General features: G+C 44.1%; 52 protein-coding genes (2 of these 52 cut by a window edge). 23 read left to right on the top strand and 29 right to left on the bottom strand.

Annotation, left to right across the window (positions count from 1 at the left end; all coding sequences use genetic code 11):
• On the top strand, window positions 1-625 hold the 3' portion of the coding sequence (locus QE357_RS00560) for a 1-acyl-sn-glycerol-3-phosphate acyltransferase (protein ID WP_106637425.1). The gene continues 161 nt to the left of window position 1, outside the view; only the last 625 of its 786 coding nucleotides appear in the window; the start codon falls outside the window, past its left edge; its stop codon occupies window positions 623-625.
• A gap of 77 nt (window positions 626-702) precedes the next feature.
• Complete coding sequence (gatC, locus tag QE357_RS00555) at window positions 703-990, top strand: Asp-tRNA(Asn)/Glu-tRNA(Gln) amidotransferase subunit GatC (RefSeq protein WP_309704959.1); 288 nt, start codon at window positions 703-705, stop codon at window positions 988-990.
• Window positions 991-1177: 187 nt separating this feature from the next.
• On the opposite strand, the gene QE357_RS00550 is transcribed toward gatC, so the two are convergent.
• Entirely contained in the window at window positions 1178-1957 is a 780-nt protein-coding gene (locus tag QE357_RS00550) for an amidohydrolase (RefSeq protein ID WP_309704956.1), read from the bottom strand.
• A 10-nt stretch (window positions 1958-1967) separates the two neighbouring features.
• Window positions 1968-4337, bottom strand: coding sequence for a gliding motility-associated C-terminal domain-containing protein (locus QE357_RS00545; protein WP_309704954.1), 2370 nt, complete (start codon window positions 4335-4337; stop codon window positions 1968-1970).
• Window positions 4338-4629: 292 nt separating this feature from the next.
• Here QE357_RS00545 and recG point away from each other — a divergent pair, with 292 nt between their 5' ends.
• The 3 genes from recG to QE357_RS00530 are packed head-to-tail and all read left to right on the top strand — an operon-like array spanning window position 4630 to window position 7349.
• Window positions 4630-6732, top strand: coding sequence for an ATP-dependent DNA helicase RecG (gene recG, locus QE357_RS00540; protein WP_309711280.1), 2103 nt, complete (start codon window positions 4630-4632; stop codon window positions 6730-6732).
• A gap of 57 nt (window positions 6733-6789) precedes the next feature.
• The gene (locus tag QE357_RS00535) at window positions 6790-7035 is read left to right on the top strand and encodes an AbrB/MazE/SpoVT family DNA-binding domain-containing protein (RefSeq protein WP_309704952.1); all 246 of its coding nucleotides are present in this window, start codon (window positions 6790-6792) and stop codon (window positions 7033-7035) included.
• A complete protein-coding gene (locus QE357_RS00530) occupies window positions 7023-7349 on the top strand; it encodes a type II toxin-antitoxin system PemK/MazF family toxin (RefSeq protein ID WP_106637429.1) in 327 nt (108 codons plus the stop codon). Before QE357_RS00535 ends, QE357_RS00530 begins: the two co-directional genes overlap by 13 nt.
• Window positions 7350-7487: 138 nt before the next feature.
• On the opposite strand, the gene QE357_RS00525 is transcribed toward QE357_RS00530, so the two are convergent.
• Complete coding sequence (locus tag QE357_RS00525; protein WP_309704949.1) at window positions 7488-8561, bottom strand: acyltransferase; 1074 nt, start codon at window positions 8559-8561, stop codon at window positions 7488-7490.
• Window positions 8562-9023: 462 nt separating this feature from the next.
• Between QE357_RS00525 and ileS the strand changes: the two genes are divergently transcribed.
• The 3 genes from ileS to QE357_RS00510 all read left to right on the top strand — a co-directional run bounded on the left by ileS (window position 9024) and on the right by QE357_RS00510 (window position 13323).
• Window positions 9024-12425 (top strand): isoleucine--tRNA ligase, encoded by a 3402-nt coding sequence (ileS, locus tag QE357_RS00520; protein ID WP_309704947.1) that lies wholly within the window; start codon window positions 9024-9026, stop codon window positions 12423-12425.
• Between the two features lie 162 nt (window positions 12426-12587).
• A complete protein-coding gene (locus QE357_RS00515) occupies window positions 12588-13103 on the top strand; it encodes a hypothetical protein (protein ID WP_309704945.1) in 516 nt (171 codons plus the stop codon).
• Between the two features lie 19 nt (window positions 13104-13122).
• Window positions 13123-13323, top strand: a complete 201-nt coding sequence (locus QE357_RS00510) for a helix-turn-helix transcriptional regulator (protein ID WP_106637433.1) — start codon at window positions 13123-13125, stop codon at window positions 13321-13323.
• Between the two features lie 58 nt (window positions 13324-13381).
• Here the strand turns inward: QE357_RS00510 and QE357_RS00505 are convergent, their stop codons facing one another.
• Window positions 13382-15049, bottom strand: a complete 1668-nt coding sequence (locus QE357_RS00505) for a glycosyltransferase family 39 protein (protein ID WP_309704943.1) — start codon at window positions 15047-15049, stop codon at window positions 13382-13384.
• Window positions 15050-15302: 253 nt separating this feature from the next.
• Here QE357_RS00505 and QE357_RS00500 point away from each other — a divergent pair, with 253 nt between their 5' ends.
• From QE357_RS00500 to QE357_RS00480, 5 genes are all read left to right on the top strand, one after another.
• The gene (locus QE357_RS00500) at window positions 15303-16391 is read left to right on the top strand and encodes a mechanosensitive ion channel family protein (RefSeq protein ID WP_232793756.1); all 1089 of its coding nucleotides are present in this window, start codon (window positions 15303-15305) and stop codon (window positions 16389-16391) included.
• 175 nt (window positions 16392-16566) lie between these two features.
• A complete protein-coding gene (gene rpmB, locus QE357_RS00495) occupies window positions 16567-16794 on the top strand; it encodes a 50S ribosomal protein L28 (protein ID WP_106637435.1) in 228 nt (75 codons plus the stop codon).
• Between the two features lie 73 nt (window positions 16795-16867).
• Window positions 16868-17800: a type II CAAX prenyl endopeptidase Rce1 family protein gene (locus QE357_RS00490; protein WP_309704940.1), complete on the top strand. Its 933-nt coding sequence runs from the start codon at window positions 16868-16870 to the stop codon at window positions 17798-17800.
• 169 nt (window positions 17801-17969) lie between these two features.
• The gene (locus QE357_RS00485; RefSeq protein WP_307141627.1) at window positions 17970-19112 is read left to right on the top strand and encodes a nitrilase-related carbon-nitrogen hydrolase; all 1143 of its coding nucleotides are present in this window, start codon (window positions 17970-17972) and stop codon (window positions 19110-19112) included.
• Window positions 19113-19248: 136 nt separating this feature from the next.
• Complete coding sequence (locus QE357_RS00480) at window positions 19249-20904, top strand: glycosyltransferase family 39 protein (RefSeq protein ID WP_309704938.1); 1656 nt, start codon at window positions 19249-19251, stop codon at window positions 20902-20904.
• A gap of 98 nt (window positions 20905-21002) precedes the next feature.
• Here QE357_RS00480 and QE357_RS00475 read toward each other — a convergent pair whose 3' ends face one another.
• The 3 genes from QE357_RS00475 to QE357_RS00465 all read right to left on the bottom strand — a co-directional run bounded on the left by QE357_RS00475 (window position 21003) and on the right by QE357_RS00465 (window position 23398).
• Window positions 21003-21767, bottom strand: coding sequence for a glycosyltransferase family 2 protein (locus QE357_RS00475; protein ID WP_106637439.1), 765 nt, complete (start codon window positions 21765-21767; stop codon window positions 21003-21005).
• A gap of 165 nt (window positions 21768-21932) precedes the next feature.
• Window positions 21933-23003, bottom strand: a complete 1071-nt coding sequence (locus tag QE357_RS00470; protein ID WP_106637440.1) for an NAD-dependent epimerase/dehydratase family protein — start codon at window positions 23001-23003, stop codon at window positions 21933-21935.
• Window positions 23004-23149: 146 nt separating this feature from the next.
• Complete coding sequence (locus QE357_RS00465) at window positions 23150-23398, bottom strand: hypothetical protein (RefSeq protein WP_157830385.1); 249 nt, start codon at window positions 23396-23398, stop codon at window positions 23150-23152.
• Between the two features lie 195 nt (window positions 23399-23593).
• Between QE357_RS00465 and QE357_RS00460 the strand changes: the two genes are divergently transcribed.
• Window positions 23594-24781, top strand: coding sequence for a glycosyltransferase family 2 protein (locus QE357_RS00460; protein WP_309704934.1), 1188 nt, complete (start codon window positions 23594-23596; stop codon window positions 24779-24781).
• A gap of 55 nt (window positions 24782-24836) precedes the next feature.
• Here QE357_RS00460 and QE357_RS00455 read toward each other — a convergent pair whose 3' ends face one another.
• Entirely contained in the window at window positions 24837-28271 is a 3435-nt protein-coding gene (locus tag QE357_RS00455; RefSeq protein WP_309704931.1) for a carbohydrate-binding protein, read from the bottom strand.
• Between the two features lie 227 nt (window positions 28272-28498).
• On the opposite strand from QE357_RS00455, the gene QE357_RS00450 reads away from it, so the two are divergent.
• On the top strand, window positions 28499-29335 hold the full coding sequence (locus QE357_RS00450; RefSeq protein WP_309704929.1) for a glycosyltransferase family 2 protein: 837 nt from the start codon (window positions 28499-28501) through the stop codon (window positions 29333-29335).
• 61 nt (window positions 29336-29396) lie between these two features.
• Window positions 29397-30308 (top strand): glycosyltransferase family 2 protein, encoded by a 912-nt coding sequence (locus QE357_RS00445; RefSeq protein WP_307141623.1) that lies wholly within the window; start codon window positions 29397-29399, stop codon window positions 30306-30308.
• A 2-nt stretch (window positions 30309-30310) separates the two neighbouring features.
• Here the strand turns inward: QE357_RS00445 and QE357_RS00440 are convergent, their stop codons facing one another.
• From QE357_RS00440 to QE357_RS00410, 7 genes are all read right to left on the bottom strand, one after another.
• Window positions 30311-31816: an O-antigen ligase family protein gene (locus QE357_RS00440; RefSeq protein WP_309704927.1), complete on the bottom strand. Its 1506-nt coding sequence runs from the start codon at window positions 31814-31816 to the stop codon at window positions 30311-30313.
• Complete coding sequence (locus QE357_RS00435) at window positions 31817-31966, bottom strand: hypothetical protein (protein ID WP_198555269.1); 150 nt, start codon at window positions 31964-31966, stop codon at window positions 31817-31819.
• Window positions 31967-31975: 9 nt separating this feature from the next.
• Window positions 31976-33142, bottom strand: a complete 1167-nt coding sequence (locus QE357_RS00430) for a glycosyltransferase (protein WP_307141621.1) — start codon at window positions 33140-33142, stop codon at window positions 31976-31978.
• Window positions 33143-33154: 12 nt separating this feature from the next.
• Window positions 33155-35305, bottom strand: a complete 2151-nt coding sequence (locus QE357_RS00425) for a lipopolysaccharide biosynthesis protein (RefSeq protein WP_309704922.1) — start codon at window positions 35303-35305, stop codon at window positions 33155-33157.
• A gap of 73 nt (window positions 35306-35378) precedes the next feature.
• The gene (locus tag QE357_RS00420; protein WP_309704920.1) at window positions 35379-36014 is read right to left on the bottom strand and encodes a TolC family protein; all 636 of its coding nucleotides are present in this window, start codon (window positions 36012-36014) and stop codon (window positions 35379-35381) included.
• A gap of 162 nt (window positions 36015-36176) precedes the next feature.
• Complete coding sequence (locus QE357_RS00415) at window positions 36177-37358, bottom strand: sugar transferase (RefSeq protein ID WP_106637448.1); 1182 nt, start codon at window positions 37356-37358, stop codon at window positions 36177-36179.
• A 66-nt stretch (window positions 37359-37424) separates the two neighbouring features.
• On the bottom strand, window positions 37425-37814 hold the full coding sequence (locus QE357_RS00410) for a response regulator transcription factor (RefSeq protein WP_106637449.1): 390 nt from the start codon (window positions 37812-37814) through the stop codon (window positions 37425-37427).
• Window positions 37815-38570: 756 nt separating this feature from the next.
• Between QE357_RS00410 and QE357_RS00405 the strand changes: the two genes are divergently transcribed.
• Window positions 38571-38843, top strand: coding sequence for a hypothetical protein (locus QE357_RS00405; protein WP_309704916.1), 273 nt, complete (start codon window positions 38571-38573; stop codon window positions 38841-38843).
• Window positions 38813-39769: a glycosyltransferase gene (locus QE357_RS00400; RefSeq protein WP_309704914.1), complete on the top strand. Its 957-nt coding sequence runs from the start codon at window positions 38813-38815 to the stop codon at window positions 39767-39769. The genes QE357_RS00405 and QE357_RS00400 overlap by 31 nt, the downstream gene beginning before the upstream one ends.
• Here QE357_RS00400 and QE357_RS00395 read toward each other — a convergent pair.
• From QE357_RS00395 to QE357_RS00365, 7 genes are all read right to left on the bottom strand, one after another.
• Window positions 39732-40379 (bottom strand): acyltransferase, encoded by a 648-nt coding sequence (locus QE357_RS00395; RefSeq protein WP_309704912.1) that lies wholly within the window; start codon window positions 40377-40379, stop codon window positions 39732-39734. The genes QE357_RS00400 and QE357_RS00395 overlap by 38 nt on opposite strands.
• Before the next feature lie 7 nt (window positions 40380-40386).
• Window positions 40387-41580 carry a glycosyltransferase gene (locus tag QE357_RS00390; protein WP_106637452.1) on the bottom strand — a complete coding sequence of 398 codons (1194 nt, stop codon included), beginning with the start codon at window positions 41578-41580 and terminating at the stop codon, window positions 40387-40389.
• A gap of 60 nt (window positions 41581-41640) precedes the next feature.
• Window positions 41641-42405, bottom strand: coding sequence for a glycosyltransferase (locus tag QE357_RS00385; protein WP_106637453.1), 765 nt, complete (start codon window positions 42403-42405; stop codon window positions 41641-41643).
• Window positions 42406-42429: 24 nt separating this feature from the next.
• On the bottom strand, window positions 42430-43227 hold the full coding sequence (locus QE357_RS00380) for a glycosyltransferase (RefSeq protein WP_106637454.1): 798 nt from the start codon (window positions 43225-43227) through the stop codon (window positions 42430-42432).
• A gap of 23 nt (window positions 43228-43250) precedes the next feature.
• A complete protein-coding gene (locus QE357_RS00375; RefSeq protein WP_309704908.1) occupies window positions 43251-44360 on the bottom strand; it encodes an acyltransferase in 1110 nt (369 codons plus the stop codon).
• 37 nt (window positions 44361-44397) lie between these two features.
• A complete protein-coding gene (locus QE357_RS00370; RefSeq protein ID WP_106637456.1) occupies window positions 44398-45834 on the bottom strand; it encodes an MOP flippase family protein in 1437 nt (478 codons plus the stop codon).
• A 362-nt stretch (window positions 45835-46196) separates the two neighbouring features.
• Window positions 46197-47909 carry a capsule assembly Wzi family protein gene (locus QE357_RS00365; RefSeq protein ID WP_106637457.1) on the bottom strand — a complete coding sequence of 571 codons (1713 nt, stop codon included), beginning with the start codon at window positions 47907-47909 and terminating at the stop codon, window positions 46197-46199.
• 103 nt (window positions 47910-48012) lie between these two features.
• Here QE357_RS00365 and upp point away from each other — a divergent pair, with 103 nt between their 5' ends.
• Together upp and QE357_RS00355 are read left to right on the top strand one after the other, a co-directional pair.
• A complete protein-coding gene (gene upp / locus QE357_RS00360) occupies window positions 48013-48657 on the top strand; it encodes a uracil phosphoribosyltransferase (RefSeq protein ID WP_106637458.1) in 645 nt (214 codons plus the stop codon).
• Between the two features lie 4 nt (window positions 48658-48661).
• Window positions 48662-49111: a hypothetical protein gene (locus QE357_RS00355; protein WP_106637459.1), complete on the top strand. Its 450-nt coding sequence runs from the start codon at window positions 48662-48664 to the stop codon at window positions 49109-49111.
• Window positions 49112-49271: 160 nt separating this feature from the next.
• On the opposite strand, the gene QE357_RS00350 is transcribed toward QE357_RS00355, so the two are convergent.
• The 3 genes from QE357_RS00350 to QE357_RS00340 form a co-directional block, all read right to left on the bottom strand.
• Window positions 49272-49496 (bottom strand): hypothetical protein, encoded by a 225-nt coding sequence (locus QE357_RS00350; protein WP_106637460.1) that lies wholly within the window; start codon window positions 49494-49496, stop codon window positions 49272-49274.
• 138 nt (window positions 49497-49634) lie between these two features.
• On the bottom strand, window positions 49635-50132 hold the full coding sequence (locus QE357_RS00345) for a GAF domain-containing protein (RefSeq protein WP_106637461.1): 498 nt from the start codon (window positions 50130-50132) through the stop codon (window positions 49635-49637).
• Between the two features lie 106 nt (window positions 50133-50238).
• A complete protein-coding gene (locus QE357_RS00340) occupies window positions 50239-51249 on the bottom strand; it encodes a LacI family DNA-binding transcriptional regulator (RefSeq protein ID WP_106637462.1) in 1011 nt (336 codons plus the stop codon).
• A gap of 175 nt (window positions 51250-51424) precedes the next feature.
• On the opposite strand from QE357_RS00340, the gene QE357_RS00335 reads away from it, so the two are divergent.
• Together QE357_RS00335 and QE357_RS00330 are read left to right on the top strand one after the other, a co-directional pair.
• Window positions 51425-52603 (top strand): galactokinase, encoded by a 1179-nt coding sequence (locus QE357_RS00335; protein WP_309704902.1) that lies wholly within the window; start codon window positions 51425-51427, stop codon window positions 52601-52603.
• 29 nt (window positions 52604-52632) lie between these two features.
• Complete coding sequence (locus tag QE357_RS00330) at window positions 52633-53688, top strand: UDP-glucose--hexose-1-phosphate uridylyltransferase (RefSeq protein ID WP_309704900.1); 1056 nt, start codon at window positions 52633-52635, stop codon at window positions 53686-53688.
• A 160-nt stretch (window positions 53689-53848) separates the two neighbouring features.
• Here QE357_RS00330 and QE357_RS00325 read toward each other — a convergent pair whose 3' ends face one another.
• From QE357_RS00325 to QE357_RS00310, 4 genes are all read right to left on the bottom strand, one after another.
• Window positions 53849-54343, bottom strand: a complete 495-nt coding sequence (locus tag QE357_RS00325; RefSeq protein WP_106637464.1) for a hypothetical protein — start codon at window positions 54341-54343, stop codon at window positions 53849-53851.
• A gap of 75 nt (window positions 54344-54418) precedes the next feature.
• Window positions 54419-54991 (bottom strand): guanylate kinase, encoded by a 573-nt coding sequence (gmk, locus tag QE357_RS00320; protein ID WP_106637465.1) that lies wholly within the window; start codon window positions 54989-54991, stop codon window positions 54419-54421.
• 149 nt (window positions 54992-55140) lie between these two features.
• Window positions 55141-55431: a phosphohydrolase gene (locus QE357_RS00315; protein WP_309704895.1), complete on the bottom strand. Its 291-nt coding sequence runs from the start codon at window positions 55429-55431 to the stop codon at window positions 55141-55143.
• A gap of 262 nt (window positions 55432-55693) precedes the next feature.
• A complete protein-coding gene (locus tag QE357_RS00310; RefSeq protein WP_106637467.1) occupies window positions 55694-56317 on the bottom strand; it encodes a sigma-70 family RNA polymerase sigma factor in 624 nt (207 codons plus the stop codon).
• Window positions 56318-56664: 347 nt separating this feature from the next.
• Here QE357_RS00310 and pruA point away from each other — a divergent pair, with 347 nt between their 5' ends.
• Window positions 56665-57671 carry the 5' portion of an L-glutamate gamma-semialdehyde dehydrogenase gene (gene pruA, locus QE357_RS00305; RefSeq protein WP_106637468.1) on the top strand. It continues 625 nt past the right edge of the window, so the window shows 1007 of its 1632 coding nt (coding positions 1-1007); it begins with the start codon at window positions 56665-56667; the stop codon falls past the right edge of the window.

Below are 57671 nucleotides of genomic sequence, written 5' to 3'. Positions count from 1 at the left end.
GCTGGTCGGAATGCCTATTCGGGTGCGTTATGAAGCAGGGAAACCCGATCCCAATCAGGCGTATGTTTTTGCGGCGAATCACTTTTCATACCTGGATGTAGCCTCTATGATGTTGATTGTGGATACGTATTTCGCTTTTCTGGGAAAAGATGTCTTGAAGAAAGCTCCTTTGTTTGGCTATATGTTTTCGAAACTCCACATTCAGGTAGACCGCAATGATCCCAAAAGTCGTTCGAAATCTTTACAGCGATCGTATCGGGCACTGGAGTCGGGGAGAAGCATGGTGATTTACCCCGAAGGGGGTATCCGCACGAGTAATCCACCACAAATGCATCCTTCCTTTAAGGATGGAGCCTTTCGCATGGCGATTCGGGAGCAGGTACCTTTGATTCCGATTTCTTTACTGAACAACTATCAGTTATTACCCGATAAGAAAAACATGCGTCTGTACCCCGGGTCGGTGAAAGCGGTGATTCATAAACCCATCGAAACAAAAGGGATGACAGAGGCAGATGTGGAAAACTTACGGCAGCAGGTATTTGATATCATCCAAAAAACCTTGGACGAATACACCGCTAATCCAAAGGCCCACCAAAATGAATTCAAACGACTGACGGTGATTTAGCGTATTTTTTGCCACCACGGACTATTGCAAAGACGTTGAAAACTCTAAACCCCCAACCCTAAACCCCAAACACTAGCATGCAGGTCGAAAAAGATACCCTTCATAAAATTGCCAAGCTGGCCCGTTTAAGCATCATTCCTGAGGAGGAAGAAAAGCTGACTAATACCCTAAGCAGTGTATTAACCTGGATGGAACAATTGAATGAGCTAGACACTTCCAATGTGGAACCCTTAACGCACATGACACTGGAAGTGAATGCTTTACGGGAAGATAAAGCTCTGCAAACCATTACGCATGAGCAAGGCTTACAGAATGCCCCCAAGCGGGATGAAAACTACTTTCGGGTACCAAAAGTATTGGAATAACCGAACAATTGTAGAGACGCGACTTCATCGCGTCTGGGTAGAGGCGGTTTGTTATTAATAACGTTTCCTGCCATGGCTGGTGTCCTCACCAGCCATTACTAAGCATAATGGTTGGTGAGGACACCAACCATGGCGTAAAAACAACCGTCCAACTTCTTGGGGCTAGTCCAAAGTCGCGTCTCTACTATTAAAAGATCTGGAACTTATCACCATCCAGCGATACCGGAAATTTTTCCCGAAATGTGGATAACTCCTCGTAGCTAATCGTGTGAGTGTGGATAAGTGCATTGGATTGTGGGTAACTTATCCACTCCCCACGGGAGTTAATTAATCCAGATGCTCCCGAGTGAGCCAAACCATTGCCATCTTCACCAATACGGTTAACCCCAACTACATAGCACTGATTTTCAATGGCCCGGGCCGTTAACAGACTTTTCCACACGGATTCCCGAACGGCGGGCCAATTGGCAGTATAAATCAATACGTCATACTGGTTATCCACATTTCGACTCCATACCGGAAATCGCAGATCATAACAAATCAGCGGGCAGATATTCCAGCCTTTCCAGTTTTTGATAATCCGTCGATTACCTGCTGTGTAGACTTCGTGTTCATTACCCATGCGGAACAAGTGCCGCTTGTCGTAGTAATCATACGTTCCATCGGGCTGCATCCAGACCAGACGGTTATAATACTTCCCATTTTCCTGCACTACAAAACTTCCCGTTACCACCGCCTGATACTGAGCAGCTATTTGCTTCATCCAGCGAGTTGTTGTCAGGTTCATGACCTCCGCCACTGGGGCCGGATTCATGGTGAAACCCGTGGTGAACATTTCGGGCAAAACAATCAAGTCCGTAGGTTCGGTTAGTTCAGAAAGCATTTCTTCGAACATCGCCCGATTGGCCGTGGGGTTTTCCCAATGCAAATCCGCCTGAACGAGCGTAACGGTAAGAGGAGCAGTCATAAAACAGAAATTAATACACAATCGTTAGTGAGCCGCTGATCGTCGGGCGACCATTATTGGGCTTAATGACGTAATAATAAGTGGCAACAGGCAATTTTTTTCCCTGGTAGGTTCCGTCAAAAGTAGTGCGGTAGCCTTTGGAAAAAAACAACTCCGTACCCCAGCGATTAAAAATCTGTACTTCGGCATCGGGGTAATATTCAATGCCCGGCATTTCCCAGGTATCATTCTTGCCATCACCGTTTGGGGTAATACCATTGGGAATAGTAATGGGTTCCCACACCGTAACTAAGATCTGGTCCTCAACCGCACAACCCGAGGCTCCCGTTACTTTAAGGGTATACTTCGTCGTTTGAAGGGGGGAGGCAGTCGGATTCTTGACCGTTGTAGAACTCAGGTATGTGGGTGGTGTCCATTCATACAACAGATTGTCCTGCGTTTGAGGTTGCAGTATGATGGAATTCCCCCGAATGATTCCTACCTCATTAGGCAGCAATACCGTGGGAGCCGAAGCGACCACAGCGATTTGCTCAGCCGAAGCTTTACAGCCGTACGAATTAGTGACCGTATACGTAACTGGAAAAGAACCTACGCCCGACTGAGAAGGAATAAATTCATTACCTACCACGCCACGCCCCGAAAAAACACCTCCCACGGGGCTACCATTCAGGAGTATCCGTGCACCATTGACTTGGCAAATCAGTGGAATGGCCTGCATACTAACTGTAGGTTCGGGATAAAGATTGACCGGAAACACTGTAGAAGTAGCCGAACAGGATCCGATTTTAACTTCAAATGAGTAGTTTCCAGAAGCTTTGACGACATACTGGTTCTGAGTAGCTCCCGCAATGGGCTGACCGTTTAAAAACCATTGGTAGGTATAACCCGATCCTGTTACCGCAACCAAAGCCACCGAATCAGAAACGCAGAACTGACCAGAGCCGGGCAAACTGCTATATTCTGCGTTAGGCGTTGGGTAAATTTCGACTTGTTTTGACGGTGTGTAATAACAGAGGTCATCCAGATTCTGGACTCTCACAGCATATAAACCTGATTCATTAATCGGGAGAGATGAGGTGGTCTGTGAAAGAGCCTGTCCATCTTTTGACCAAGCATATGTGTAATTTCCCCTGACGGTTGAAAGTACAATAGGTTGAGATTCGCAGCCCGGCAGTGGGACATTGGATGTAATGTCTGGGCTGGCTCCTGTTTTTAAGCGTAGCGTTACGGATTGCGAAGTTTTGGATGCCGTACAAACCGTAGTCGAACTAACTACGATTTTGTACACGCCTGGCGAACTGGCCTGATAGGTGTATGTCGTTGCTCCCGGAATGTTGATACCGTCTTTCTGCCACTGATACGAGGCATTCGCCATTTCCTGAGCATTTAAATCCAGAAAGCCATTTTCGCAGATTTCCAATTCTTTTACGGGTTGATTAGGCTTATCCTTCAACGTAATAACTGGATCGGGCAGAGTATTATCTGGGCAGTCCACCACGAGTAGCTGAAAATCCCGCCGGACGGAGCCAATTTTTTGTCCGTTACGGTATTCGTCCACCTGAACGCTAAACACAAATAGCCCTCGTTGCGTAGCTGTTACGCTTAAAACGCCAGTTGAAGCATTTACTCCCAGAGCCGGAGCTCCCGAAATAGCCGCCTGATCGGTAAATCCCGCCGCCCATTGCAACGGCGGATAGGGATTCGATTGCGGTAAGGCGGGATTGGGCTGGCCCTGAGAAGAATAACCCATGTAAGGCGTAACCATGCTATAGCGTAGTTCATCGCCATCAGCATCCGTCGCCCCGAAATTGAGCGTGAAAGGCCTATTGATGCAAATGTATTCGCCGTTAGGATGAGCAAATGCAGGCGAAGAATCCAGAAAATTTTGTCCATTTAGACGCAAGGCCGGAAATTCCAGGTAGAAAACAATACCCGAACGACCAGGCGTCAGAATATTATCTATTGAGGTATTGCGACAGCACCGCTCCCAGGCCACATAATAGCCTTGAGCATCGGCATAATTGTCGGGCGACAGATCCAGCGGGGCCGCATACCGGAGAATGGAAGTTTCCAGACTACGGGCTTCTGCACAGCTCGGATTAGTATATTGTAAAGGCGTCGTCGACTCCAGATACATTCGGATATTGAGCATACGATTGTTATCACTTTTCCGAAAAATAGAAACAACAATAGACTGCTCTTTACCCGTATTTACCCCACCGACTTCGTCAAAGAAGAGATTCAGGTAAAGATTGTATTTACCGGGCGTTGATGCCGTGGCAACCATTTCGAAGTTACCACCCACGATATGGTTGGCCCAGGCCTGCGGCGTAAGCCATAACAGTAAACTTATTCCAAGGAAAATAAAAAAGTGTTTCATACGTCCGAGTTTGTTCAACACGTCAGTAAAACGTTACCAGTCCGGACTTCATTGGAGTAGGAAATGGATTGTCAGAACGGGTTGTTACGAAGTTACTATGGCAAAGTACCTAAATTCCAACAGATCGAAACCTTATTTAATCAGGCGTAGCTGTTACTCACGTAATTATCGAAGGAGAAGAGGTATATTGAGATTAAAAACCTATTCTGAATTGTATTTTTGTAAAAGGTAAAAAGTGAAGAGAGACGAGGGAATGACCTCGGGTCGGGTCGGCGGAGCAGACGAGTATACTATGGAGCGAACAACCAATTTTTTTGATACCAAGATTGAATTTCTAAAAGGCGTAGGTCCGCAAAAAGGAGCTTTGCTGAATACAGAGCTGAATATTTTTACCTTCGGCGATCTTTTACAGCACTACCCATTTCGCTACGAAGACCGCACTCGTTTTTATCGGATTTCGGAGTTAAGGGAAGATTTACCCGGGGCTCAGATCAAAGGTCGCCTGCGTACCTGGGAGGTAATCGGGGAAGGCCATAAAGCCCGGTTAGTTGCTCAGTTTAGCGATGGTTCTGGAACGATGGAGCTGGCCTGGTTTCAGGGCATTTCGTTCATGGAAAAATCCCTGCACCGGGATGGACAGTACGTAATCTACGGCAAGCCGACGAGCTTTAACGGGAAATTCCAGATGGTTCATCCTGAAATGGAGGTGCTGACGGCTGAAAACGAAAAAGGGGGTCATTGGCAGCCCGTGTATAACCTTACAGAAAAGCTTCGTAAACGCTACGTTGATGCTAAAGCCATTGCCAAATGGCAGCGACAGATTCTGGAACTGGCCGGACACCAGATCCGGGAAACCTTACCGCCCTTTCTGATTGAGAAATATCGGTTGGCTTCGAAAATTCAGGCCTTGTGGGGAATCCATGTGCCGGGTAATGAGCAACACATCCATCAGGCCAAACGCCGACTGAAATTTGAAGAGTTATTCTACAATCAGTTACGGTTAATAAAACAGAAAATTCTTCGTCGGACGGAATACCCCGGACAGATTTTTTCGGGAACGCAGCTTATTCGGGAGTTTTATGATGCTCATTTACCTTTTGACCTGACCGGAGCTCAAAAACGGGTAATTCGGGAGATTTTCGAAGATATGCGTTCGGGGAAGCAAATGAACCGTCTGTTGCAGGGAGATGTAGGGTCAGGAAAAACGATTGTTGCTTTCATCTGTATGTTACTGGCCATCGAGAACGGAGCTCAGGCCTGCTTAATGGCTCCTACGGAAATCCTGGCCGATCAGCATTTTAAGGGTTTATTACCCTTTGCTGAGGCAATGGGTCTGGGAATGGGTAAATTAACCGGATCAACGCCCAAGAAAGAACGGAGAGTCTTACACGAGGGTTTGCTGGACGGCTCGATTCAGATTGTAGTAGGAACGCACGCTTTGCTCGAAGACATCGTTCAGTTTAAGAACTTAGGTTTAGTGGTGATTGACGAACAACATAGGTTCGGCGTAGCTCAGCGGGCCAAACTCTGGCAGAAAAATGAAGTCGTATATCCGCACATTCTGGTGATGACGGCCACACCTATTCCCCGGACGTTGGCGATGACTTTGTACGGTGATCTGGATCTTTCGCAAATTGATGAGTTACCTCCCGGAAGAAAGCCAATAGTTACCCGCTGGAAATCCGATCAGCATCGGCTGGAAGTGTTTGGTTTTGTAAGAAATGAGTTACAGAAAGGTCGGCAGGTATATATCGTTTATCCATTAATTGAAGAATCCGAAAAGCTGGATTTCAAGGATTTGATGGATGGTTTTGAAAGCGTCAGTCGGGCTTTTCCGGAATATCAGATTAGTATCGTGCATGGCAAAATGCCTGCGAAGGACAAGGATTTTGAAATGCAGCGATTCGTGAGTCGGGAAACAATGATTATGGTTGCCACGACCGTAATCGAAGTAGGGGTTAACATACCTAATGCCTCAGTGATGATAATTGAAAGTGCCGAACGCTTTGGCCTTTCGCAGTTGCACCAGCTTCGGGGCCGGGTTGGTCGGGGGGCTGATCAGAGTTACTGTATTTTGATGACGGGCCTTAAGCTCAGCACCGAAACCCGTACGCGAATGAAAGTAATGACCGAAACCAACGACGGCTTCGTCATTGCAGATACGGATTTGCGTCTTCGTGGTCCTGGCGATATGGCCGGAACCCAGCAAAGCGGTGTAGTGGATTTATTACTGGCCGATTTATCAAAAGACGGCGAAATCCTGAAAGCCGCCCGGGAATCGGCTCAGGAAATCCTAAACGAAGATGCCGAACTGGTATTACCGAAAAACCAAGCCATCCGTGAGCAACTCAATCATTTACGGGAGAATGAAAGTAACTGGGCGAGAATTAGTTAAGGTATGAATCTAATCATAATTAAATTGTTATAACTTTGTAATAACAGCAAGAGAATCATGATACAGACCGTTCGTAAAATAGGTAACTCACAGGGAATTTTACTACCTAAAGCAATGCTACAAAGTTTAGGCATTGAAAAAGAGGTAGAGGTAGAACTAACTGCTGATGGAATTTTATTGAAAGCCATTCGTCCTCGCCATGATTGGGAAGCACGCTTTAAAGAAGCTCAGGACGATACTTCAGAAGAAGATTTGTTCGAAGGAATGAGTAATGATTTTGACGAGAAGGAATGGAATTGGTAAAACGTTTTTCAATTTGGTTAGTAAACCTGAATCCGACGCAGGGGAGTGAAATTTCGAAAACACGCCCTTGCGTAGTGATTTCTCCCGACGTAGTGAACAAATCTCTGAATACAGTTTTAGTTGCTCCATTAACTAGCACTATCAAAAAATACCCAACCCGGGTTCACTCTATGTTACAAGGCAGAGAAGGACAAATTGCTTTGGATCAGATAAGAGCTGTGGATAAATCCAGATTAAATAAGCAATTAGGTGAACTGGATACCCAAACGAGTAAAGAAGTTTGTACGGTATTACAGGAGTTATTTGCCTGGTGATGCCTCGTATGAACTAATAATATAGAGATAAATAGGAAATAGATCTGATCTGTAATTCATCCTCTTACATATCAGATACAGGAGTGGTATAGGGGCTGAAAAGTAATACTCCCTGTAAGGTAGCAAGAGAAGTGTATATTAGACCCTTCGTGCCGTAAAAGGCTTTTCACTAATAAAGTGAAAGAGCCAGGCCATGCTTAAAGAAAACAGAATACCTGCTGCTACGTAAAGTCCATTTGCCGGAAGATAGCCCTGACGTGCATGCATGACTACGCCTGATAGAAAACATAGAATAGGTACGTGAATCAGATAAAGGGTATAAGAAAAATCGCCTAGCTTTCGAGCCTTCCCCAAACCAATAAAAGCATTGCTACAAAGCACGAGGTATAGAAAAAGGATTATCCCAAGGGAAATCAGCAAGTCGCTTCCAACACTGCCAGAATACCTAGTCAGGGACAAAGTGAAAAGGATGATTACGTAGGAGACAACAAAAGGAGTCTTTAAGTCTTTCGAACGCAAATAATCTGCCAGCAGGACTCCCAAATACCAGATAATAAAGTAATCAAAAACGATAGTAAAGAGAGCAGGCTTAAAAGGAAACTCCCGATTGAGTATCCAAAGTACCAGAATAAATGCAGAGGTGAAAGACTTATTTTTTCGGAAAAGCCCGTATACAGGAATGTACAATATATAGAACCACCACTCGTAAGTGAGCGACCACAACGGACCATTGGTGCCCCAGGTAGGCGTGTACACATTCTGTACAAAAAGCAGATTACCAAGGAGGGTCTGTAAGCGATGGTCGGTCTGGATGAGAGCGTTAATGGAAGCGTAAGCGGTTTGAGAGTGGTAAATCGGGAATTTTAAAAATAGCCCCAGCTGGTCCAGCAAAAAGGTAAAGGCCAGTGCCGCTAGTAAAGGAGGGTAGATCCGCCGGATTCTTCGCAATAAATAGGCTTTCAGATCAAACGTTTTTTCCCGACAAAACCGCTTGTCCGTACTCCAGTGAATAACAAAGCCGGATAAGACAAAAAAAAATAAAACGGCCTGGTGGGCATACTGAAAAATCGATGAAAGCATACTCATAAAGCCGTCAGCATCTCCCGCCGTCAGCAATAACAGAGCATGAGCAATGAGTACGTAAAGAGCGGTCAGCCCGCGTAAGCTGTCCAGCAGAACTAAGTTTTCTGGAATGATCTTTCGTATTTGCATAAACTACGCTGTCTCGACAATAAGGCCGCTAGTGTGGGGTTGTTACCTCGATGGTTGGCAAAGGTATCCAGGAATCTTAATAGAAAATGGTATGTCCTAGCGTACCTTACTAAACCACGTTTGAACCCTGCTTGCCCATTACTTCTATTACCACTACTGGCGAAGCGGATTTGTAAAGCTCGCCTTACCCGAATAACACCAGGTATACATACCGTTGAAAACCAGAAGTAACAAGCTTTCGGAAAACATCCGATGTAAAGCTGCTTCATTAACAGAAAAGTAGAATCACAGAGGCAGAGGAAGACGGAAAGCACTGGGCCGTGGAAGCTTACTGCTATCTTTTCTCGCCCGAAAGTCCTATTTTTGTAAATCTATCGTCTTCCACTGAAGCGTGGAACGAAGTACATCGGCGTCATTGTTGATATTATAGATTCTAGTCTTTTGTTTCCATACCATAGCATCATGAATTTCCCCGAATACAAAAACCTCGATTATGCCGCCGTTGCCGATGAAATCCGGCAGTTCTGGAAAGAGAACCGGATTTTCGAGCAATCCATTGAACTGCGGGAAGGTAAACCCAGCTTTACGTTTTACGAAGGACCACCGTCGGCTAATGGTACGCCAGGGATCCACCACGTAATGGCTCGGTCCATTAAAGATATTTTCTGCCGTTACCAAACGCTTAAAGGGCGTCAGGTAAAACGCAAAGGTGGCTGGGATACGCACGGTCTGCCCATTGAATTACAGGTAGAAAAAGAGCTGGGTATTACGAAAGAAGATATTGGTAAGAAAATCAGCGTAGAGGAATACAACCGTAAATGCCGGGAAACCGTCATGCGGTATACCGATCAATGGAATGACCTGACCGAAAAAATGGGTTATTGGGTTGATCTGGACAGTCCCTACGTGACTTACCACAACGAATACATTGAAAGCGTCTGGCATCTGCTCAAGCGTTTGCACGAACAGGGTTTACTTTACAAAGGCTATACCATCCAGCCTTACTCGCCCGCGGCGGGTACGGGACTGAGCTCGCACGAGCTCAACCAGCCTGGTACGTATAAGGAAGTAAAAGATGTTTCCATCGTGGCTCAGTTTAAAGTAAAACTGACGGGTAAATCGGGTTATTTATTCGACGCCGCCGACAGCGATGAAATCTATATTCTGGCCTGGACCACTACACCCTGGACGTTACCTTCTAACTCGGCTCTGACCGTTGGGAAGAATATTACTTATCAGCTCATTCAGACTTATAACCCTTATACGCACCTGCCAGTTAACGTGGTTTGTGCAAAAGACCGGGTAGCTGCTTATTTTCCTGAAAAAGGAAAAGAGGGTGATCTATTCGCTTATCAGGCTGGGGATAAAGTAATTCCCTGGAAAGTGCTGATGGATCTGAAGGGGGAACACCTCGAAGGTATCGAATACGAACAGTTAATGCCTTACGTACAGCCTGAAACTCCGGCATTCCGGGTAATTTTAGGTGATTTCGTAACGACAGAAGACGGTACGGGTGTCGTTCACACCGCTCCTACTTTCGGAGCGGACGATTTCCGGGTAGCCCAGCAGAATGGCATCCCGGCGATCATGGTAAAGGACGAAATGGGTAAGGATGTTCCTCTGGTAGATAAACGCGGTCGTTTTGTCAAAGAGGTAACGGACTTCGCCGAAGAGTTTGTCAAAGAACAATACTTATCGGATGCTGAAAAGGAGACTGAACGTGAAAAACAGGGTCGGGATAAATACCTTTCAGTGGATGAACGCATCGGGATCTTACTGAAAACGGAGAACAAAGCCTTCAACGTTCAGAAGTTTGACCACACCTATCCCCATTGCTGGCGGACGGATAAACCCGTATTATATTATCCGCTGGATAGTTGGTTTATCAGAACAACGGCTAAAAAAGACGAACTCGTTGCTTTGAACAAAACGATCAACTGGAAACCCGAGAGCACGGGAACGGGTCGTTTTGGGAACTGGCTGGAAAATCTGGTGGACTGGAACTTAAGTCGTAGTCGTTACTGGGGAACGCCCCTGCCGATCTGGCGTAGTGAAGACGGTGAAGAAGTTTGCATCGGTTCCATTGAAGAGCTGAAAGCGGCTTTAACGAACACATTAGCAAGTTCAGCCTTAACCGCCGAGCAGAAAGCATCCAACGAAAGTTATCTGGCGAAAGTGGGTACGGGAGATTTTGATTTACACCGTCCTTATGTCGATGATATCTACTTCGTTTCGGCGTCTGGTAAAGTAATGAAGCGGGAGTCCGATCTGATTGATGTGTGGTTTGATTCGGGAGCGATGCCTTATGCTCAGTGGCATTATCCCTTTGAAAATCAGGATATTTTTGAAAAGAGCTATCCTGCTGATTTCATCTCCGAAGGAGTTGATCAGACGCGGGGCTGGTTCTTTACTCTGCACGCAATCTCGGGGATGCTGAATAATTCAGTCGCCTTCAAGAACGTTGTTTCGACGGGTTTGGTACTGGACAAAGACGGCGAGAAAATGTCCAAGCGGAAGGGTAACGTAATCAATCCCTTTGAAGCTTTAGGCAAATACGGTACCGATCCGATTCGCTGGTACATGATTACGAACTCAAACCCCTGGGATAACCTGCGGTTTAATCTGGAAGGTGGGGTAACGGAAGTGCGTAATAAGTTTTTCGGCACGCTGACCAATACCTATAATTTCTTCGCTCTGTACGCGAATCTGGATGGATATACGGCGGATGAGGCCAACCGTGTGCCTTACGAGCAGTTAAGCGAAATGGATCGCTGGATTCTTTCGAAACTCAACTCGCTTATTAAGGATGTGGATGGTTTTTACGCTGATTACGAACCTACCAAAGCTGGAAGGGCAATTCAGGATTTTGTGTCTGATCACTTGTCTAACTGGTACGTTCGTCTGTCACGCCGACGTTTCTGGAAAGGTGAATTAACGGCTGATAAACGAGCTGCCTTCGAAACGTTGCAGGAGTGTCTGCTGAAAGTAGCTCAGTTAATGTCGCCGATTGCTCCGTTCTATTCCGACTGGTTATATCGGAATCTAACGATTGGTAATCGCGATTCGGTAGTGGCTTCTGTTCACTTGACGGACTTACAGGCGGCAAATCATAACTACATCGATCCAGAACTGGAAGCTTCCATGGAGCTGGCTCAGCGGGTGTCTTCGCTGGTTCACTCGATTCGGAAGGTTAATAAAATCAAAGTACGTCAGCCGCTTTCGCGGGTGCTGGTACCTGTACTTAACGAGTACACCAAACAGCGTCTGGCTCGGGTAGAAGAGCTGATTAAAGCCGAGGTAAACGTGAAGGCAGTAGAACTGCTGGACGATGCTTCGGGTGTACTGAACAAAAAAGTGAAGCCTAACTTCAAAGCTCTCGGACCCAAATTTGGACCGAAAATGAAAGAAGTAGCCGCTGGGATTCAGGCCATGAGTACGGCTGATATTGCCGAACTCGAAAAAGCTGGAACGCTGACGGTAGGCGGAGCTCATGAAATCACGGTTGCTGATGTAGAAATTCTGACCGAAGACTTACCCGGCTTCCTGACGGCTCAGGAAAATGGTTTGACGGTGGCTCTGGACGTAAGTATTTCGGAAGAATTACGCCACGAAGGTATCGCTCGCGAGTTTGTCAACCGGATTCAGAACCTGCGGAAAGACAGCGGTTTCGAAGTAGCTGACAAAATATCCATCTCCGTTTCAACGACGGAAGAACTGGTAAAAGCAGCCCTGGAAGCCAATCGTGAATACATCTGTACGGAAGTACAGGCTCTGAGTCTAAATGTACTTGAAACCCTAACAGATGCCGTCACAGTTGATCTGGACGAGGTAGAACTGAATGTGAAGGTGGAAGTGGTAAGCTAATTGATTCAGTAATCAATAGTTATGAAAACGCTGGCAAGGCTATAATCTTGCCAGCGTTTTTTGTTTATAGCAAAAAATAGTTGACAAAATATTTTTCCATTAAGTAAAGTTTGTTTTACATTTGGTAAAAATAACTTTCCTCTTTAACAACTATCTAATGCAATGAAAACTCGTTTCCTTTTTCCTCACTGGTGCAAGCCACTGGGCTGGTGGTTAGCCATTCCATTTCTGATTTTAGGTATCATTTATGTGAGCCGCTCAAATTTTATAGAACAATTTGAACCCTATGCAAGCTATTTTGAAGTTAAAATCCCTAAGTGGCTGGTGATAATCGATGATGAAGAAGACTTAGGCATTCAAAATTTCGTTAGCAACAATATTCTGGACGAAATCATTACCATTGGTCTTACGCTAGGTTTACTATTTGTGGCTTTTTCAAAAGAAAAAGTCGAAGATGAATGGGTGGCTCAGGTACGCCTTGAATCATTGCAATGGGGTGTGTTATTAAATACTGTTTTTATTATTCTGGCAACCTTGATGGTATATAGTTTCAAATACCTCGACGTTTTGATCTACAATGTCTTTACGACGTTGATCATTTTCATCGTCCGCTTTAACTGGGTTTTATACATTCAACCTTTTCTTTTTAAAGGAAAACGAGTGACGCCCATGATTTGAGACAAAAGAGGAAACACGCATGAAAAATACCATTCGCGTAGAGCGAGCGATTAAAGACATTACACAGGCTACGCTGGCGGAAGCCGTGCAGGTGTCCCGCCAAACAATTAATGCCATTGAAGCGAATAAATACGTGCCTTCTACGGTGCTGGCTCTCAAAATAGCCCAGTATTTCGGTAAACCGCTTGAGAGTATTTTTGAACTCGAAGAAGGTGATTAACTGAAAAAGCCAGCTCGACAAGCTTGTCGGGCTGGCTTTTGTGCACATCATCGCAGGTTTACTTCTTCACTATCGCAACCAATGCGGTTTCCTGTAGCTCCGCCGGACGGGTTTTCGTGTTAATAAACTTCATGGTTAGCTTACTGATGTGGTAATGTGGAAAGCGTTTCAGAATGGTTACTCCATAGCCTCGTTCACGTAACAGATCAAGGTATGAAGTTTCGATGAAGAGTGGGGTTTCAGCGGGAATTGAAGGTAACTCTTCCAGTATCGTTGCCGTATGGGGCACGTTCGCGTAAAACTCCAGAGCAAAATTGATGGGATTATTACGAATGACGGTAACGCCCTTTATTTCCGGGTGTTCATTAATATAATCTGCCGCGGTGTTCCCAGACTGATACCGAATAATGTCGGGGTACAACACCGCACTGTAAATTCCGTTCATCAGCACCGAAGCCATAAAGCATAACACGACGACGTTGGTAATGCTTTTGGCCGGAAAGAAATATAATAGACCTCCTGCGACAACAGCCACAACGATTCCTACCACTAAAGCATGATTGATATTAATGAGGTAAATTCCTAACAAGGTGCTCAAAAAAAGGATGATAGCAACGAAGTACTGAAAGTAAATGACCCGTTTTGTCGTCGTTTCCTTGGTGATCTGAGCTAGATAAAAAGCAGTCAGAATACTAAAGAAGGGAAACAGGATGTTCAGGTAATGCGGTAACTGAAATTTAGAAGCCGAGAAGATAATAAAGGAAAACACGGATGTTCCCACTACCACGTATTCACGATCTTTCCAGCCGTTTTTATTAAATAACCGCGTGAAAATAGCCACATATAATAAGGCCGACCAAGGCAGAAAAGCCCAGAGGAGCGTGTGGGTATAAAACAGCGGATCGCCACTGCCTTTGATGGGACCCGTATTCATAAACCGCCCAAACTGACTTTCCCAGAAGAAAAAGTAAAGCCCAGAAACGCCCGTTTTACCAAAAACTACCTTCTCTGGATGTAAGTCAAACTGCACATATAAGGTGTAAAGCTCTGGCATTGAAAAAAGAGCAGTCAGGAAAATCGCCAGATACCATTTGGGTGAGATGAATTGCTTCCAGTCGCCTTTGACAACCCATTCAATCACAAAACCAGCTCCGATAATAATAATTACGAAAAGCCCCTTAGTCATAATGGCTGCCGCCGTCCAGAGCGAACCCCAGAGAATAGGCCAGAGCGTGTGATTCCGATAAGCTTTGTAAAAGAAATAAACGCTGGCAATGCCCATTCCTGTTAGGTAAGGTTCCGCCCGTACATCGACGTTGGAGATTAGTAGGTGCTCGGCAGTTAGGTAAAAAAGTACGGCTAACTGAGCCACGGTAGTGGAATAAAGTAACCGGGCAAGTTGATAGGTGTAGTAAGCACCAGCCAGCCAAAAGAGGAAAGGCGGCAGTTTATAGGCAAAAGAGGTATACCCGAAAATTTTATAACTAATGGCCGTAACCCAGAATGGAAAGTGGGGCTTGTCGAGCCAGTCGTCGCCTTCAAGGGTCAGGTTAATGAAATCGTTGGCCTGAGCCATGTTTTTAGCAATGGTAGCGTAAAGCGTTCCGTCCGTTTCCAGGATGGGCGTAAAAAGGCCGAGGGCATTCAGAATAATCCCGAGAACAAGTAACCAGCTAAAATGACGTTGAAGGGTTGGCTCCAGCGGCGAACGAAGGCCAGCGGTCATACGACTGAAAGTAAAAAATCTGAGAAAAGAAATGAGCTTCAAAAGTAAGACCCCGAGCCGGGTTTCAGGATAATCGACCTCTAAAATCTTGGAAAAGGGATTTGGCCAGAGCCAATTTTACGGGAACTGGCACGGTATCTTTCGGGATATTTTCGCTTGTTTTACTCAACCTGAATCACGCAAAGGTTGTAATGGGTGCGAATCTTAACTCAAACCCAAGGCTCTATTTACTTCAGAAACGACATTTCAACGTATGATTAATCTGGATTTCCTGCAAAAAGTTTATTGGCGAAACACCGTTCAGGATTACCTCATTACCCTGGGGATAATCATGCTAGGTCTGCTGCTGGTAAGGCTTTTCAAAAAGTACATTATTGCCAAACTGAAGATTCTGACCAGCCGTACCAAGAGCTATTTTGACGATTACCTCGTCGATAGTATGGATCGTTTCGGGATACCAGCTCTGAACTTTGCGGTGATTTATTTCGCTCTGGATTTTCTCCGGCTTTCCCGAAAAGTAGATAAAATCGTTACCATTGCCACGACGATTATTATTACCATTCTCGTCATTCGGATTCTTTCATCGGCCATTTTATTACTTCTTCAGGCAAATCTGCGTCGACAGGCTCAGGGGGAGGAAAAAGTCAAGCAAATGGGCGGCTTAATGCTCATCATTAATAGTATCATCTGGATACTTGGCATTGTCTTTCTCATCGATAACCTGGGGTATAACGTCTCAACGATCATTGCCGGTCTGGGGATTGGGGGTATTGCTATCGCTCTGGCGGCTCAGAATATTCTTGGCGACGTCTTTAATTACTTCGTGATTTTCTTTGACCGTCCGTTTGAAGTGGGTGACTTCATCATCATTGATACCAAAATGGGCGTGGTGGATTACATTGGGCTGAAAACCACACGTATCAAAAGTCTTTCTGGCGAGATGCTGGTTTTTGCTAACAGTGATTTAACGGGCTCGCGTATTCACAATTACAAGAATATGCAACAGCGGCGGGTGGTTTTCAAAATTCAACTGGATTATAAAACGCCAGTGGAGCGGCTGGCCGAAGTATCGGCCCTGCTAAAACAGGTAGTGGAGGAGCAAAGTCCTGTTCGGTTTGACCGGGCTCATTTCATGAATTATGGAAGCTATGGCCTTGAATATGAGATTGTTTATTTTGTGCTTGATGCCGATTATACGGTTTATATGAATGTACACCAGCGGGTGAATATCCGTATTTATGAAGAGCTTCAGAAACGTGGCCTTGCCTTTGCCTTACCTACGCAGTATCTCTATATTTCAGGGATGGAAAAAGACACAGATTCATCCGCCCGGATGCAGTAGAATAAAAAGTAACGATTATTTCAGCATTTTACCTGAAATATCAAAAGTGTATTTTGCTGATTCCCAATAAAAAGTTATCTTTGCGACTCGTTTTACAGAACTGCTTGAATAAAGCTGATTCTCAAGAAATTAAGCCGGTCCCCGGTACATCGATAACTCATAAAATTGTATTACTATGGCACGGGTTTGTCAAATCACGGGCAAGAAAACGCAGACGGGTTTCAACGTCTCGCATGCCAACAACAAAACGAAGCGTAAGTTCTATCCAAACCTGCAGACGAAGAAATTCTTCATCCCTTCTACAGGTGAGTGGGTTCAGATCAAACTTTCTACGCAAGCAATCCGCACGATCAATAAGAAAGGCATTGAAGCCGTTCTGAAAGAAGTAGGAGCTCAATTCTAATTTATTAATTAGAAGAAAAAAGGCCTTGGCATTTTCGTGTCAAGGCCTTTTTTCGTTTGAGAATGACAAACCCATGCGAAAACTGATTACCTATCTGACTGATTTTATCCGGGAAGACTTTAAACCCTCGTTATACGGGGTAACGGCCCTCTACATGGCCGCCTGGATTACGCTGAATTATACGATTGATCTGGAAGATAGTATTATCGATAGTTATCGCGGTAGCTGGATTCGTCTGGTTTTGTTTTTTGTGCTTGATGCGACGGTCTACCTAAGCGTAGCGGCTTTCTGGCTGTTTTCGCACGGAAAGCAGACGATTCTAAAAGCCCCAAAATTCTGGCTTTTCAGCGTATTTGGCCTGTTTATTATGGCCTGGTGGCAGGATTATACGGGTTACCAACAGCTTACCGAGTTTCCGGTTTTTGAGCATATCTATAGCTTTGCTCATTACTGCTTTTCTAACCTGAGTTCAGCCCTGACCATTTGGTTACCCCTTTATATTTTCTACCGTTGGGTGGATCGGCAATCTTCTTACTTTTACGGTTTTCGGCCCGATGGAGCCAGCTTGAAAATGTACGGGTTAATGTTACTCCTTATGGTTCCATTAATTGGTTGGGCTTCTTTTCAACCGAGTTTTCTGCAAACCTATCCCGTTTATAAAGGATGGGGAGCGGCCGAAGCGTTGAAGCTACCTAATTGGGTAACTGCTCTTATTTTTGAATGCTGTTACGGTTTTGACTTTATTTCGACAGAATTACTCATCCGTGGGTTTCTGATTATTGGAATGGCCCAGATTCTGGGACGCGGAGCCGTGTTACCAATGGTTGCGGTGTATGCCTGCATTCATTTTGGTAAACCGCTTGGCGAAACCATTGGGTCCGTTTTCGGCGGGTACATTCTGGGAATTCTGGCTTACGAAAGCCGTACGATCTGGGGAGGAATTGCCATTCACCTAGGTGTAGCCTGGCTGATGGAAATGGGAGCTTTTTTACAAAAGCTTTGGTAGGTATAGTTGAGGATGAAAAGAATTTTTGACTTGATTATCGACAAATAATCCACAGAATCAGGGATAATTTTGGTAATTAAAAAAGATCTTTAAACTTCAGTGAGTTTTATTGTCTGATTGTCAACTTATAGTAACAGAGCTCCTTAACGATAGAATTCAACGAAGTTATATGTTGAAAAAAAGTACACTGATCATAGCCGGAGTAAGTATGGTGGCCTGGGCCACTTATGTCATCTGGTCGAATAAAAATCGGCACATTGCCCTGCCCCCCGCAGACGTGCAGTATCGATCGTTTGCAGAAGTAGGCCGCGATTCAGGTCGGGGAAACCTGATTGGAATTCAACCTTACATGCTAGCCGTTGATTATTCCAGCGAAGAGGCCTTCTTCCAGAAACTCAATGGCTATTTTGCTGAAGCTCGCCGCAAAGGCTGGCTGAATCGCAAAAGCATTGTGATCTTACCCGAAAATATCGGATTATGGTTAGTCGTGGCCGGTGAAAAACGCGAAGTATACACGACGTCTCGCCTTGATGAGGCCATGAAAACGCTCAAATACAGTAATTATTTCTCGTTTCTATCGTCACGGATGCAGGCTCCACCGGGCATTAAAGATCAGGCCAGTTATGCCTTGTTATCCATGAAAGCGATGGACATGGCTACGATTTATCAGCAGACTTTTTCACATCTGGCCAGCACCTATGATGTAACCATTGTTGCCGGAACGATTCCCTTGCCTGAACCTTCTATTCGGGAGGAGAAATTGATGTTTGAAGAGCAAGGTTCGCTGTACAACGTTTCGGGGGTGTTTTTACCCGATGGCTCGCTGGGGGGATTGGTTCGCAAAACACATTTAAGTGAAACGGAGCGTAAGTTTATTACGCCCGGAAAAATCACTGACTTATCTGTTACTGAAACACCTGCCGGAAATCTGGCGGTATTAATCAATCAGGATTCCTGGTTTTCAGAAGCTTATACTACCATTCGCGGAAAAAAACCAGCCATAGTGGCCGTCCCTGCGATCATTACCATGAATAACTTTTTCCGGGTTCCCTGGTCGGGTTATAAAGAGTACCTGACGCCCGCCGATGCCCGGGACGATGTTTCGAAAATCACCGAAGAGGAGGCCTGGCAGAAATACAGCTTCGTTGGCAGAGCCAATAAAGAGGCGAATATCAAAAGCGGTATGGGGGTCTTCCTGCACGGCGAACTCTGGAACCTAGGTTCAGATGGGGAGACACTAATGGTGCAGGATACGACGTTCTACGAAGGAAAAAACACCCAAGGGGCTAGTTTGTCTTGTTTGTGGTTATAAAGCCAGCGTAAATAAGCACGGATTCATTCTGGAAAACCCTTGGGGAAGCCTACTTTTGCGGTTTAGTCCAGGTACGTACTGACCGATCTTAAACTCAGCAAGGTAACAGCTATCCCGTTCAGGGATATCCTTCCGTATGAATCGTATTACCACTTCAATTCTCATTGCCCTCGTGGCAGGTGTGTTTTTCATCCCTTTTTTAGGGAATGTCCATTTGTTCGACTGGGATGAAATCAACTTCGCCGAAGCTGCCCGGGAGATGATTGTTCTCAAGGATTACCTACGTGTACACATTGATTTTCAGCCTTTCTGGGAAAAGCCACCCTTCTTTTTCTGGCTTCAGGCTCTAGCCATGAACGTCTTTGGGGTAGGAGAGTTTGCCGCTCGTTTGCCTAATGCCATTTGTGGAATCATTACGCTGATTTTATTATACCATCTGGGCGAGCAGCTTTTCAACCGCCGTTTTGGCCTGCTGTGGGTAGCTTGTTACTTCGGTTCTATTCTGCCGCATTTATATTTTCGCTCCGGGATTATCGATCCGTGGTTTAACCTCTGGATTTTCCTGGGCTTAAACGGAGTGATCTTCTTCCGCTGGAAAAAAGACCGCTTTAGCATTCGATTACCTAGAGGACAGTGGTTTTATTTATTGCTGGGCGGATTCTTACTCGGCATTGGTATGCTTACCAAAGGCCCCGTCGCATTCATTATCGTTTCACTGACGTTGGGCGTATACTTCGTTCTGAACGGCTTTAAGTTCTACATCAGCCCTTTACAGTTCATCATTTTTGCATTAATGACGTCGGTGGTAACGGCCATCTGGTACGGCATTGAAACCTACAAAAATGGATTCTGGTATCTTCAGGAGTTCATTAAATACAGTTACCGCTTATTCTCTACCCCCGATGCTGGTCACGGTGGTTTTCCGGGGTATCACTTCGTCATTCTATTTTTTGGCTGTTTTCCCGCCAGTACGTTTGCTCTGCGAGCCCTGAGCTTCCGAAGTCAGGCCGGAGAAACCGATTATCAGCGGGATTATCAGAAGTGGATGGTAATTCTGTTTTGGGTGGTGTTGATCCTGTTTACAATAGTCAAATCGAAGATCGTGCATTATTCTTCGATGTGTTACTTCCCTTTGACGTACCTGGCAGCCCTAACGTTGCAACGAATGTGGGAAGGACGTGTGAGGTTCAGTACCTGGATGAAGGTAAGTCTGATCGTTTCGGGTGGCATTTTCGTGCTGTTAACCATCGCTTTACCCATCCTTTCTAATCACATTAACTGGATTCAATCGAAAATTGCTAACGATACGTTCGCCGTAGCTAACCTGGATGCCAAAATTACCTGGACGGGCTGGGAAGCCACACCTGGCGTAGTTCTGGCGATAGTTCTGGCTGCTGGGTTATACTTCTTTAATCGTCAGCAATACTCCAAAGGCGTTACGACATTGTTTCTGGGAACAGCAGTTTTTATTACGCTAACACTCGGCTTCTTTATTAACCGAATTGAAGGCATTTCACAGGCGGCAGCCATCCGTTTTCTGGAAGCCCGGCAGGGGGAAGATTGTTACATTGTTACCTATCGTTACCGAAGTTATGCTCCCTATTTTTACGCTCGTCAGCAGCCCGGTCGCCACTTAAGTAGTTGGCAGGATGATTGGGCTTTACGTAGTCCTGAGGTAGATAAACCTGTATATGTCATTACTAAAAACTACTTTGAAGCTGAAACCGATACCATGCCACAACTGCAAAAAATAGGCTCCGAAAATGGCTTTGTCTTTTATAAAAGGAAGTAATCGTTTCTAATAACAGTAAAAATCTTAGTATAACAGAGAAAGCCGGTGACTAATCATCACCGGCCTTCTCTGTTATAACTTATCAGAAAACTAAAAACTTAACGGCTTACCGAGGTCGTTTTAGCTGTTTTTTTCTTCATGAAATCACCGCGAGAAAAGAATTTCTCGATCATGCAGTAGAGTAGAATGAAGAAATAACGACTACCCATTTCCTTAATTTTAAGCTTCGATTCGCCGTATTTCCGGTTCGTCCAGGAATTGGGAATAATTTCGAAGGAATACCCCCGAACGTAAGCTTTCAGCGGTAGCTCAACCGTGAGGTTAAAGTGCGGAGAAAGAAAGGGTTTAATTCCTTCAATCGTTTCACGTTTGTAGAGTTTAAAAGCGTTGGTGGTATCGTTATACTTAATGCCAATCATCATTCGAATGATCAGATTGGCTACCCGGTTAATCGTCTTTTTTAAGGCTGGGTAATCAATGACTTTGCCTCCTTTTATCCAGCGGGAGCCGAAAACGGCGTCAGCATCGGTTTCCCGCATTTTATAATAATATCGCACTAAATCCTCGGGATCGTCCGACATATCAGCCATCATAACCGCTACGCAATCGCCCGAAAAACGCTCCAGACCGTACCGAACGGCATACCCAAAGCCATTGGGCCCCAGATTGGTTTCATAATGGAGCGTTGGAATTTGCAGGGATAACTGCTGTAAAACCTGTAAGGTATTGTCTTTTGAATTATCGTTAGTGACGAAAATCTCGTGTTCAATTCCTTCCCGAGCTAATGTTTTATACAACGACAGCAAGGTTTCAGAAATAGAATCTTGTTCGTTATAAGCTGGAATAACAACACTGAGTTTCATAAAAAGGGAAGGATTGGACGAATGGACGATAATTGATAAATGAATAGCAAAGATAGAATTTCCTGGCACTATTTCGATATTAATCAGTGGAGTAACTCAGGGTTTAACAACAGAAACGCCGGACTTTAAAGCCCGGCGTTTTTTCCGTTATTCTAAAAATTCAAACTAGGCGTGACGCAGACGTTCAGCGATTCCATCGTGGATCTCTGAAAGCGTCGACGTAATGTCGTACGTCCAGTTCCAGCCGGGATAATGAGCTTTAAATTTCGATAAATCGGAAACGTACCAGATGTGATCACCGATGCGGTTGGTGTCTGAATACGTATAATTCATGGTGTTACCGGTGATTTCCTCACACACTTTGATGGCCTCCAGCATGGAAACGTTGGCAAAACGACCACCACCGGCGTTGTACACTTCGCCTGCCCGTGGATTCTGATAGAAGTGCCAGAACATATTCACCAGATCATGAGCGTGGATGTTATCTCGAACCTGCTTGCCTTTGTACCCAAAAATGGTATAAGAGTTACCCGTAATGGCACATTTCATCAGGTAAGATAGGAATCCGTGTAACTGTGCTCCCGAGTGGTTGGGTCCTGTCAGACAGCCACCGCGGAAGATACCCGTTTTCAGACCAAAATACCGACCGTATTCCTGCACAAGTACGTCAGCCGCTACTTTTGAAGCTCCAAATAAGGAGTGTTTGGTATGGTCAATGCTTAAATTTTCATCGATGCCATTCTCATAATAGGCATGATCTTCCGCGATTTCCCAACGAGTTTCGGTTTCTACTAAGGGAAGGAAGTTAGGGTTATCTCCGTAAACTTTGTTCGTAGAAGTAAAAATGAAAACGGCTTCTGGACAGTGCAAACGAGTCATTTCCAGTAGATTAAGCGTACCCGTAGCGTTTACCGAGAAATCCGTGAAAGGCTCGCGGGCAGCCCAGTCGTGGCTGGGTTGAGCAGCCGTGTGTACAATCAGCTTAATGTCTGCACCAAATTCCTTAAAAATTACTTCCAGCTCTTCAACAGAGCGAATATCAGCGGTACGGTGAACGTAGTTGGAATATTTTTCTTGAATGCGGTTTCGGTTCCATTCGGTGTTACCATCTGTTCCGAAGAAATATTGCCGCATGTTGTTATCAACACCGACAACCATATCAAATTTATCTGCGAAGAAAGAAACTGACTCACTTCCAATCAACCCGGCAGAACCCGTTACTAAAGCAATGTTCATGTGTTAAAGGTTTAAAAAAATGATTTAAGTAAACAGACTATTGAAGATCAAGCAATCCCAACGCTAAATTAATACTTAATGCAAAAAAAGCGGCACTGAATATATCAAGTACCGCTTTTCATGTATAAGTGTTCTCAAAAAAGGAATTAATTATGAGTAGATCCCTTCTCTGACAATAATTTAAGACGAATATCTTCGGCACGCTGAGCAACACCTTCTTTATCAGGCCAATTTTGTTTCAACTGTGCCGCAGCACTATCAGGAGAAACGCCGTAAACAGTTTTGTTGTTCTTACGAACGTCAGGCTGGTCGATGGTATTCGCGTTTTGATAGGAGCAGGAAGCCAGCAGGCTACCTAGCATAAGAACGGATAATATCGTTTGTACTCGCTTCATAAGGAGAATGATGTCAGGGACTGGCTGCAAAAATAGCTAGCAAATGATTCAGGACAAACACATTATTGGATTTTCCTGTTCAATAAACCTATGAATTAACTTTGAGTTTTAAAAAAGTGGGAGAATTATTCGAAAATCGTTCGCTGTAGTGTATCCTCAATTATCTTTACTCCTCTTAGTTTGTCCGCCAACATTATGATCCAACTTTTTCTCGAAAGCCTGTTCTGGTTGCTGATTTTCCTAGTGTTTTATACCTATTTGGGGTATGGCATTTTTCTCTGGTTTCTGGTAAAAATCCGGGGAAAGAAAAAAAGTCGCTTTAACGCCAACTATCAGCCCGAAGTAACCCTTGTGATTCCGGCGTATAATGAAATGAATTGCTTGGCTGAGAAAGTACAGAATTCATTAACACTGAATTACCCGGCTCATTTATTAAAAATTCTTTTCGTCACCGAAGGTTCGACAGATGGCAGTACCGAATGGTTACAGCAACAATACGGTAGTAACGAGCGAATTTCAGTAATGGGCGGGGCCCAGCGGCGGGGAAAAATCGAAGCCATTAACCTGGCCATGCAGCAAGTACACTCCCCACTGGTGATTTATACCGATGCCAATACCAATCTGAATCCCGATGCTATCCCTAATATTGTCCGGCATTTTGCTGATGCGGAAGTTGGGGCCGTTTCGGGAGAAAAACGGATTCAGACCTTTGATAATGAGGCAGCGGCGGGAGCTGGAGAAGGGTTATACTGGAAATACGAATCTTTTCTGAAAAAACTCGATACCGACTTACACAGTGTTGTAGGAGCCGCCGGCGAATTATTTGCCATCCGAACGGAGCTTTATGAGCACGTTGAAAAAGATACTTTGCTCGACGATTTTATGATCTCCCTGCGAATCGCCAGTCGTGGCTTTCGCGTGGTTTACGATCCCGAAGCGTATGCTCTGGAGCGACCTTCGTTTTCAATTGGAGACGAGAAAAAACGTAAGGTTCGCATTGCAGCGGGTGGTTTCCAGTCCATTGCCCGCTTGCCGCACTTGCTCAATATTTTCCGCTATGGCTGGCTTTCGTTCCAGTACATTTCTCACCGACTGATGCGTTGGGCGGTAGCTCCATTTGCCTTACCGCTGATTTTTCTGATCAACCTATTACTGGCATTGATGACTGAAGGCTGGTTTTACCCAGCATTATTCATTGCTCAGGTTGGTTTTTACGCGGCGGCTATGTTGGGTTATTATTTCGAAAATCGAAAGCTTCGTATCAAGGCATTATTTGTGCCCTATTACTTTTCCTTTATGAACTGGTGTGCGATTCTAGGCTATTTCCGTTATAAAAACGGACTGTCTTCGGGAATCTGGGAAAAGGTGCGGAGGGCTCAATAAGGTCCGTTTATGTAGAAAAGAAAAGGCTCCGAACTTCGGAGCCTTTTCTTTTCTGTTACATTTTGACAAACTTCTTAATCACACGTTCCTGCCCCTGCCGAATTTCAAGTAAGTAAACACCTTTATTCAGTGAGGAAACATCCAATTTTTGATGGAAGCTATAGCCTTCTTTCTTATGCAGTTGTTGTTTAATGCTACGGCCCAAGCCAGAGTCATAGAGGTAGAATTCCACCGGAAGAGCGTTATCATTTTCCAGCGAAACCTCCACAAAGTCAACAGCGGGAACCGGGAACACCTTCAAACTGCTTAACGATGAGCTCAACACTGGGGCCGCAGCTTCCGCAGCTACCCGACCCGCCGTTGAAGTGGTAGGACCAGGGACGACAAACACCGGGGTTTCAGAAACCGGAATGGTTACCTTACCCGCCGTAGCTGTCAGTGTTGTTACCTGCATGGAGTCGCTACCGATCACGGGTTTGTAAAGCTTCGCAGTACTTGCTCCGTTAAGATTGAGCACATAGCTAGCCGTCCGTTCTTTTTCGTCGGGCACTACCAGCATGTACATGGACTGATTGTTATACTTGTAATGATCCACAATAGGGTCATTCTGAAGCGTAGACTGGTAACTAAATTCCCCAAATTTTTCATGAACCTGATGAATGTAATCGGCTGCTGGTTTACGAGTCTGATCGGTATTAATCAAGCCCATTGAACCAAACTGCGTTGGCGAAAGGAAATTATCGTCGTACATCTGATACAGGAACACTTTTTCAATACCTGCCCGGGCATAAAGTAAGGAGGTACGTAAGATCCAGTCTGCCTGCGTTTGAATAGCCGTCTTATTTCCAATGGCAATGGCTTTTAGCGGGCTACCCTGATTCAGGTCATAACCCGTTTCGGTTACCCAAACGGGCATCCCCTGTGATTGCTGATGAGCTAAGGTATTAAAATCAGACGCAATCTGACGGACCCGGGTTACTTCGGGGGCGGCTCCACGGGAAGCCATGCCGTTTTGCATCATAGCACCGTCGTCCGAATACAGGTGATAATTAATCACGTCCCAGCAAAGGTTAACGCTGCCGTCCGCTTTGTAACCCCGGTATTCTTTGCACCAGTCAATCATTCCCTTGATGTAATCCACCGAAGCTGCTGCCAAACCAGCCACTACCACCTTCATATTAGGATCTGCGTTTTTAATACCAACGCCGGGGCCCATGGTGTTTTTATGACCATCGTAAAAAGCCGAAAGGTTGGCGGCGTATTCACGGCTGGTCTGGTAAGCTTTGCGACCTTTCCACCATTTGTCACGTTCGTTTTCGCACTCAATGTACTTGATGAGGTTCAGACCAATTTTTACCGTATTAATGCCGTCGTTATTCCAGCGTTGAGAGCTGTTTACGCTCATTAAAGATGGGTCAACGTTGGTATTACTTCCGTAACGGGCTGCGTACTGGAAACCTACTTTAGCCTGCTCAATATAGGAAGTGGGATTGGTCAGGTCTTTACCGTAACGAAGCGGAATGTTCTCCGAATCACGTTCATCATCGGGGTAGGTTTCCTGCATCCAGTTTGGGATGGTTTTAAGACAGGCTAACACTTCGATACCCTCGGCCTTGCAGCGTTCGTAGATGATATCATAATTCCAGCCACCGCTGTGTACTGGGTTAAAGGTATATTTCCCTTCGGTTGACTCCAGTTTTTCCCAGTCCATATAATGACGAATACCTGAGAAATTTTTAACGGCCTTGAGCTTTGTTTCATTGATGACCGTTGGATTTTGGCCATCTTCAAAATCCCATTCAAAGGCATTGATTCCGAACATATCCTTCAGCTTCACGGATTTTTGCGGAGCTGCTGTAGGCTGATTAGTGGCAGCCTGATAGGTTCCGTAGATTTCCATTTCGTTGGGATATTGATACCAGGCATTCAGAACCAGATAACGGGCATTAGGAATAGGGGTATCAAGGGTGAACGTAGAATAACGATCGGGGTAAGGGCCTACCCACTCATTGTAACGTTCCCCCGTGAAGGTAGCGATGGGGATACGTTTCCAGTTCTCATCAATAATGGATATGGTTACCGGATTATCCTTCAAGGAGCCTTCTCCATCGTAGAACCGAATACTCTGAATCGTCATTCTTTCTCCATCCTGAAGAGGATAATAAGCGTCAAAGTTATTCAGAATTTTTCCCCAACCTGTATTGACAGCCACATCCGTAATGCCATCAAATAAGCCCTCAAGCCCATTGCTGACGTTATTCAACTGATACCAACGTTTGGGATCAAGTGTGATTTTAGTCCCTACTACTTCATAAGCAGGAGTTGTAGTCGAAGGACTAGTGGGGGCAGTTTGGTTAGCTTTTACAAGAACATTAACAGTCTCGTTTCCCGCTGCTGTATAATTCTTACTCGCGGCTTGCGAAGCCGTGATAGAAGTCGTTCCAGCGGCCACAACATTAGCTTTCCATTGACCAGTAGCGTTCGAAACCGAGATAATATCGGGATTTGCCGAGGTATAGGTAATCGGCGATTCGTTGTTGTTACTAGTAGCATTAAGCACGAAAGGCTGATCACCTACCTTTTTCTCGGGAATGGCAGGGAAGGAAACAACGGACGGTGAGAGAACCGAATTCGAAGTACCTGTTTTAATTTCCAACCAGTTGAAATTCCAGTCACCTTGTTTGATGAACAAACGTAGCTTCTGACTGCCCTCAGGTAGGGTTACCGTTGTGCTGATAGTAGACCAGACTTGCCAGCCACCCGTTTGGGGTACACTTATGGTTTTTAAAACGGTTCCATTGCCATTCTGAACTTCAAATTTCCCGTTCCCATAACTATTGGCTATCCGAAAATTAAGGGTATAATTTCCCGCAGAGGGTACTTTGATGTTATAATCCAGCCAGTCGTTACTGTCAATTCGGCCTACGTTAAGACCGCCACCCACATCGCTGGTGGTTTCCGTCTGCACGCCCAGCATGGCATCATAATCTTCCGCTTCGATCTTAGCGGGGATGGGTCTACAGGCTTTTACTTCAAACCAGTTAAAATTCCAGGCTCCCTGTCTAGCAAAAATTCGAATGGTTTGATTACCAGCGGGCAAAGAAACGCTTGTACTGATGGTCGTCCAGCCTTGCCAGCCACCTGTTTGGGGTACGCTGAGCGTAGAGAGCACACTACCCGAAGCGTTTTGTAACTCGATTTTTCCATTCCCATAACTATTGGCAACCCGAAAACTGAAAGCATATACGCCAGCAGAAGGAACATTGACCTGGTAATCCATCCAGTCATTATCGTCGATCCAGCTTACATTCAAACCGCCACCCACATCACTGGTGGTCTCGGTCTGCACGCCTAGCATGGCATCATAATTTTCAGCCTCAATCTTCGCTGGTAAAGGCTTGTAAAGGTGGGGAGAGGGAGCTGAAGAAGCTCCATAGGAAATGCCAAGTGCTCCACAGAGCACTGCTGCAAGAAGTAAGGGTGATTTCATCTCAACTTTGTTGGCGGACAATAGTCGCTAGAAAATCTTTTAAAAGCTTTCTAAATTTTCTACGTTTCAGCCATTTTTTTGACGCGGTGAATAATTCGAATATTCATAGATAGAGCAGAGATAATCGTTAACAAATGTCATGCAATATAATTCAAAATATAATACATTTTATTTTATAATTTGTTTGTTATTTTCTCTTTTGTCGTTCATTTATTTAATATTTGTGTATGCATCTACTTCCTGCCTGGTTGTTGCAGCACCGTTTTAGCTACTCTGCCGAAAAACCCGACCCTTCACTCCTTGACGATCTAAAGACCCGACTTTCCAAGTTTCAGGTTGAAGATCCCGAGGTGACCATTGCTATTCCTGCGTATAATGAGGAACGAACCATTCTCAATACGCTATCTTCGCTGGCTAATCAGAAAACTCGCTTTCGGACGGAGCTGATTATTGCCAACAATAATTCTAAGGATCGCACCCAGGCTTTACTAGATGCTTGTGGGGTTAAATCCATTCTCGTAACGCAGCAGGGAATAGGCCATGCCCGGCAGGCAGGTTTGGAAGCAGCCCGTGGGAAATACCTGCTTAATGCCGACTGTGACTGCATTTACCCACCTACCTGGGTTGATAGCTTGGTAGAACCCCTGACGACGCCTGAATTTTCCTGTACGTACGGGACGTATTCATTTTTGCCTAGTGCGGTTAATTCGAGAGCGGCTTTAATGTTACACGAAACCGTTTCTCATGCCGGATTCAAACTTCGCCGCTGGAAGGGTTTTGAATACATCAATGTACTGGGTTTTAACTTTGCGTTTCGTCGCAGTGATGGGCTGGACGTAGGTGGGTTCCGGGTGGATGCCGGGCATCAGGGAACGGTAGCCGCTCAGGGCGTATGTGAAGATGGCTGGATGGCGATGACCTTACTCGATAAAGGCAAACTTAAGCACGTAACCAAGGGGGCTCACGTTTGGACGGACGACCGGGTATTGAACCGTGATGGAGGTGTTCTAAAAGCTTTTAAAAAGCGTATTGCGGTAGAGTTCAGAAGGTTGGCTCAGAAATAATCATCAACTACTCATTAAGGCCTAAAAAATCCGCCCAATTCTACAAAACCGCCAGCTATTTATGAGTTCAAGTGCAAGCCTGCCAAAGGTTTCAATTGTAACGATCAATTACAATCAGGCAGAGGTTACTCGCCAATTTCTGGAATCTAGTCGTTTCCTCACGTATCCTAATTACGAAATCGTTATTGTAGATAACGCTTCCAAGCAGGTGCTGAGCACCGTTTTAGACGTGAGTGATTACCCAGGTACCCGCATCGTGCGAAGTGAAGAAAACCTAGGGTTTACTGGTGGAAATAACATCGGTATGGCAGCGGCTAATGGCGATTATTTCTTCATTGTGAATAATGATACGGAAATGCCTCCGTCCTTATTAGATGATCTGCTCAAGCCTTTCGCAACGGATCCCCGTATTGGAGTTACTTGCCCTAAAATCAAGTTTTTTGATTACCCTGACATCGTTCAATACGCGGGGTACAATCCCATGAATCCCTATACTGGTACGGCTACTCCCATTGGATTGAATGAAAAAGACGAGGCTAAATTTGATCAGTCGGGGGTTACCAATTTTGCCCACGGCTGTGCTATGCTGGTCAAGCGGGAAGTTATCGAAAAGGTAGGCCGATTTGCTGAACGGTTCTTCCTGTATTATGAAGAGCTGGACTGGTCACAACGAATTAAAGACGGTGGGTTTTTGATTTATTACGTCGGAACCACGCACATTTTACATAAAGAATCGGTTTCAGTGGGTCCAGCCAATCCTTTAAAAACCTATTACCTGACTCGTAACCGTATCTTATATATCCGTCGGCACGGAAGCTGGTTTCAACGAATGGTTTTTTACGGATTTTTTGCATTTGCCGTATTGCCTAAACACTTGCTGACGTATCTTATTCAGGGAAAAATGGCTCATGCCAAAGCCTTTATGAAAGGAGTTTCCTGGAATTTACACTCACCCAGTACTTCAGCGGTATAAATTTAAGCCGTAGCCAGAAGCTTTTTCTGCTCTTCCTGATCCAGTCGCCGGGTTACATCAATCAGGGCGGCCATCAGGTAGATGTATATGCTAGAAGGAAACTGGACGATGGCTTCCTGGGGGTAATTGCCAATATTAAGAGCAAAGACCGAAAGAGTCATGGCCAGACAATACATTTTCAGCTCCGGATTTCGGATTGCGTAATAATTGATTATACCCGTTCGAATGATCTGAAACATAAGTAGACAGAAAAGGAACAGGCCAATCCAACCCATCTCTACCGCTACGCGAACATAACCGCTGTCCGGTGGAAAATTAGCCAGGTACGAATTCGGAGCGAAGCGTTGTCCCCATACGCCCGTAGCTCCTAAACCACCACCAATCGGGTGGGAGAGAATATACGGCTGGATACGTTTTTGATTAGCCTTTCGTAAATTAAACGAAGCATCTTCCGAAGGCTTGAAGGCCGACTGGAACCGATAAAGCGTCTGATTAGAGGTGGGAATAAAAATTAGAATGACCATGAGTATGGCCGCAACAATACTAAATTGTAATACCCTTGGGGTGTAGTTTAAGATTCCAAACATAGCCAGACCAGCCGGTACTAATACGTAGGCTCCCCGCGTTCCGGAAAATAGCATAGCCGCCATATAAAAGACGATTAATACTCCTAGCACGTATTTCTTCCAGGTTTTTAAATTTCCAGAAATCAGGGCTACGCAGATGAGTGCCGCAATCACCATGTTATAGGAAAAAGCCACGGGGTCGGAAAGAATCGAATACTTACGCCAGTGCCCTCCGATAAATAAAAGGTTGGCGATGTTCGGATCAGAATGTAACCACTCTTCTTCTGCGGCTGAAAAGCCGATATACTCCTGTTTGAAGGCGTAGCCAGCGGCGTATGCTGCCAATAATAGCCACATTTTAAGAATAGTACGTATGAGTTGTACCGTGCGAATTTGATACTTAAACACGAAGTACATCAACATTACGAAGGCTACCGACCGAACCGTATACACCCAGGCCAGACGGGATTCCGCCGCAGGGTTAACAATTTCCAGAAAATTAAAGGCAATCCAGACCCAGATCATCGTACTGATACGGCCCTGAAAAACACTCCAGTCGGGCTTGGCTCGCTGGTAGATGAAAAAGCCCAGAATGAGCATGAGCTGAATGCCATCCATTAACGTACCCAATGGAAAATTGAGCCCAAATCGCATCAGGTAAAAAAGCAGGTACGCAAAAGCCAATAAGACTAGTATGCCAAAAGAGGGCTTGGCCACAATGGCGTAAACGCAGGGAATACCAATGAGCGTGGCAATAATACCTGCTCCTGCTACTATTCCATAGGTAACCGTAAGCCAGCCCATTGCCAGTGATAAAACCAACAAAATGGAAATGCCCGGAACATTATAGAACTTTTCAATCCAGAGCTTTTGTCGAAGCCAGGAACGAAGCGTGGGGCGGGTGCTTTCAGAAGACGATATGGGATAGGGAACGTCGCTCACCTAAAAAAACAGGAGTTTAAAGAAAAAGACAAATACACTGGCTAGAGCCACCCAAATGGCTACCTTGCGGGTAATGATTTGAATAGGCGTGAGGTTTTCCGTTGAATCAGGCAAGTCCTCCTCCGTTGTTCGTTCTGGATATATCTTCATAACATCACGTTAAGATTCGGAGCCTTCGTGTTTAGTAGCTACTGAATACTTATTGGCTTTCCTGGCTTTCAGTAAAGCCAGTATTTGATACATCATAAAGCTGGGAATATTCACCAGAGAACGGTAAATCCGGGGATCCGTTTCGGAGCTAACCAAAGCCAGCAGGAAGCCTACCACAAATAATATCAAGCTAATCAGCCAGCTTAGGGAAGCTAAAGGAGCAATCAGCAAATTAACCAGCATGAATATAACTGATAGCACCAGGAATATAAAAAGTGGTGGTCTGAGCAGAATAAACCCAAATACAAACTGATTCCAGTTAAACGAACGAATGCCTTTGCCAATAAGCTTGAAACCGTAGGTGAAATACTTGAACCAGGTGTTAATCCAGCGGGCTCGTTGTTTGACCAGCTGATCCGATTTAGCCGTTTTTTCGTCGTAAACAATAGCTTTATCCGTGAACGCAATTCGGTAGCCCCGGCTAATGATGGCGTACTGTAACACCTTGTCAAAACCGGCTCCGCTTACGTCGAGATGTTCCAGACATTCCCGGTATAAACGCACGGTAAAAGCCATGCCTGAACCAGCCAGGGTAGCTGAAGAACCCACGCCAAAAAGTACTTTTCCGTCGTAAAAGTGGTAATAAATGTCTCGCCCCGCATCCAGACAGGCCAGGGTGGTATTCATATTTTTTGCTTCGCGAATGCCCTGAACCGCCTGAAAACCTTGATCGAAGTAAACATTGAGCTCATTCAGGTATTGAGGGTCCACGAGGTTATCACTGTCAATAATCGTGAGCCGTTCGTGCGGTCTTCGGAAATGGCGAATGGCATAAAAATGAGACCGCGTATTACTCGCAAGAACCTGCTCCGGACGAAGTAAAATAACCCGTGGATCAGGAAAGTGTAGATTACTAATATCGCACTTATCCGCAACGATATAAATCAGATAATTCGAGTAGTGTAAAGCTAGCAACGAATCTACTACTTTAGGCAATAGCGTGGTCTGTTCGTAGGCAGTTACAATAATCGCGTAATCGGCTTCAGGAGCAGTCGAACGATTCGGTAAGGTAGGTTTTCCTTTTAAAAGATAAATGACCCAGAGCACCAGCGGAAATACCAGGTTATAGCCAATGCAAATCTGGACGATGGCCCATAAATAATAGAACACAGTCATCGGGTTAGGCGGTTAAGCGATCGTCGTTTTATTTAGAATCCATCCCGTAAAGGAATTTTTCAGACTCGTTAAGTAGGTAACGGCGGGAGCCTTTTTCGCGGTAATGGTTTCACCGGACTTGTATACGGCCACCACTTTATCAGAAACCGCAATCCATTCCTTGGCTTTGTTGAGACTTTCCAGCGAGGGTGTCTCGATGAGGATTACATCAAAGTTACGGCTAAGCTCCTGCATTTTCTGCTGAACGGTTGTTTCGCTGGCAATTTCCAGTAATGAATAATCCAAACCCTTATTACTCAGAAACTGAATGGGGTGAGGGTCCGTTGCCACAGGTAAGGCGGTTTGTCCTGTCAGGTAGTCTTCCAAAAATAAGGTAGAGCCGGAGCTTTGACTAATGGATGGATTCAGGAAGTTACCATCGATGACTAATACTTTTTTCCCGATCATGGAGAAGGCCTGGGATAAGCTCAATGTAATCAGCGTTTTCCCTTCTCCCTGAGTAAGGCTGGTAATGGCCAGAATATGTTTGTCCTTTAGTTCATTATCCAGTTCAAAACGAACGGCTCGAAGTAAGTCTTTGTACTGCTGGACGTTCTTATTATCCGATTGATTCTGCCAGGACTGATTCAGCGAAGCCGGATCAGTCAGCATATTTAGTCGACCTAAAACCGGGCTATCGGTGGCATTGGCCAGTGACAAGGGATCCTGAATGGATTTGTCCAGGTAATAGATAATAAAGAAGACAAAAACGCAGAGAACGAAACTGACAATTCCTGATAAAGCAACTAGGATAATTTTTTTCGAAGGGGCTGCTGTTCCTGGTAAAGCTTTTTCAAGAATGCGAAGCTGAAGCGTATACTGAGAAAGCATTTTTGCTTCATTGTACCGTTGCAATGCTTCGATGTATTCTTTACTGGCTACATCAATACTTGTTTCATATTCCTGAACCCGAGCCTCATTAGGAACCATAGAATCCAGACGGCTATTTAACTTGTCAAGTTGATCCTGTAAGGATTTAATACTGTTCTGAGCTATTTCCCGTTGGATTTCCAGACTTAATTTCTGGGTGATTAAATCTCCTTTGGCTACTAATGGATTGTAGATGTAACTATCCGTTGCCGCACTGATTTGTATATTTAACTGGTTTTGTAAAGAGTCAACCCGTTGCTTGAATTTAGGGTCAAAGTTGCTTGAATAGTAAATATCGTTAGCGGCCCGTAACTGCTGTTTGACGTCAATGACTTTTTGATTGATAGCCGTCATCGCGTTTTCAAGATACTGTCGGTCAGCGGGGTTAAACTTATTATCAATGTTCTTTAAAGCCGCCGTGTAAGCCACTACATCTTTGACTGCCACTTCTTTTTTAGTCTCGAAATCAGTGATTTCTCCGTATAAATTTCGAGCCTGTTCGTTAAGGTTTAATACCCTATTCTGAATTTTAAAGTTTTTAAGTTCATTCATACGCCGACTTAAATTCGACATCTTTTCATTCATGAATGCTTCTAAAAACTCAATGGATCGGGTGTTACTACTCTGAAGACGATTGGAGAAAGCGGTAATAAATTCATTACACAGGGCATTTACTGCAAACTCAGTCAGATACGGGTTTTCGCCTTCAAATTCAACCTTGATGAAGTCACTGTCACCCACACGATAGACAGTAAATTTTTTCGTTAATGACTCATTATCATATTTCATGGACTCCAGTAAGTCCTGAAGCTCAATCTCTTCTTTTTTCTGCGGAGAGAGCTCATCCCGGGTTGCAAGTTTTTGGGTAAAAATAGCAATAGCCCGGCTCCGTTGCTGAGGGCTTAAATCTTTTAATAAAGAACTGGGCTTTCGATAGGATTCTTCTGCCGATTTAGCTTTTAGATCATGCAGGATGAGCTGATAACCAATGGGATCCAGTGTCTTTTTCAATAACATGCTTTGAATGATGTTATTAAACTTCTGGCTGATCTCCGATTGCTGTTCGTCAGTACGTAAGGAAAACCCCTGATCAGTCTTATCCACCAGACCCGTCGAGATCCGAGCTTCTGATTTATACTGATCGGGTAATTTTTTTACTAGAAAATAACTGGCAATAGTAGTAACGAGAGGGACTAGTATTAAGATTAGTTTCTTGCTATACAAAAACTTTAGAAACTGTACGAATTCAGTCATAGATTCATTGATCGTTAAGGAACCTTTAACGCCTGTAAAAACTCAGACCGGGCAAAGGGCTAAGTTGAGCTAGTTAAAGTTTTATGTTTTCAAGTTTTTCTCCTACTAACTCTTCGAGGCGACTTTTTGCCACCAGCATTTCGCTTTCAGCCGTCATTTTACCCTGGGTATGATCTGAAATCATCAATAGCATTTTGTTATAGCTTTCCAGCGTTTCCTGACCCTTTTCATACTTGTATTTCACGTCCTTAAGCATGCTTTCTACATCCAGTAAAGCCTGAATTTTCGTTCTTAAAATGGCTTTTCGTTGAATATAAATGTAATACCTCTGCTCTACGTCGGCCTTAAGCGTCAAATCAAAAGCGTCTCTTTCGTACACGACTACTTCCTGCTCGGCTTTGGCCTGCTTCACAAGAGCTGGTTTCTGAAGCAAAGCCCCAGCATTTACCACAAGCCCCAATTGATAGCCATTTAACAAATTGCGGGTGCTACCGCTAGGCTGGCTTGGATTTTGGTTAATCAGTGTTACGCTGTTATTGGGACTGTAGAGGTAGGTGAAGGATAAAGCGTCAAAGTAGGAAAGACGATTTTTCTTAATGACCGCATTGGCCGCGTCGATCCTGGAATTATACATTTTACTTTTAGGATACTTCTCCCGGGCAACTGCAATCAGTTTTTCCAAATAGGGATAAGAGATATCCTGCATCATGGAATTCTGCGATTCTTGTGCTCGCGTTTGTTGAAAAACGGAAAGAAAGATAGCGAGAACAAAGAAGAACTTTTTTATCATAGAACGGATGATATATGCATTTCCTGCTCTCGCCATGGGTGATGATGATTGAATAAGAAACGAGTGGGCAGTCTATTAGGATTATACATTCTCGGACTGAAATAGGGCCGGAAATGTTTTAAAAATAATTTTCATGTCCATAGCAAACGAGAAATTGCGAGCGTACTCAATGTCAAGTTGCATACGTTCTTCTTCGGACATATCCTGTTTACCTTTTCCTCGTTTAGTTACCTGCCAAAGCCCGGTCAGTCCAGCCGGTCCGGCAAAACGAAGAATATATTCGTCGGAAGTCAGTTTTTCTGCTTCGTAAAGCGGTAGTGGCCGATTACCCACCAGAGACATATCGCCTCGGAAAATATTGATGAGCTGAGGTAACTCGTCGATGCTGGTATTACGGAGGAAACCCCCAATGCGGGTAATACGGGGATCATTCCCAAACTTCATGAATGCGGCTTTGTTGTGTTTCCGCTGGAGATATACCTTTTCGCAAACGTGCTCATTGTCAAGGTATAGCATCTGAGGACAGGCCGTATAACCCGAAGCTTTACACTCGGCACACAAGCTGTGATTCTGAGTCGAGGTCGTGTTTTCTACCTCTTTATTGTACATGTTGAAGGCGGCCATATCCTTCACCATTTTATCCGCATCCGTTCGCATGGTTCGGAACTTAAGCAGGTTAAATACTTTATAACCGGTACCTACGCGTTTGGATTTATAAATGATGGGTCCTTTGGAGTCTAGCCTGATTAGCAGGATGACTACTAGTAACAAAGGAGACAGTAAGATCAAAGCAGCACCCGTGGCAGAAATGTCAATTAGCCGTTTCCACCAGGGAATTTTTACATTAAAACGGGGCGTTTCGCTAGGTTGTAATGCTTTAAGCTGGTTTTTACGCAGAAAATAATGCAGCCGCAATAACAAATCACCCTTGCTAAAATCTGAGGGGAAAATGTCATTAGCACCAGCTTGCTGAGCCTCTTGGGCCAGTTCTGCACTTAGCTTGGGTACGGTTACCAACACTGGCAGGGACTGGAGCCAGGGCGTGGAACGAATTTCTTTCAGGAACGTACGAGCCTCTGGCGTGTAGCTAAGAATCACGGCATCGGCCGGATAATGATCCTTAAGGGCCGCTAGAGCCTCATGGGTTTCTTCTAATGGATTGATGTTCAGATTCTGACCAAACTTCTTGATAAAGTTCAGACTAGCTTCTGAATCTTGTTCCACGTATAATATACGCAGAGGTACAGAGGAGACAACAGACATTGTGGTGTCGTTTCAATGGCGTTATGCTTGGGCTTTGCAGAGAAGGAACATCGGTTCCCGTAGAAATTATCTGTAGACGCGACGAAGTACGGCTTTTACTTTTGCAGTGATTTCCATGGGATTAAAGGGCTTGGTCATAAAATCATCAGCCCCTAATTCTAGACACTGAATCCGATCATTACTTTCTTCACTTCCTGAAAGGATGATGACGGGTATATGTCCATACATATTACTTGAACGGAGGACTTTTAAAAATTCCTTTCCGTTTAAATGAGGCATGTTAAGATCTGCCACAATAAGATCTACGGGAGCACCCGTTTCGATCCATGACATACCGGCCATCCCATCATCTTTAATAACAGTATTGAAATCTTTGTTCAGGGCAAGTTGAAGTACTTTCCGGGTCATGGGTTCGTCGTCCAGAATAAGTACGGTCGGGTTTTCAACTGAATTCATAAATTGGCGGTGTTATAATGACAGTAATAACGAAAATACGGAAAATTACATGTTAAGTAAATTCCTTTTGTTGCGAACATAAGGCCTTTACTATGAAAAATAAGTGATTCAAAATGACTCGGTTAGGTCTAGCAGATAGAGTATACTAAATAATTCTATTGAGTATATTTTCTCTATAAATCTCATCTCTCAGCAAAGAATATTTAAAGGTAAATTATAATGCCAGACTTACGTGCTTATACCTTAAAAGATTTTTCACTTTAGATTAGTGTATTTATATATTTTATTTGAAAAACATAAAAAAATACTATATTTTACAAAAAAAAGCTTATCATTCATCATTATGTATGTTAGAAATCTTGATAGGTCTGATAGTAATATTGACTCAAGGTAATAATATGAACATTAATGCTTATTTATAGGTTTTTTTATGTACCATCATGTAATTCTTAAATAGTAAAGATTAAAATCAAAATGCTTTATATCTCAATGCTTAATATTTAACCACTTTAAATTATTTTTGGACTCAATTTGTAAAGTACTAAACGTCAGTAATAGGTCAGTTGATGAGAGTTTTGAGCAGTTCATCGAAAACGATCATTAAATCTTATCTATTTTTGATAAATAATAAAACTTTATTCTTGCCGCCCCCTGGAATAAATGTTGTTCTTATCCTAAAATTCCTAAGTGGTTTTTTGATAACATTAGGAAATAATCTCCTTATGAAGATGGGTATTTCTCATCTTATGAATATCAATGAAAGCGTTGGATAGTATCATTTGTATTGGACAGACTCCGTGGCAGGGCGAATTTCAAAATTCAGCCGTTCAGCTATTAACCGAGTTATCAAACTATTATCGAGTTCTTTATGTGGATTACCAATATACACTCAAAGACATGGTGATGGGGGTGACGGGTCGCAGAAATGTCCCTATGCAAAAGCTGGTCAACCGTAAGGGGGTATTAACTAAAGTAGAAGAAAATAGGGAACTTTACGTATGGCTGCCCCCGGTAATGGCTCCTGTGTGAACTGGATGAGTGATTCGTACCATGACACGTTCCTCCAGATTAATACCAAGCGTCTGGCCAATGGTCTTCGGGAAGTTATGAAAGAGCTCGGGATGCAATCACCCCTGATAATCAATGCATTTAATCCCGTGCAGGGCTTACCGCTTTTACATAAGTTAGGAGAGGTTGCGACCATTTATTACTGTTTTGACGAAATTTCAGCGGAAGCCTGGATGGGTAAGCATGGAGCCCGGTACGAAAAAAAGTATCTGAAAGCAGTGGATGCGGTAGTAACGACTTCCGAAGCTCTTCAACAGTTTAAATCCCAAGAACAGCCTCGAACTTTTTGTGTAAAAAATGGGGCTAATTTCGATTTATTCTATAAGGCTCATCTTTTGAAAAGTCAGAAACCAAAGTCTGAGAATAAGACTATCGGGTATTTGGGTACTGCTGATAACCGCATCGATGGTGAGCTGGTAGAACGATGTGTGCAGGATATGCCCCAGCATCGCTTTGAGTTTCTCGGCCCAGTCAATGATGACACTCTGAAAGAGTGTCTCTCCGGGTATTCGAATGTCATTTTTACACCGTCGAAGCGGCCAGAAGAATTACCACAGGCTTTATCCGAATGGGATGCTGCGATGATTCCCTTCGTGTGTAATGAACATACATATACGATTTATCCCCTGAAAATCAACGAATATCTGGCCGCTGGCTTACCCGTAGTAACGACACCCTTTTCAATACTGAAGGATTTTGAAGACATCGTCTCGATTGAGTCTACTGCCGAAGCTTTTAGTAAAAGTCTGCAAAAGGCTTTAGAAAGTACGGATCCCGTTGAGGTTAAACAACGAATTGAAATGGCTCGTGGAAACTCCTGGGCTCACCGGGCTAAAGAATTTCGTTCTATTATTGAGCAGATTGTGGACTGGAAGCTGGTTTCGTAACCCGTTGCCACTGTCCACTGGCTGAATCATATTGCTTTAATAACTTCGCCGGATTTCCTCCCACGACTGAGTACGGAGGAACATCTTTCGTTACTACACTTCCACCCGCTACTACCGAATTCCTGCCAATGGTAACTCCAGCCGTTATAACGGCATTTGCCCCAATCCAGCAGCCTTCTTCAACAATAATGGGCTGAACCGTAACAGATTGGCGATGAATGGGTTGCTTAACGTCTTCATACGTATGGTTCAGACCTGAAAGTACCACGTGCTGGGCCAGAATTACATCTGAGTGAAGGTGAACAGGACCAATAACTACTGAAGAAATACCTAAAGTGCAATGGTCTCCAATAATGACATCTCCTACACCATTGTTAACCACGCAGAAATCTTCGATGGTGCTGTAAGCTCCGAGACTAAAGGCCTTGAAAGGTAATACATCCATCCGGGCCGAAGACCTGATCTTAGCACGACGGTGTTTTTTATGAATAAAAGGGTTTAAAAACCAGCTTACCCACCGACGGGGACGGGCTTCATGCCTGGGAATTAGTAACCAGTGCACCCATTGTTTAATAGCCGGGTTAGTATCTAAGTAAGCTTTTATATCCATGATGAGACTATTGGGCAGAAGCAGTTTTAAATTGATGGATAGCGTCAATCATTAACTGAAGAGAATTTTCCCAGGTATGATCCAGAGCAAAGGCGATACGTTCCGAAGCCGTTGATAAGTGTTGACCTGACAAAGCCTGCTCAATACAGCTAATGAACGTTTGAGGGGAGTTAGCTAAAAAGACGTGTTCTTTAAAGAGTTCCATGGTTTCTGTTTGCACCGCTACCACGGGTTTACCCATCGCTAGGTATTCGTCGATTTTACGAGGATAGTTCCCAATTGTGACTTCGTTGAAAACCTGAGGATTAATTAAAACATCCATGTGAGCCAGATACGCCGGAATTTCATGTGGAGGTTTTGACCCTAAAAAGGTGATGTTATCCAGAGCTTCAAGTTGAGCTCGGGGAAATGAATCATCGGGTGAACCAATGAGCACAATCTGCCAGTTGGGACGCTCCCGGGCAATCGTTTCAAGGAGGGCTCCATCCAGACGAAGACTAGTCAAAGCTCCTGCATAGCCAATGCGAGGCTGAGGAATACGGGCCAGGTCTGTGGGAGTTGCAGTGACCTCGTTGGGGTTAAACAACTCTAAATCGCACCCCTGACCAATGTATACCGAATGCGGATTGTACTGGGAAGCCTGATTGGCCAAGTAACCCGAATTACTTGCCACTATATCCACTTTACTCATTAAAGCCGGCTCGAGTCGCTCTCCATGCTTTTTCCAGTAATTCACGGCCAGAAAATTATCCCGCAGGTAATACACGTAAGAATCGGGCTCCAGGAATTCTTTCAGGTAAAAACCCTGAATCATATCGTTATCATTGAGCAGAACAAACGAATCCCATTTCAAATCAGCGAGGACCTTACGAATACCTGTGGCTAATTTTTTACTGTTCCAGCGATTAAAAAAGTCATAAATGGCATTATCGGGTAACCAGTTGAAGGAGCCCAGAACGCACGTAGGGGACCAAACCCAAAGATTAGGCTCTACTTCTGTGAGGGCTTTGCCTCCATTTTGGCCAGTAAATTGTTTACGTTCCTGAAGGCGACCATCACTGCGGTACAAGGCAGCCCAGTCAAGAGGCTGGTTTACAAACAGAACACGGTGCTTAGGAGCCAAGGCCCTGGCCATATCCCGAATGTTACTTCCCATATTTTTTTCCTCCCAGGGCTGCCGGGCAATGATCACAAAGTTCATAGCTAACTCAAAAGTAAGTGGGTCGCTAGTATTGATTTAGGTGGATAATAATCAAGGACCCTACCGAATGTAAATGTCGTAATTATACTTTAACTGACGATAAATGTCCCGAACGAGGCTAATGACAGGATTCTCACTTTGGCTAATGGAGCTTCGGGTCATGGTACTGGGCTCGGCTTCCGAATTTTTCTGAATAAATAGAGACTGAAAGTCATTGTAAAATAGACCTTTACCCTTGTTTTTTAGAAATGAAATACACATTTCATATTCCGTTTTATCTCCTTTCATACCTTCCGGGTAACGGCCAAACTTCTCCAAGAAATTACTACGTCGCAAATGGGGATGATCGCTGTAATAGTAGATTTTCTTATAGTTGGTAGCCCAGGCGGGAAATATCATTTCTGAAAAACCCTGCCCCTTGGGACGCATGTATGGATAAGGAATGTAGGCGTAAAACCGAACGATGTCTAACGCGTCATCCTGATTCATGAAGCGGAGAGCGTCCGCAAAACGATCCGGAAATTTATCAGTAGGTTCAAAATCCTCCTGCACGTACAAGGTATAGGGCGTTTTGACGGCATCTTGTCCCTTGTTAATGTTATTGCCTAAGCCTTTATTTTTCTCAGTGGTGATAAGGTCAAATGCAAATTCTTTTTGTAACTGACGAAGTTTTGAGAGGTGCTCTGGCTTACTCCCGTCGTCTGAAATGACAATACCCCCAAAGCTGACCTGCAACTTTTGAAAAGAATTCAATAAGTGCTCTAAAGAATGACTTCTATTGTAATGTGTCACCAATAAAGTAACATCTGAAAAAGAATATTCCATGACCTCCTGAGGAAAATGTGGTGCTTATTTAAACCTCATTAACTGAAGTGTATTTTTAAGAAAACGATACTTTAGATAACCCCAGCGTAAGGCTAAGATGAATGGGTTCGGACGTTGTTTCCAGTCCGACCGAAATGTAGCGGTGCTGGGTTCCGAGGAAGTGTTGACCTGGTCAAAAATGCTAGTGAAATCGTTATAAAACAATCCTTTTGCCCGATGTTTTAAAAACGATAAACACATTGAAAACTCAGCAGCATCACTATTCGTTCCTTCCTGATATCGACCAAATTTTTCAAAAAAATTACTACGTCTTAAGTGAGGGTGATCACTGTAATAATAGAACTTTAAATGATCGTCATGCCAAAGCTCAGGTCTAAAAATCATTTTTGAAAAGCCCTTTTTAAAGGGCAGCATATAGGGGTAGGGAAAATACGCATACAGGCGAACAATATCTAGTTCGGGATCTTCCCGCATGAATTCCAGTGCATCAGGAAAATGCTCAACGAAAGCAGGCTTGGCAACAAAATCCTCTTGTACATAGAGCGTAAAAGGAGTTTTAACCTCATCCTGTCCTTTATTAATATTATTAGCTAAACCTCTGTTTTTGGGTGTAGTAATGAGCCGAAAGGAATATTGCTTGCTTAATTCCTGGAGTACTTCCTGATGTTCAGGCTTACTACCATCATCCGAAACGACAATATCACCAAAGCTACATTTAAGATCCTGAAAACCTTGTAAAAGATTGGCAAGCGAACGGCTTCGGTTGTAGTGCGTTACTAATAAAGTAACATCCTTAAATTGTCGTAGTGATGCGTCTTTCATCTAATAACGATTTAAAACTCGTATTATAAACTAGATTTGGCAGTCTTGAAGACCGAAAACCCATCTTTAAACTTAATTTCAATATTCTTATAGGTCCATTGAGAACAATAGTAGATGAGAATGAGATTAAGAATAAAGAGGTAGCTATAATCTTCAGGAGAAAATTTAAGAATTCGAATAAATACGATATTGAAAATACTCAATAGTACAGCATGAGTTAAATAAATAGAGTAACTATAGGTACCTACACGATGTAACAGCGTAGATGAATTTAAGATACTGGATAACTTGCCTTTTTCAAAGGAAAAAATATAAATAGCTAATAAAAATATAATCTCATACACAAAGCCATAGTACTTTAAAGTTTCTCCCCAGTAGATACTAATGAATATGGCAAAAACAATAATTATTTCCGCAAAAGTGAATAGTAATGGATTAATATGCGATAAGCTCGATACCGTTTTACTAAATATCATGTAACAGAAAGCTCCGGTAAAAAAGCCAATCAACCCTCTTAAAAAGCCATAATTAAAAGAATAATTGATCTGGAAACTTCTGGTAATTAAAGCCAGCAGGCCCAAGGCAACTAAAGCTGTCAACAAATAAATAATGGACTTGTACCGCTGGAGGCTTAACCGGGCTATGGTAATCATTACTAAACCAAACACGATATAAGAAATAACCTCTGCACTGATAGACCAACTGGGGATATTCCAGCTAACATCACTGATGTTAAATAGTTTAATGGAATTGACCAGAAATAAGGAAGTGAAAAAGGTAAGTACGTTATTATTCGGATTATCAAGCTTATTCACATGGATGTAATGGGACATATATTCTTTGTCCAGCTCCATAAGTAAGGTGACAAAGAGCATGACAAAATGCAGAGGGTAGATCCTGAAAAAACGCTTTTTCATAAACGTTCCGAACTCCTCCGTTGTCGCCATTAACTGATACCGGTAGGTAATGACAAAGCCACTTAGTACAAAAAAGAAATCAACAAATACGTCGGAGTTCTCGACGATAGGGTTATTAATAACAGGTGTATTGGTAAAAAATGCCATGTGGAACAGAACCACAAAACTGGCAAACAACCCCCTGAAAATATCAAGAACGGAGAATCTGTATTTCATAAATTTTCAATAAAGATGGCGGACAGCTATGAAATACTTAGGCAGATTTTCGATACGCAAGTATCTCTTTAAGTGACATTTTATATTTGAAAGTTAGTAACAGATAGATACCCCCTCCAATGATTATTTCAATGACTGTATGAATAACCCCTTCCGAACCAACAAAGTATTTATATAAACTAATAGCTCCCACCATAAGTAGCCCAAAGCTGAGTGGTTTAGCGATATTTTTAAGGAAACTGCCAAAGAAATTTCCAATGAGGTAATGAACTACGTAGAAATTTATGATTAGGTTAATGATGGTACTAATTAGAAAGGCAAAAGCTATACCGGTTACCTGCCATTTATTACCTAATAGATACAGCAGCGGGACTTTGACAATAAGGGTAGCCAGGTTAATATAGAACAGAAGGTTAGGTTTACCTTTCGTAAAAGCCAGTGTAAATAAAGGGTGAGACAAGCAGAAGAAAATGCTTACGAAAACGAAAATACGAATAAGCGGAATGGTTTCTTCCCAGCCGGAACCGTACAACAAAGGCACTACACTGTCGGCAGTGATATATAATCCCACTAGCAATGGAATATTGAAATAACTAACCATATCTAGAATCTGTAGATATGATTTTTTTAGTTCTTCCGCATCGTCTTTCATTTTTGCCAGAATAGGGTAGGCTACCTGAAGAATGATGGGATTGAGTTTAGTAATGGGGAATACCGCTAATTGATAAGCAATGGTATAAAAGCCTAAAGCCTTGACGCCTAATAAACCTCCAACAATAATGTTATCTGAATTACCCTGAACAAAGCCTAATAGTCCGTCTCCTACGTTGTATATGCCGAACTTTAAGTGTTCTTTAATAGATGAAAAACTCAGGTATAGCTGGGGTTTAAAAAGATTCATTCCATAGATGATTTGTAGAGCTGTTCGTAAAATGTGCATAGCCAGTTGCCCATAAATCAACGAAAGTTCCTCAAAACCATTATAGGCCAGGGTAATAGCCACAGTAGTGCCCGTTAATGCTCCGACGATTTCCATAATGGCAATAGATCGGAACTTTAATTCTTTCTGTAAAAGGAATAAATAGATTTGGCCGAAGTATATGATTAAAAAATATAAAGAAGCCAGTTTAATGACTCGGTCAAGCTTAGGCTCTTTATAATAGGCAACAATTAAAGGTGAACTAAAGTAAACAATCAGGAAAATAACAAAGCCTAAAATTAAGCCTACAAAGTAAAGACTGGATAATACTTTACGGTCAGACTCCTGCTTGTAGATAATAGAATTGGAGAAACCTAAATTACTGAAAATATAGAAGAGATTAATAATTAAGGTGCTAACACTAACCACACCAAAAACAGCCGGGTCTAACACCCGAGCCAGAATGGTTACCTGTAAAAATTGAAAAACAGTAGAAACTACGGTTGAAATGGTAATCCATTTCCCACCCTCAATTGCACTCTTTTTATTACTCATTTAGCTACTGGTAATGGGTTTAATTTTCTAACTTAAGTTATTAATTAAAGGAAGGTATGGTATGAATAAATAGAGCAATGGGGGGTACGTAGTAACTAATAGGGGGTAATCATACAGTCTAAACGCAATACGCAATGACCTATACGTATAGGTTGTCTAGACTGTTAGTAAATCAATACGTCCGCACAACGGTATTCTCCTTTCATTTTACCAATGAGAGTGATTCATGCGGATGGTCTGCCCGGAATAATGATTGGGTCTAAAAAAAGTCCGGCAAGGGTGGACTAGATAGATATTAATCATGATGGCGGCCAGATTAAGTATTTTTACAATTCTAATAGCTTTTCAAAAGTAATAGAATGTCAGAACGTCAGCAAACGTTGAGCCGTATTAATTCGGACGGAGAAAGAGGAAAATACCGTCTGACGATCAAACTGGTCAAGAATGGAATTCTGTTTACGGTAAATTTGCCGAAAATCCAGGAAAACATTATGACGAAGCTGGTAACTCGCAACAAGCTCTCCGTATAGAAGATTCGTCCCCACTCCCTGTCCAATGAAGTTACCAAATTCGCGGTCGGCAGGACGGTTATTGTAGCTTAACAGAGGATTACCTCCGTAATTCCTCCCTATCAAATCCAGTCCATAATGAGCTCCAACGAAGATTCCGGTAAGGTTTAGACGGGGCAGAGGCTGGTAACGAATCGTGGAGACAAACTCCCGGAAGTTACCTCCAAAAGGGTGAGCCAGCGACTGGTTGGAATTAACATAGTTCGTCCGATCCGATACGTGTTGGTAAGTATAAGGCCGAGCTCCGTTGAGTTCAATCTGCACGTCAAGGTTTTCTATGTCGAAGGCATCAATGTATTTGGCTCCAATCTGATACCCGATTTTATTACCCCACCAACCTTTCTGTTGCCGAAGCTTTTGAAGGTTAAATTCATCTAAGTTGAGCTGTCCGTAAATCTGAAACTGTTTCAGGAAGTTATAGCGGGCATCTAAACCCAGCAGAGAGTTATCCGCACTGTATTTCTGAGCTTCAATGGCTCGGTAGAAAATAACGGGATTGAGGTATCCTAAATCAAAGTAACCCTGCGTTCGGTCACGGCTATGAATAATGGTTTCAAAAAGGCCAATGTTCAGATGCTTGCCAATATTAAGCCCCAAGTGGTGCATGGCCATGAATTTTTTGGCGGGCAGCGTGCCGTAGGTTAATAAAGTATCCTGTTGATTATTGAGTTCACTGAAAAGATTAATGTATTGGAAGGGACCAATTTTTGTGGAAAGTTTGAGGAATAGATAAGGCCCGCTATTATCAGAAAGAATCATGGAGCGGAACCCATTTCCTATAAAAACTTTGTCGTGCCCAAATTGCAGATTAATCTGCTTAATAGGATCGAATGTGATATAACCCCGGGCGGTAAAGAAGTCGCTACTGGTTTCGTAGGGAAACTGAGCGGTGTTATTGCTGCGGAAAATCTTCCAGGCAGCTTCGCTGGGGACGGAATTAAAATTCTGGATACGTTCCTGAAAATACCCTGGAAGACGCATCTGGTTTTCCGTAAAATAGGTGTAGAAACCCAGCTTATTACCAACGGAACCGCGTATTTCAATCCCCCGTGTATTAATATACGAATACTTGTAGACATCCTGACCGCCGCCCACCAGCCCGTAAAAAACGGGATTTACGTGCAGCTCTACGTCGTCGTTAACAATACTGTAAAGGTCATTTTTCTTCTCATACAGATGTTTGAGAAAGGGCTTATCACTGGTGGCCGTGCCAGAAGCCTGAGACCATTCCCAGCTATCTTCCCTCAAATACTGAATATTAAATTTATCGGCTTCGGAAAGTAATCGATATTGATCCGCACTAAGGGTGTCGAGCAATTGAATAATGTACTTTCGGAGGTAGGGCTTCACCGTACTCTGATAACCAGGGGCGTTTTTTCCGCTCTTGATTTCATACCGATCCACAAGGTGGTAATAATCGGCATTCAGGGGGGCAAATACGCTTTGTCCAAACAAGGTTACTGCCTGAAATCCGAAAATACTAAGGAATAAGATAAATCTTGCCATAGGCGAAAGACGCGAACCCTGTGGGTTTGACGTTTTATTGCTTACTTTGTAAAGAGCCGTAAGGCCGTGCAAATTACGAAGAGATTCTGAAATTCATTTTTACATGTTTGTCCTGACCGAGCAATCTTCCATCGCCAATCATTTCATTGCTGAATTGCGTGATGTTCACATTCAAAAAGATCCCTTACGTTTTCGGCGGAATCTCGAACGTTTAGGTGAGCTATTGGCTTACGAAATTTCCAAGACGCTTACGTACTCGAAAACTACGGTACAAACGCCTCTAGGACAAACAAAAACCTTTTTATTAACCCAACAGCCCGTTCTGGCGGCTGTACTTCGGGCGAGTCTACCTTTTCATCAGGGCTTTTTAAATGCCTTTGATCGGGCTGAAAATGCCTTTATTGGAGCTTATCGGGGGAATCATACCGAAGGGGAAGATTTTACGGTGGAGCTGGAATATATTTCCTGTCCTGACATTACGGGTAAGACGCTTATTCTGGTTGATCCCATGCTGGCTACGGGTAAGTCACTGGAAACGTCGTATCGCTCATTACTCCGGTACGGTATTCCGGCCCGCACACACATTGCTGCCGTAATTGCCTCGCCGGAAGGAATCAAGCACGTACAGACCCGAATGCCCGAATGTCGTTTGTGGGTAGGGGACGTGGACGAGCGACTGAATCATAATTATTACATCATTCCCGGCCTGGGCGATGCCGGCGACCTGGCCTTTGGAGAGAAGCTGTAAAATCATGGAGAGTTTTAGTGTATACATTCCCGTTATTCTGGCCTCGATGCTCAAGTTTGTCGGTGGGCCGCTGGCGGGGTTGGCGTTGAATCTAACCCTGACGGAGACCATTCTCTGCACGGTTGGGGGAATGATGCTCAGCGTTATTATTTTTACTTTCTTAGGGCGAATCATTCGATTTGGCTGGGAGCAAATCAGAAAGACGCCCCGGAAGCGTTTTACGAAATCATCGCGGCGGGCCGTTACGATTTACCGCAAGTTCGGTATAGCCGGCATTGCCTGCCTGACGCCCCTGCTATTTACGCCCATTGGAGGAACTTTATTGGCCGTATCGTTTAAAGCTTCGCCCCTTCGAATTATGAGTTGGATGCTGGTGTTCGCCGTTTTCTGGGCGGTAATTTTCTGCTGGGCGATTTATAACCTCGCTGACTTACGGAAGCTAATTTTGGACTAAGATAATATCCTGTCTTAGGGTATTATTTTTCTCCCTGGTTGGTGTCTTCACCAACCACTAGGTCTTTAGTAATGGCTGGTGAGGACACCAGCCAGGGGGAGTGAGACGCGATTCATTACGTCTAGTTGGGAGATTGAAGATAAACTAAATCCCCGGGTTGTCACCCAGGGCTATCCATATTGAACCCCGATGGGGTTACCTCTTTCATTTCTCCGCCCTGGTTGGTGTCCTCACCAACCACTACGCCTTTGGTAATGGCTGTGTCCTCACCAGCCAGGGGAGTAGAGATTTGAAGAATTGTAGGGGTAACAAAAAACGCCTCTGTTGCGGAATAATCGGACGAAAACCCCGGATTAGCATCCGGGGCTATCCAGCCTAGGTCCATCCAGACCGGAACTATTCATATTCAACCACTCTGGGGTTAGGGGCTGCATATCAAAACGTCTTGCTACCTTGTATTAGAGTTTTCGCTGTCCAACTCTAAACCCTAAACACAAAACGCTAAACCCTTGCAAACGGAAAACTAGTAATTCGTTCGGGCGAGTTTTTCAATAATCCGCATCAATTTTTCGAGCCCTTCGCGGTCCTCTTCGTGGAAATCATCGAGCTTATTGCTGTCCACATCCAGTACTAAAAAGACCTCCTGATTTACATCAAACGCAGGTAATACAATCTCTGAGCGTGATTCTGAGGCACAGGCGATGTGGCCTGGAAAAGCGTCAACGTCAGGTACGAGAACCGTTTGCTGGGTTGTATAGGCATGCCCGCAAACGCCTTTGTCGAAATCAATGCGAGTACAGGCAATGGATCCCTGGAAAGGGCCGAGAACCAATTGGTTGTTTTTTCGTAGGTAAAAACCTACCCAGAAAAAATTAAAAGTTTGTTTGAGAGCCGCAGCAATGTTGGAAAGGTTCGCAATGAAATCGTCTTCCCCGCTAACTAGGGCTTCAATTTGCGGAATCAGGCTATCGTAAATCTCTTTGCGAGAAGAATTCTCAGGAACAAACAAGCTTTCAGCCATTGATGAAATAGAGTAAATAATGAATTAAAGAATGAAACTAGGTAATGGCTAGTCGGAAAGAAACTTTCAAAGTTTTATATCCGATCAACATTGGCAAACTTAAAAATCAAACGCCCGACTCCCGGACCACCAATTCCGTTTTCACCCAAATTTCCTGATAAGGCGTATCACCCGGATTCTGAATGAGCTGGAGTAATAATTCGGCTGCTTTTTGTCCCATGGTGTAGGCAAACTGCTCGACTGAGGCAATGGGCGGAAAATGAACGTATTCCATCATCGGTAGATTGGCAAAACTAGCAAAGTAAACTTCCTGATTGGGAATGATACCTTCAGCCCGAGCCTTTTCAATGGCGTGCAGGGAAACGTAATCGTTAAACGTAATAATGGCCTGCGGCTTGGGGTCGTGACTGAGCAGGTAATGAACTTTCGTCTGCGTATCTTCTCTGGATAAATCCGAAGAGCAAATGAGCTGAGGCAGAATGGGCAGGTTTCGTTCCTTCATGGCCTGTAAGTAACCCCGCTGCCGCTCTTCGGCTACTTCCAGTTGGGGTGGGCCGTTGAGTAAGGCAATGCGTTCCAGTCCTTTATGAGCCAGAAAATCCACCATCTCCTTCGCCGCTTGTGTAATGTTACTACGGATTTTATGAGCTGGTACATTTCGAGGCACGCGGTCAAAAAACACGACTGGTATCCCAAAGTTTTCCAATTCTTTAAAATGCAGGTAATGATGCGTTTCAGCTGAAATGGAAGCAATAACGCCATCAACCCGGCTGCTCAGGAAAGTAGTTAGGGCTCCCTTTTCCCGCTCCAGGCTATCTCTCGATTGCGAAATCACTACATTATATCCCTGCAAAGCATCTTCGATGGCGGTAATGGCCGTCGAGAAAAATTCTTCCTTTAAAAAAGGTAATACCACGCCAATGGTGTGCGTCTGTTTTTTCTTAAGTACCAGTGCTGCCGGATTGGGTCGGTAATGCAATTGCTTGGCTAGTTCCCAAACGCGTTCGCGGGTACGTAGCCCGATTCGGGGATTATTTTGAAGGGCTCGCGAGACCGTTGATATGGATACGCCTAACTGTTGGGCAATTTCCTTGATGGTCGCTTGGTGTTTAGGCATCTTTTCCACTGTCAGTCCACAAAATAAAATACTTGTGCAATCCTTTGCAATGCCTCAGGCTGGGCAAACTAGGTTCCGTTAGCAAAGAATTAAGCCTTGAAGCTCCTCCAAATCTGCTAAAAAGCTTGTTCTTTTGAAACTAGTAATTCGCAAAATCTAATCACAAACGATCCGCATGAACTCTCTTCTGACGGCGATACTAGAAACGTTTAAAAATTCTTTTGGTTCTGAACCTGCTTTACTGGTACGTTCTCCGGGACGTATTAACCTCATTGGCGAACACACGGATTATAACATGGGTTTCGTGTTACCCGCCGCCATTGACCGTGAAATGATTTTTGCGATTAGCCCCCGACCCGATCAAACTTGCCGAACCATAGCCTATAACCTTAACCGGGAAGAGACATTTACGACGGATAACCTAACAAAATCCGACGAGAAGTGGACGTATTACCTGAAGGGTGTTATTGATCAGATTCAGAAGCTAGGGTATGAGATAAACGGATTTGATCTGGTCTTTGGGGGAAATATTCCGGTAGGAGCAGGGGTATCGTCCTCGGCTGCTCTGGAGGCTGGACTGGCTTTCGCCCTGAATGAAATCTTCAAGCTGGGGATTCCTAAAATGACCCTGGTGCAGTTATGCCAGCGAGCTGAAAATCAGTTTGTAGGGCTGAACTGTGGGATTATGGATATGTTTGCTTCCTTAATGGGAGAAACCGACTCCGTAATTCGGTTGGATTGTCGTTCTCTGGAATACGAGTACTTCCCTTTCACGCAGGAAGAGCACGTACTGGTTTTATGCGATACCGGTGTGAAACACTCCCTCGGAACATCGGAATATAATACCCGTCGGCAGGAGTGCGAGCGGGGGGTAGCCATTTTACAGGCTCATAAACCCAGCATTCAAAGCCTTCGGGATGTAGATATGGCATTGCTGCTGGAGCACGAAGCGGAATTTGATCCCATCACCTTCAAACGCTGTAAGTATATGGTTGGTGAAATTCAACGAGTGGTGGAAGCGTGTAAGGATTTGCAGGCGAACGATCTGGAGGCATTCGGTCAGAAAATGTATGAAACGCATGACGGACTTCAGCACGATTACGCCGTGAGTTGTGAAGAACTGGATTTTCTGGTGGATCAAACGCGGAATAATCCTTCGGTATTAGGTGCTCGTATGATGGGTGGCGGCTTCGGAGGCTGTACGATTAACCTCGTCAAGAAAGAAGAAGCAGATCAGTTTATTACCGAGATGACCCAGGCTTATAAAGAGGGTCTGAATCTGGATTTGGTTACTCACAAAGTAGTCATCAAAAAAGGTACCTCCCGCATTGAAGTAACCAGTGAACAGGCTTAACATCCTAACTCTAAACCCAAAACTCTATCATGAGTGATTTTCAGTTTGATGAACATCCACATCGTCGTTATAATCCTTTAACGGATAGTTGGGTGCTGGTTTCGCCACACCGTACCAAACGCCCCTGGCAGGGACAGGTGGAAAAATCGGTCGAAGACAAACGTCCTGAGTACGACCCGACCTGTTACCTATGCCCGACCAATACGCGTTCGAATGGCGAGAAAAACCCTGATTATAAGAATGTATACGTCTTTACGAATGATTTCTCAGCCCTGATTCAGGATACACCCTATGGGGAAGTTTCGGACGGGGAATTGTTTCAGGCTCGGAGTGAATCGGGTCTTTGTAAGGTGATCTGTTTTTCGCCTCGTCACGACCTAACCATTCCAGAAATGGCGTCGGAAGACATTCGTCTGGTCGTAGATGCCTGGTGTCAGGAGTACGAAGAATTAGGAGCAAAGCCGGAGATTAACCACGTTCAGATCTTTGAGAACAAAGGTTTTGTCATGGGCTGTTCAAATCCCCACCCACACGGTCAAATCTGGGCTCAATACAGCATTCCTGACGAACCGTATCGTAAGCAGATTAATCAGAAGAAGTACTTTGAAAAGTATGGCAGAACGTTGCTGAGTGATTATCTGGAAAAGGAATTGGTAAAAAAAGAGCGGATTCTTTTCGAAAATGAACACTTCGTAGCCCTGATTCCCTTTTGGGCCGTCTGGCCTTATGAAGCCATGATTATTCCTCGTCGGGCAATGGCTTCGATTCTGGATATGACCGACGCTGAACGCGATGGGTTAGCAGAGGCTTATCGGGAGCTAACGATTCTTTATGATAATCTCTTTGAAGTTTCTTTCCCGTATTCGGCTGGTATTCATCAGGCTCCCACAGATGGTGAAGCTCACCCCGAATGGCACTGGCATTTTGTATTTCTGCCGCCCTTATTACGCTCGGCAACGGTAAAGAAATTTATGGTAGGTTACGAAATGCTGGCAAATCCTCAGCGGGACATTACCCCCGAACAAAGTGCAAAACGCCTACGTGAATTACCAAAAACGCATTATAAGGATTCAGTCGTTAGTTAGTAGTTGTTGGTTATTAAAAAAAGAGAAACTCCGAGGAATGTAAAGTCTTCGGAGTTTCTTCTTTTTTAATAAACCCAACAAAGACTACCAGCGAAAAAGCCAGTAGTGGAGGATTAACTTTTCTATCAACTCGAAACCCAAAACTCAAAACAAATAACTCTTAACTAACTACGCCAACAAAGAATCGCTTCATCCAGCTTTCGGAGGCGGGTAATTCCCAGTTGGCACGAAATTCGCCTACGGTTTTTACCTGATTGTTGAAAATAATCGTGTCGTGTTGAATCGTTCCGGCTTTTACGGCGGACTTTCCTTTTAGACCATCCACCGAGTCAATGCCGTCTTCAGTTTTGAAAACAATGGAACGATCAAAGAAGTCAATGCCCGCCTGCTGACCAATCTGACCGATGATTCTTGTAGAGGCATCAATCGAGCAACCGCTGGCGGCGTAAGCTTTTTCGTCCACCGCTAATAATACAAATCTCCCCTGAAGAACCGTGACGGCGTTCGTTAAAGGCTGACCATGAGCGGCCCATTCTTCAAAAGAAGCCTGTAACTGACTCTGAATCACTTCCTGCTCGGTGGCAGAGAGCGTACGGTTGGCCTGATATACCCAGAGCCGGGCATGGTCAGGCATCTGATCAAAATCGATTCGCATATTTTTTAGTTATAGGTTGGTTGTTGATAGTTGTTGAAAAGGGAATCTAAACAACTACTACCTAGCAACAATCAACTACTTTCCTATGAATTCCGAAACCAGGCGATTAGTTTCCGTGGTGGAGGTTTCCAGATCGTCGTTTATTAAAATAACGTCAAACTGATCCTGGAAGGACATCTCGAAACGCACTTTATAGAGACGTTTGGAAATGCTGTCTTCGGTTTCGGTACCGCGTGAACGCAGGCGTTGTTCGAGTACTTCCATGGAGGGTACTTTCACGAAAATCGACAGAGCTCTATCGCCGAAGTATTGTTTCAGCTTCAGTCCGCCTTTTACGTCTACGTCAAATAAAATCACTTTTCCGTCCGCCCAGACGCGTTCAATTTCCGATTTAAGCGTGCCATAATAGCCGCCGGGATATACTTCTTCCCATTCGGCGAAGGCATCTTCGTCGATCTTCTGTTTGAATTCGTCAATGCTCAGGAAATAATAATCTTTTCCGTGTTCTTCGGCCCGGCCACGTTTGTCGCGGGTACAGGCCGAGATAGAAAAGCCGAATTGATCGGGCTGGGAGGCCAGCAAATGTTTGACAAGTGTCGTCTTTCCGGAACCGGAAGGAGCACAGAATATAATGGCTTTACCGTTCAAACCAGTGAATTAGTTAAGGTCTGTTAATGAATAACCTCGGAGCGTACCCCGAGGTCATTGTAGCCTCAAAAATAAATCAGATGATTTAAAATCAGGTATAAAAAACGTAACTTCTTAAAAGTGAGAGAAGTAGTCTATCCGTAAAGGGTCTATTTTTCCAGGGCGTGTATTTTGCTCTTGATACAATCAGCCAGATTTTGCGGGACAGGTTTGTGTTCGACACGAAACTGTAAGGCCTCCTTGAGTGCTTTCTGGAGGTTATAACCGTTGGAACAGGGTAAGCATTTGCCCAAATTCTGGCGAACGTGTTCAATTTCCTCGGAACCGGCTTCGCCGTCCAAAACCATCTGAATGAGTTTCATGCATTCGGCGTGATTCTCACAGTGCTCTTTCTTAACCACCTTCTCTGCTTCAGCAGATGAACTGGATTCGGGTGTCATGGGAGTCATGATAACATCTAAATAATTAGCGGGTGCTTTTGTTGGCGTAAACACCACCTAGTAAACGTGGAAAACTTAGGCCACAATCAACACTACACTTTTTTGGTTCCTGATTTACAGATAATTCTTTAAAACTATATTTCTTTCTCTTAATAAACTGAAGGAGAGTAATCTAAACGATGATTCTTTGGTAAGCAGAAAAATAGGACTGCTTGCGGGCAGTCCATGCTATAGCAGATTAATCTGCTAAAAAGTTTCCAACTTATAAGGAATCTTCATCTTCCGACTCTCCACTCGTGTCATAACCCATCGACGAAGCATATGTTTTCAGCTTTTCTTTGAGTAACATCCGAGCCCGGTGCAAACGTGAACGCACCGTGCCGATAGGAATATCCAGAATTTTCGCCATTTCCTCGTAGGTAAATCCTTCTACATCGCAGAGGATCAGTACTGTACGGAAATCGACGGGTAATGCGTTCAGGGCATTGGTCACTTCATCTCCCAATAACTCCTGGACAGTTTCAGCTCGTAAGTCAGTAGTCTGGCTGGTACCAGCCATTTCTTCGGAATCATAATAGGTTTCTACCTCCTGGTAGTCAACCTTACTAGGCTCCTTTGACTTGCGGCGATAATCGTTAATAAAACTGTTTTTCAGGATCCGGAAAAGCCAGGCTTTTGCGTTGGTTCCTCGCTCAAAAGAGTTAATGAACCGAAACGCTTTCAGATAGGTATCCTGAACCAGGTCATTGGCGTCGTCCTCATCTTGAGTTAACCGAAAGGCAAAGTTATACATCGACTGGATGTGCGGCATAAGCTCTCCGTCGAAGATGTTGTACTTTTCGGTCTCTGTATATTGCCGGACGGCGATATATTCGTCGGCTGTCATGGCTGTGCTTATTTTTCGGGCTAAAGCTAAAATATTATTACGGTACAAAAGCCTGCCATCGGGGTTCTGCTGACAAAATGGCTGATAATAAAGGTTAACACACTAGAAAACTATGCCTGAACCCTGAAGGAATTCCCTATGAGGGAATCAGCAGCAGGTATGAGTGCTACTTTTGGGGAAGGAAGGGCCCGGTCTTTCCCATCAGATTCCATAGAAAAGCCGTACCTTCGCAAAGATATTGAATTATTTGACTGCATAAAGGGTTGGTTAACGTAGTGTAGATCAGACTTATTTAATAATCAATTGTCAAACGCCAGTTCTAAAATAAACTTCATCTATAAATCCTTATGTCCAACGGAATTTATAACGTCCCGATTCCTAAAAACGAACCCATTTATGGCTATGCTCCCGGTTCTCCCGAGCGTCAGAAACTGAAAGATACGCTGGCTGAACTACGGTCGAAGCAGATTGATATGCCTCTTTACATTGGGAATCAGGAAATTCGTACGGATAAAAAAGTAGCCATGACGTCTCCACACGATCATCAGCACGTGTTGGGTCATTTCTACGAATGCGATCCTCAGCACGTAACGGAGGCAATTGAGGTGGCTCTCGAAGCCCGTCATGCCTGGTCGGTATTATCCTGGGAACATCGCTTGTCTATTTTCCTGAAAGCGGCTGAGCTTTCCGCTACTAAGTACCGCTATTTATTAAACGCATCTACCATGCTGGGTCAGTCGAAAAACGCGTTTCAGGCGGAAATCGACGCGGCTTGTGAGTGGGTAGACTTCCTGCGTTTCAACGTTGCCTTCGCAACAGAAATTTACCGCAATCAACCCATTTCGCCCGACGCGACGATCTGGAACAAGGTAGAATATCGTCCACTGGAAGGTTTCGTATACGCCTTAACTCCCTTTAACTTCACGGCTATCTCAGGCAACCTGCCCGTATCGGCAGCGATGATGGGTAACGTAGTCGTTTGGAAACCTGCTCCCACGCAAATGTATTCAGCCTACGTATTGATGCAGGTGCTGAAAGAAGCGGGTGTTCCCGCCGGCGTAATTAACCTGATTCAGGGCGATGGTCCGATGATTGGTGATTTAGTATTTAGTCATCCAGAATTTGCCGGTATCCACTTTACGGGTAGCACGGCGGTGTTCAAAAGCATCTGGAAAAACATTGGCTCGAACATGGATAACTACCGTTACTATCCCCGCATTGTGGGTGAAACAGGCGGTAAGGATTTCATGATCGCTCACGAATCAGCCGATGTTAAAGCGTATGCCGCTAATTTATTACGGGCTGCTTTCGAATTTCAGGGCCAGAAATGCTCAGCTGCTTCACGGGCATATAT

This window comes from Siphonobacter sp. SORGH_AS_0500, from assembly GCF_031453245.1.
GTDB lineage: Bacteria > Bacteroidota > Bacteroidia > Cytophagales > Spirosomataceae > Siphonobacter.
This window is presented reverse-complemented; position numbering and strand designations above follow the sequence as displayed.

Excerpts from the sequence above, each read along its gene's own strand:
- gatC (WP_309704959.1), top strand. The coding sequence starts at position 703 with ATGCAGGTCGAAAAAGATACCCTTCATAAAATTGCCAAGCTGGCCCGT.
- QE357_RS00550 (WP_309704956.1), bottom strand. The coding sequence starts at position 1,957 with ATGACTGCTCCTCTTACCGTTACGCTCGTTCAGGCGGATTTGCATTGG.
- QE357_RS00545 (WP_309704954.1), bottom strand. The coding sequence starts at position 4,337 with ATGAAACACTTTTTTATTTTCCTTGGAATAAGTTTACTGTTATGGCTT.
- recG (WP_309711280.1), top strand. The coding sequence starts at position 4,630 with ATGGAGCGAACAACCAATTTTTTTGATACCAAGATTGAATTTCTAAAA.
- QE357_RS00535 (WP_309704952.1), top strand. The coding sequence starts at position 6,790 with ATGATACAGACCGTTCGTAAAATAGGTAACTCACAGGGAATTTTACTA.
- QE357_RS00530 (WP_106637429.1), top strand. The coding sequence starts at position 7,023 with ATGGAATTGGTAAAACGTTTTTCAATTTGGTTAGTAAACCTGAATCCG.
- QE357_RS00525 (WP_309704949.1), bottom strand. The coding sequence starts at position 8,561 with ATGCAAATACGAAAGATCATTCCAGAAAACTTAGTTCTGCTGGACAGC.
- ileS (WP_309704947.1), top strand. The coding sequence starts at position 9,024 with ATGAATTTCCCCGAATACAAAAACCTCGATTATGCCGCCGTTGCCGAT.
- QE357_RS00515 (WP_309704945.1), top strand. The coding sequence starts at position 12,588 with ATGAAAACTCGTTTCCTTTTTCCTCACTGGTGCAAGCCACTGGGCTGG.
- QE357_RS00510 (WP_106637433.1), top strand. The coding sequence starts at position 13,123 with ATGAAAAATACCATTCGCGTAGAGCGAGCGATTAAAGACATTACACAG.
- QE357_RS00505 (WP_309704943.1), bottom strand. The coding sequence starts at position 15,049 with ATGACCGCTGGCCTTCGTTCGCCGCTGGAGCCAACCCTTCAACGTCAT.
- QE357_RS00500 (WP_232793756.1), top strand. The coding sequence starts at position 15,303 with ATGATTAATCTGGATTTCCTGCAAAAAGTTTATTGGCGAAACACCGTT.
- rpmB (WP_106637435.1), top strand. The coding sequence starts at position 16,567 with ATGGCACGGGTTTGTCAAATCACGGGCAAGAAAACGCAGACGGGTTTC.
- QE357_RS00490 (WP_309704940.1), top strand. The coding sequence starts at position 16,868 with ATGCGAAAACTGATTACCTATCTGACTGATTTTATCCGGGAAGACTTT.
- QE357_RS00485 (WP_307141627.1), top strand. The coding sequence starts at position 17,970 with ATGTTGAAAAAAAGTACACTGATCATAGCCGGAGTAAGTATGGTGGCC.
- QE357_RS00480 (WP_309704938.1), top strand. The coding sequence starts at position 19,249 with ATGAATCGTATTACCACTTCAATTCTCATTGCCCTCGTGGCAGGTGTG.
- QE357_RS00475 (WP_106637439.1), bottom strand. The coding sequence starts at position 21,767 with ATGAAACTCAGTGTTGTTATTCCAGCTTATAACGAACAAGATTCTATT.
- QE357_RS00470 (WP_106637440.1), bottom strand. The coding sequence starts at position 23,003 with ATGAACATTGCTTTAGTAACGGGTTCTGCCGGGTTGATTGGAAGTGAG.
- QE357_RS00465 (WP_157830385.1), bottom strand. The coding sequence starts at position 23,398 with ATGAAGCGAGTACAAACGATATTATCCGTTCTTATGCTAGGTAGCCTG.
- QE357_RS00460 (WP_309704934.1), top strand. The coding sequence starts at position 23,594 with ATGATCCAACTTTTTCTCGAAAGCCTGTTCTGGTTGCTGATTTTCCTA.
- QE357_RS00455 (WP_309704931.1), bottom strand. The coding sequence starts at position 28,271 with ATGAAATCACCCTTACTTCTTGCAGCAGTGCTCTGTGGAGCACTTGGC.
- QE357_RS00450 (WP_309704929.1), top strand. The coding sequence starts at position 28,499 with ATGCATCTACTTCCTGCCTGGTTGTTGCAGCACCGTTTTAGCTACTCT.
- QE357_RS00445 (WP_307141623.1), top strand. The coding sequence starts at position 29,397 with ATGAGTTCAAGTGCAAGCCTGCCAAAGGTTTCAATTGTAACGATCAAT.
- QE357_RS00435 (WP_198555269.1), bottom strand. The coding sequence starts at position 31,966 with ATGAAGATATATCCAGAACGAACAACGGAGGAGGACTTGCCTGATTCA.
- QE357_RS00430 (WP_307141621.1), bottom strand. The coding sequence starts at position 33,142 with ATGACTGTGTTCTATTATTTATGGGCCATCGTCCAGATTTGCATTGGC.
- QE357_RS00425 (WP_309704922.1), bottom strand. The coding sequence starts at position 35,305 with ATGACTGAATTCGTACAGTTTCTAAAGTTTTTGTATAGCAAGAAACTA.
- QE357_RS00420 (WP_309704920.1), bottom strand. The coding sequence starts at position 36,014 with ATGATGCAGGATATCTCTTATCCCTATTTGGAAAAACTGATTGCAGTT.
- QE357_RS00415 (WP_106637448.1), bottom strand. The coding sequence starts at position 37,358 with ATGTCTGTTGTCTCCTCTGTACCTCTGCGTATATTATACGTGGAACAA.
- QE357_RS00410 (WP_106637449.1), bottom strand. The coding sequence starts at position 37,814 with ATGAATTCAGTTGAAAACCCGACCGTACTTATTCTGGACGACGAACCC.
- QE357_RS00405 (WP_309704916.1), top strand. The coding sequence starts at position 38,571 with ATGAAAGCGTTGGATAGTATCATTTGTATTGGACAGACTCCGTGGCAG.
- QE357_RS00400 (WP_309704914.1), top strand. The coding sequence starts at position 38,813 with ATGGCTGCCCCCGGTAATGGCTCCTGTGTGAACTGGATGAGTGATTCG.
- QE357_RS00395 (WP_309704912.1), bottom strand. The coding sequence starts at position 40,379 with ATGGATATAAAAGCTTACTTAGATACTAACCCGGCTATTAAACAATGG.
- QE357_RS00390 (WP_106637452.1), bottom strand. The coding sequence starts at position 41,580 with ATGAACTTTGTGATCATTGCCCGGCAGCCCTGGGAGGAAAAAAATATG.
- QE357_RS00385 (WP_106637453.1), bottom strand. The coding sequence starts at position 42,405 with ATGGAATATTCTTTTTCAGATGTTACTTTATTGGTGACACATTACAAT.
- QE357_RS00380 (WP_106637454.1), bottom strand. The coding sequence starts at position 43,227 with ATGAAAGACGCATCACTACGACAATTTAAGGATGTTACTTTATTAGTA.
- QE357_RS00375 (WP_309704908.1), bottom strand. The coding sequence starts at position 44,360 with ATGAAATACAGATTCTCCGTTCTTGATATTTTCAGGGGGTTGTTTGCC.
- QE357_RS00370 (WP_106637456.1), bottom strand. The coding sequence starts at position 45,834 with ATGAGTAATAAAAAGAGTGCAATTGAGGGTGGGAAATGGATTACCATT.
- QE357_RS00365 (WP_106637457.1), bottom strand. The coding sequence starts at position 47,909 with ATGGCAAGATTTATCTTATTCCTTAGTATTTTCGGATTTCAGGCAGTA.
- upp (WP_106637458.1), top strand. The coding sequence starts at position 48,013 with ATGTTTGTCCTGACCGAGCAATCTTCCATCGCCAATCATTTCATTGCT.
- QE357_RS00355 (WP_106637459.1), top strand. The coding sequence starts at position 48,662 with ATGGAGAGTTTTAGTGTATACATTCCCGTTATTCTGGCCTCGATGCTC.
- QE357_RS00350 (WP_106637460.1), bottom strand. The coding sequence starts at position 49,496 with ATGGACCTAGGCTGGATAGCCCCGGATGCTAATCCGGGGTTTTCGTCC.
- QE357_RS00345 (WP_106637461.1), bottom strand. The coding sequence starts at position 50,132 with ATGGCTGAAAGCTTGTTTGTTCCTGAGAATTCTTCTCGCAAAGAGATT.
- QE357_RS00340 (WP_106637462.1), bottom strand. The coding sequence starts at position 51,249 with ATGCCTAAACACCAAGCGACCATCAAGGAAATTGCCCAACAGTTAGGC.
- QE357_RS00335 (WP_309704902.1), top strand. The coding sequence starts at position 51,425 with ATGAACTCTCTTCTGACGGCGATACTAGAAACGTTTAAAAATTCTTTT.
- QE357_RS00330 (WP_309704900.1), top strand. The coding sequence starts at position 52,633 with ATGAGTGATTTTCAGTTTGATGAACATCCACATCGTCGTTATAATCCT.
- QE357_RS00325 (WP_106637464.1), bottom strand. The coding sequence starts at position 54,343 with ATGCGAATCGATTTTGATCAGATGCCTGACCATGCCCGGCTCTGGGTA.
- QE357_RS00315 (WP_309704895.1), bottom strand. The coding sequence starts at position 55,431 with ATGACACCCGAATCCAGTTCATCTGCTGAAGCAGAGAAGGTGGTTAAG.
- QE357_RS00310 (WP_106637467.1), bottom strand. The coding sequence starts at position 56,317 with ATGACAGCCGACGAATATATCGCCGTCCGGCAATATACAGAGACCGAA.